44 protein-coding genes (2 of these 44 running past the window's edge) are annotated in these 57,671 nt (G+C 30.7%); 14 read left to right on the top strand and 30 right to left on the bottom strand.

All coding sequences use genetic code 11. The features are described 5' to 3' along the window. The 15 genes from lacZ to BTO18_RS10610 all read right to left on the bottom strand — a co-directional run. Positions 1-421 carry the beginning of a beta-galactosidase, LacZ type gene (lacZ, locus tag BTO18_RS10680; protein ID WP_170063258.1) on the bottom strand. Its footprint begins 2,792 nt before the window's first position, so only the first 421 of its 3,213 coding nucleotides appear in the window; its start codon is at positions 419-421; the stop codon falls past the left edge of the window. Between the two features lie 66 nt (positions 422-487). Continuing rightward, entirely contained in the window at positions 488-3,286 is a 2,799-nt protein-coding gene (locus BTO18_RS10675) for a DUF8487 domain-containing protein (RefSeq protein ID WP_105016204.1), read from the bottom strand. A gap of 15 nt (positions 3,287-3,301) precedes the next feature. After that, positions 3,302-5,086 carry a T9SS type A sorting domain-containing protein gene (locus BTO18_RS10670; RefSeq protein WP_105016203.1) on the bottom strand — a complete coding sequence of 595 codons (1,785 nt, stop codon included), beginning with the start codon at positions 5,084-5,086 and terminating at the stop codon, positions 3,302-3,304. 27 nt (positions 5,087-5,113) lie between these two features. Next, positions 5,114-7,000, bottom strand: a complete 1,887-nt coding sequence (locus BTO18_RS10665) for a sulfatase family protein (protein WP_211295599.1) — start codon at positions 6,998-7,000, stop codon at positions 5,114-5,116. A 44-nt stretch (positions 7,001-7,044) separates the two neighbouring features. Then, complete coding sequence (locus BTO18_RS10660; RefSeq protein WP_170063257.1) at positions 7,045-9,189, bottom strand: sulfatase-like hydrolase/transferase; 2,145 nt, start codon at positions 9,187-9,189, stop codon at positions 7,045-7,047. A gap of 1 nt (position 9,190) precedes the next feature. Beyond that, complete coding sequence (locus BTO18_RS10655; RefSeq protein ID WP_226789089.1) at positions 9,191-10,693, bottom strand: sulfatase family protein; 1,503 nt, start codon at positions 10,691-10,693, stop codon at positions 9,191-9,193. 7 nt (positions 10,694-10,700) lie between these two features. Then, a complete protein-coding gene (locus BTO18_RS10650; protein ID WP_105016200.1) occupies positions 10,701-14,003 on the bottom strand; it encodes a DUF5107 domain-containing protein in 3,303 nt (1,100 codons plus the stop codon). A gap of 31 nt (positions 14,004-14,034) precedes the next feature. Next, positions 14,035-16,875, bottom strand: coding sequence for a DUF8487 domain-containing protein (locus tag BTO18_RS10645; protein WP_211295598.1), 2,841 nt, complete (start codon positions 16,873-16,875; stop codon positions 14,035-14,037). A gap of 3 nt (positions 16,876-16,878) precedes the next feature. Then, the gene (locus tag BTO18_RS10640; RefSeq protein ID WP_105016199.1) at positions 16,879-17,622 is read right to left on the bottom strand and encodes an SGNH/GDSL hydrolase family protein; all 744 of its coding nucleotides are present in this window, start codon (positions 17,620-17,622) and stop codon (positions 16,879-16,881) included. A 2-nt stretch (positions 17,623-17,624) separates the two neighbouring features. Beyond that, positions 17,625-19,025 (bottom strand): sugar porter family MFS transporter, encoded by a 1,401-nt coding sequence (locus BTO18_RS10635; RefSeq protein WP_105016198.1) that lies wholly within the window; start codon positions 19,023-19,025, stop codon positions 17,625-17,627. A 19-nt stretch (positions 19,026-19,044) separates the two neighbouring features. Continuing rightward, positions 19,045-20,610, bottom strand: a complete 1,566-nt coding sequence (locus BTO18_RS10630) for a sulfatase (protein ID WP_226789090.1) — start codon at positions 20,608-20,610, stop codon at positions 19,045-19,047. A 91-nt stretch (positions 20,611-20,701) separates the two neighbouring features. After that, positions 20,702-22,333 carry a glycoside hydrolase gene (locus tag BTO18_RS10625; RefSeq protein ID WP_105016196.1) on the bottom strand — a complete coding sequence of 544 codons (1,632 nt, stop codon included), beginning with the start codon at positions 22,331-22,333 and terminating at the stop codon, positions 20,702-20,704. A gap of 20 nt (positions 22,334-22,353) precedes the next feature. Next, positions 22,354-23,934, bottom strand: a complete 1,581-nt coding sequence (locus tag BTO18_RS10620; RefSeq protein WP_105016195.1) for a RagB/SusD family nutrient uptake outer membrane protein — start codon at positions 23,932-23,934, stop codon at positions 22,354-22,356. Between the two features lie 4 nt (positions 23,935-23,938). Further along, positions 23,939-26,959: a SusC/RagA family TonB-linked outer membrane protein gene (locus BTO18_RS10615; protein WP_105016194.1), complete on the bottom strand. Its 3,021-nt coding sequence runs from the start codon at positions 26,957-26,959 to the stop codon at positions 23,939-23,941. A gap of 41 nt (positions 26,960-27,000) precedes the next feature. Further along, entirely contained in the window at positions 27,001-28,416 is a 1,416-nt protein-coding gene (locus tag BTO18_RS10610) for a hypothetical protein (protein ID WP_105016193.1), read from the bottom strand. Between the two features lie 293 nt (positions 28,417-28,709). Here BTO18_RS10610 and BTO18_RS10605 point away from each other — a divergent pair, with 293 nt between their 5' ends. Continuing rightward, positions 28,710-29,597, top strand: a complete 888-nt coding sequence (locus tag BTO18_RS10605) for an AraC family transcriptional regulator (protein ID WP_105016192.1) — start codon at positions 28,710-28,712, stop codon at positions 29,595-29,597. A gap of 181 nt (positions 29,598-29,778) precedes the next feature. Here the strand turns inward: BTO18_RS10605 and alaS are convergent, their stop codons facing one another. Next, positions 29,779-32,397 (bottom strand): alanine--tRNA ligase, encoded by a 2,619-nt coding sequence (gene alaS, locus BTO18_RS10600; RefSeq protein ID WP_105016191.1) that lies wholly within the window; start codon positions 32,395-32,397, stop codon positions 29,779-29,781. A gap of 159 nt (positions 32,398-32,556) precedes the next feature. On the opposite strand from alaS, the gene BTO18_RS10595 reads away from it, so the two are divergent. The 13 genes from BTO18_RS10595 to BTO18_RS10535 all read left to right on the top strand — a co-directional run bounded on the left by BTO18_RS10595 (position 32,557) and on the right by BTO18_RS10535 (position 43,645). Continuing rightward, positions 32,557-33,519: a M23 family metallopeptidase gene (locus tag BTO18_RS10595; RefSeq protein ID WP_105016190.1), complete on the top strand. Its 963-nt coding sequence runs from the start codon at positions 32,557-32,559 to the stop codon at positions 33,517-33,519. A gap of 59 nt (positions 33,520-33,578) precedes the next feature. Next, positions 33,579-33,908, top strand: a complete 330-nt coding sequence (locus BTO18_RS10590) for a MerR family transcriptional regulator (RefSeq protein WP_105016189.1) — start codon at positions 33,579-33,581, stop codon at positions 33,906-33,908. 129 nt (positions 33,909-34,037) lie between these two features. Then, positions 34,038-35,852: an acyl-CoA dehydrogenase family protein gene (locus BTO18_RS10585; protein WP_105016188.1), complete on the top strand. Its 1,815-nt coding sequence runs from the start codon at positions 34,038-34,040 to the stop codon at positions 35,850-35,852. Further along, a complete protein-coding gene (locus BTO18_RS10580) occupies positions 35,852-36,628 on the top strand; it encodes an SDR family NAD(P)-dependent oxidoreductase (protein ID WP_105016187.1) in 777 nt (258 codons plus the stop codon). The genes BTO18_RS10585 and BTO18_RS10580 overlap by 1 nt, the downstream gene beginning before the upstream one ends. Positions 36,629-36,643: 15 nt before the next feature. Continuing rightward, complete coding sequence (locus tag BTO18_RS10575) at positions 36,644-37,222, top strand: hypothetical protein (protein WP_105016186.1); 579 nt, start codon at positions 36,644-36,646, stop codon at positions 37,220-37,222. Between the two features lie 9 nt (positions 37,223-37,231). Continuing rightward, positions 37,232-38,449 (top strand): acyl-CoA dehydrogenase family protein, encoded by a 1,218-nt coding sequence (locus tag BTO18_RS10570; protein WP_105016185.1) that lies wholly within the window; start codon positions 37,232-37,234, stop codon positions 38,447-38,449. Next, a complete protein-coding gene (locus BTO18_RS10565) occupies positions 38,449-39,507 on the top strand; it encodes a phosphotransferase family protein (protein ID WP_105016184.1) in 1,059 nt (352 codons plus the stop codon). Before BTO18_RS10570 ends, BTO18_RS10565 begins: the two co-directional genes overlap by 1 nt. Before the next feature lie 121 nt (positions 39,508-39,628). Further along, a complete protein-coding gene (locus tag BTO18_RS10560; RefSeq protein WP_105016183.1) occupies positions 39,629-39,994 on the top strand; it encodes a hypothetical protein in 366 nt (121 codons plus the stop codon). 24 nt (positions 39,995-40,018) lie between these two features. After that, complete coding sequence (locus BTO18_RS10555; RefSeq protein WP_262904423.1) at positions 40,019-40,789, top strand: SDR family NAD(P)-dependent oxidoreductase; 771 nt, start codon at positions 40,019-40,021, stop codon at positions 40,787-40,789. Positions 40,790-40,852: 63 nt separating this feature from the next. Next, complete coding sequence (locus tag BTO18_RS10550; protein WP_105016182.1) at positions 40,853-41,455, top strand: LemA family protein; 603 nt, start codon at positions 40,853-40,855, stop codon at positions 41,453-41,455. Next, a complete protein-coding gene (locus tag BTO18_RS10545) occupies positions 41,456-41,893 on the top strand; it encodes a TPM domain-containing protein (RefSeq protein WP_105016181.1) in 438 nt (145 codons plus the stop codon). Then, positions 41,890-42,753: a TPM domain-containing protein gene (locus BTO18_RS10540; protein ID WP_105016180.1), complete on the top strand. Its 864-nt coding sequence runs from the start codon at positions 41,890-41,892 to the stop codon at positions 42,751-42,753. The genes BTO18_RS10545 and BTO18_RS10540 overlap by 4 nt, the downstream gene beginning before the upstream one ends. 49 nt (positions 42,754-42,802) lie before the next feature. Next, entirely contained in the window at positions 42,803-43,645 is an 843-nt protein-coding gene (locus BTO18_RS10535) for an SdiA-regulated domain-containing protein (RefSeq protein ID WP_146106914.1), read from the top strand. Positions 43,646-43,654: 9 nt separating this feature from the next. Here the strand turns inward: BTO18_RS10535 and BTO18_RS10530 are convergent, their stop codons facing one another. The 14 genes from BTO18_RS10530 to msrB all read right to left on the bottom strand — a co-directional run. Continuing rightward, on the bottom strand, positions 43,655-44,023 hold the full coding sequence (locus BTO18_RS10530) for a DUF423 domain-containing protein (RefSeq protein WP_105016179.1): 369 nt from the start codon (positions 44,021-44,023) through the stop codon (positions 43,655-43,657). 8 nt (positions 44,024-44,031) lie between these two features. After that, the gene (locus BTO18_RS10525) at positions 44,032-47,727 is read right to left on the bottom strand and encodes a metallophosphoesterase (RefSeq protein ID WP_105016178.1); all 3,696 of its coding nucleotides are present in this window, start codon (positions 47,725-47,727) and stop codon (positions 44,032-44,034) included. A 14-nt stretch (positions 47,728-47,741) separates the two neighbouring features. Continuing rightward, positions 47,742-48,338, bottom strand: a complete 597-nt coding sequence (locus BTO18_RS10520; protein ID WP_105016177.1) for a nucleotidyltransferase family protein — start codon at positions 48,336-48,338, stop codon at positions 47,742-47,744. Then, positions 48,339-49,355 (bottom strand): XdhC family protein, encoded by a 1,017-nt coding sequence (locus tag BTO18_RS10515; protein ID WP_105016176.1) that lies wholly within the window; start codon positions 49,353-49,355, stop codon positions 48,339-48,341. It lies immediately after the preceding gene. Between the two features lie 4 nt (positions 49,356-49,359). Beyond that, entirely contained in the window at positions 49,360-51,513 is a 2,154-nt protein-coding gene (locus BTO18_RS10510) for a xanthine dehydrogenase family protein molybdopterin-binding subunit (protein ID WP_105016175.1), read from the bottom strand. A gap of 3 nt (positions 51,514-51,516) precedes the next feature. Further along, entirely contained in the window at positions 51,517-51,990 is a 474-nt protein-coding gene (locus BTO18_RS10505; protein ID WP_105016174.1) for a (2Fe-2S)-binding protein, read from the bottom strand. Positions 51,991-51,995: 5 nt separating this feature from the next. After that, a complete protein-coding gene (locus BTO18_RS10500; RefSeq protein ID WP_105016173.1) occupies positions 51,996-52,610 on the bottom strand; it encodes a hypothetical protein in 615 nt (204 codons plus the stop codon). A 209-nt stretch (positions 52,611-52,819) separates the two neighbouring features. Next, positions 52,820-53,338 (bottom strand): peptide-methionine (S)-S-oxide reductase, encoded by a 519-nt coding sequence (locus tag BTO18_RS10495; RefSeq protein WP_105016172.1) that lies wholly within the window; start codon positions 53,336-53,338, stop codon positions 52,820-52,822. Then, positions 53,329-54,273, bottom strand: a complete 945-nt coding sequence (locus BTO18_RS10490) for an aldo/keto reductase (RefSeq protein WP_105016171.1) — start codon at positions 54,271-54,273, stop codon at positions 53,329-53,331. Before BTO18_RS10490 ends, BTO18_RS10495 begins: the two co-directional genes overlap by 10 nt. A 38-nt stretch (positions 54,274-54,311) precedes the next feature. Next, positions 54,312-55,868 carry a protein adenylyltransferase SelO gene (locus BTO18_RS10485; protein ID WP_105016170.1) on the bottom strand — a complete coding sequence of 519 codons (1,557 nt, stop codon included), beginning with the start codon at positions 55,866-55,868 and terminating at the stop codon, positions 54,312-54,314. Positions 55,869-55,910: 42 nt separating this feature from the next. Then, positions 55,911-56,150, bottom strand: a complete 240-nt coding sequence (locus tag BTO18_RS10480; protein ID WP_105016169.1) for a glutaredoxin family protein — start codon at positions 56,148-56,150, stop codon at positions 55,911-55,913. Further along, entirely contained in the window at positions 56,143-56,745 is a 603-nt protein-coding gene (locus tag BTO18_RS10475; RefSeq protein ID WP_105016168.1) for a DUF6434 domain-containing protein, read from the bottom strand. Before BTO18_RS10475 ends, BTO18_RS10480 begins: the two co-directional genes overlap by 8 nt. Before the next feature lie 8 nt (positions 56,746-56,753). Then, positions 56,754-57,290 carry a peptide-methionine (S)-S-oxide reductase MsrA gene (msrA, locus tag BTO18_RS10470; protein WP_105016167.1) on the bottom strand — a complete coding sequence of 179 codons (537 nt, stop codon included), beginning with the start codon at positions 57,288-57,290 and terminating at the stop codon, positions 56,754-56,756. A 40-nt stretch (positions 57,291-57,330) separates the two neighbouring features. After that, a protein-coding gene (gene msrB, locus BTO18_RS10465) for a peptide-methionine (R)-S-oxide reductase MsrB (RefSeq protein WP_105016166.1) crosses the window boundary here: on the bottom strand, positions 57,331-57,671 show its 3' portion. It continues 106 nt past the right edge of the window; 341 of the gene's 447 nt are visible here — the last part of the coding sequence; its start codon lies off the right edge, out of view; its stop codon occupies positions 57,331-57,333.

Genomic DNA, 57,671 nt, shown 5'->3' with positions numbered 1-57,671 from the left:
ATACATAACCTAGATTTACATAAATTGGCAAACCAAAACCTTTCATTTCCCAGTTAGAAGGGACTTCAATTTTATCCCAACCCTCTATATTAAAATCTTGTTTGTAAAAATCTACTGGTCTTGCTTGTACACTATCTGCGTAATAAAAACTCCAATTGCCATTTAAAGATTTGTAAAATGATGAAGTTTCCCAGCCTTTGTTTATAAAGGCATCATTAGGTGTAGCATAGTTATAGAAAGTAGCTCTTGGTTTTTCTCTATTAATCTGAAATATTTCTGGGTTTTCCCATTCAGGATTTTCCCATTTTTCTGCTGCGTAAATAGGTTTTTCAATATTTTTTTTATCGCACGAAAAATAAATAAGACTAATCAGAATCAGTATACCTATTTCAATTTTGATGATACTTTTTACCTCTCTCAATTTATACAAGTTTTAATTAACACAATTGATTACCAATACTAAAACTACGAAAAATAGACATAAAAATTACTCTTTATAAATATCATTGGTAGAAAATGAACCTTTTTTCTTATTCATTTTAATGTTTTCTAAATCTTTATTATCTATTGATTTTTTTGGTGCAAACTCATCACTAGACATATATTCTAATAAACTATACCTCAACTGTTTTGCCACTGGTCTTTTGTCTAAATCAGAAATTAAATCTATGGATGAAAACACTAATTTGCCAGTACCAACTTTTGCTTCAAAAACATTTGATAAATGGTGGTTAGTAACAAAATTATCTATAACCCTTACAATTGGTTCTACCTCTAAATCATCTATAATTATAGATTTTGAGTTGATGCATAAATCCCACCATTGCCAATCGCTATGATAATTGGTTGGAAAATTATTAAAAGCCGCATTTTTTTCATCCAATAAAACACCCATTGTTGCTGGCTGATTTGGAAAATGCACAGGACTCCAAAAAACAGGTACAAATCTACCTTCTATACCTTTTAATGTTTTTGGGTTTGGACTTAATAATACTGTTTTACCTCTTTTCAATAAAACTATAGCTTGTTTTATGGATGATGTTACTATAACACCTTCTTTTGTAGTAGGTACATTTTTTGGATATACCCAAATATTCCAGCTATTTTTATACTTTGAGCCTTTTAAAGCAACAGTTATGGTTAGTTTTTTTGCTTCATCAGTTTGTATTAGAAAATTGATTGTACCTAAATTGGTGTTATTACCAATTTTTAAATTTACACCAGAAATAGTTTCTTTTTTGATTTCATTTCCTTCTTTATCTGTAACTAAAAATACTATATTTTGATTTGTTTTCTCTTCAAAAAAGTTTGCCATTTCTAAATAGGCAGTAAACGTTTCTCCACTGGTATACGTCGCTTTTTCAAAACGAATTAAAGGTACAATCTCACTATTAAATTCACTAAATTTCTCTGCAGATATAATTCCTTTAGATTCCCAAAATGCATTTAATAAACCTACCAAAGCAGTTCCTTGTCCTGGAAAATCTTGGAGTTGTAATAATTGAAAACCATCAAAACTTGGTGTTTTTAAGGCTCTTTCTATTTCTTCTTTGTATAATAAAGCTGCTAACTTACCAGAAGCGTTTGTAAATTTAGGTGCAAATTCCAGCAAGCCTTTTTTTTCTAAATCGTTTCTTACTGCTTTAAAATTTAATGGATCTAAAACACCTGTATATTTTTTAATTTCACTCATATCTGGATACACAGAATATTGACCAATTTCGTGAGAAACTAAAGGAATATTAATATGTTTTGAGCCAGATGAGTAATCTGCATTAAAATGTGGTGCTTTTGTATTGAAAATTCCTTGTCCTCTTATCCAGCCTTTGTCTGTCCATTGTGCTATAAAAAATTCGTCTTCCTTTTCTGGTCTTGTTCCTGTTGGTTGTTGAAAAGAAAATGCTGTTGTAGCATACAAATGCCTGTTATCTAATGGCTTTATTTCTGCAACCATTTTATTTAAAACACTAATATCGCCTTGTAATTCGTTGCCCAAAGCCATAAATATAAACGAAGGATGATTCCCATAATTAGCCAACATTCTTTTTGCTTCGGCTCTTAAAAATTCAGTAGTTTTTACATCTTTACCAACTTTTAAACTCCAATGAGGTAATTCTACTTGATAATAAAAACCTGCTTCATCTGCAGCTTCAAAAGCAGCTTTTGGCGGACACCAAGAATGAAAACGCAAATGATTCAGTCCATAAGCTTTGGCTTGGGTTATCAATTTTGCCCAATCTTCTTTTTTGGTTGGTGGATATCCTGTAAGTGGGAAAATAACGCATTCTAAATTCCCTCTTAAAAAGATTCTTTTATCATTTAAGGTTAAATTTCCGTTGTTATTTCCAACAGATTTATATCCAAATCTTTCTGAAATCTCACCAGAATTCGTTTTAATTTTTACATCATATAAATTAGGATTAAACTCATCCCAAAGTTTTAAGTTTTCTGGCTTTGCAATTTCAAAACTTAACAAACCTTCTTGTCCTTTTTCTAAAGTTACATCATCATTAAAAACAATTGCTCCTGTTGTAGCGATAATTTTACAAGTAGCTTTATCTGCTTCTAATTGAGTTTGATTAAAGTTAACCTTTAATTTATCTAGCGATTTATTAGGATAAATTTGCAAGTTTTTTGGTGCATTATCATCAGAAAACTCAAGAGCTATATCCCCCAAAATACCATTCCATTTTATTTGTGTATGGTTGGTATATGCGTGTGCCATATCTTGATTTACTTTGTCTGGATATCTTGTACCTGGTACATTTATGTTCGGAAATTTGTTTCCATTATCAATTAAAATAGTAATTAAATTTTTTCCTTTTGATAAGTGTTTAGTAACATCAAATGTATGTTTTGCAATTAAACTATTGTTAGAACCTATCATTTTTCCATTGAGATAAACAGTTGATTCCCAAATAATTCTTTCTAGTGATAAGATTACTTTTTTGTTTTTTAAATCATTAGAAATATCAATTTCTTTTTGATACCAAGCTTTGCCAATATATTGATGCTTTCTAGTCAAATTAGACATCACATAATTGTTAATAGCTGGTTTTAGAGTACTTTTTTTTCCGATTTTAGCATCATCTAAAGTTCCTGGTAAGGCAATTTCTGTACCTGTAAACTTTTTGGAGGCCCATTTTTCTGATATACCAATATTTGCGGAATCTAGTTTTACTTGCCAAGTTCCTGCTAGTGAAATTTTGTTATTTTCAATTTCAGAACAACTGTAAATACTTATGAAAGTAATGATAAAAACTAATAATAAACGAAATAATTTCATATTAATAACTATATTTTAGTTGATTGTAAATTTTCCTTTTGAAAGCGAGGTAGAATCTTGCACAACATTATAAAAGTAAACACCACTTTTTAGTTGTTTTCTCTCAAATTTTAATTTTTTAGTATTGATGTTTTCTATCTTTCTAACTTCTTTACCCAAACTGTTATAAATAATTAATTTCCCATTCAACAATTGCCTTGGAAATTGAAAAGTGCAATTTTCTGAAAACGGGACAGGATAAATTTTTAATGCATCTCTCTCAAATTTCTCATTAGAAAGTGAGCTAGCAGTGTTTATTACAAAAGTGGTTAAAGAATATGCAGGAGCATTGTAAGCAATTTTTTTATTAGATAATACTCCTTTTTGAGTAATTGCTTCAGTGGTTTTCTCGACAGCATTTTCTCCAGAATTGGCGTTTTCTCCAGAAGTTCTATAGGTTTTAAAACTATTTATTGCATCAAATTTAGATAAATCTATACTGTAATTTTTTGTATTTTTTGATGCATTTACAACCACAAAAACAGCTTCATTTTCATCAGGACTCAATGCTGCTAATGTATTTCCATCATTGGTATTTATGATTTTATAACCAACTTTTATATGATTCGTAACATTTTTTCTCAAGTAAAAACCTCTAGTTTTTTTTAGAATAGGTTTTCTAAATGGAATATTTTCATTCCAGTTGGTTTGATGAAGCATTCCCCAACCATCATCTCTAGACATTAATTGCCAATCGCACCAAACTGTAGCTTTTAAATTTCTTAAATCTTCGATTAATCTGTAAGCCATATCATAATGCCTTATAAACCAGTCGTTTGTTCCTGTTGGCGGACTCCAACTTAATGGGCCTGTTTCTGTTTGCCAAATTGGTTTGTTTCCATTTTCTTTAGCAAAATTGGCTAAATCTCTTTTATCTTCCCAATTACCAGAATAACTATGCGTACTTATTTTAGCAATGCCACTAAACTCATTAAGATTGTTATTTTTTAAGGTTTCTATGTTAGTTAATGCTTTGGTTACACTTGTATTATCTGCTGCAGAAAGTTGTATAGATAATACATCTAAATCTCTTCTTCTTTGCCATAATCGCCATAAAACCTGTGCTTGTGTTGCAGGGTAAAATGCAGAGCCTTCTTGATTTCCTCCTTTACCCCAATAACCAGAAGTTGGCTCATTAAAAGGGTTAATATAACTGATATTCCAACTAGGGTATGCAGTATTTAAATCTTTAGTCACAGAAACCAAGTAATCTGCGAAATCATCAATAAATTCTGGTTTTAAATTTTCTGAAGTTTTATTAACGTTTCCAGCAGAGCATTCTCCAAAAGTCATCCACCAAGGTGGAGAATAGGAAATAATTTCTGTGATTATATCTCCTTTAGCAGCTCTTAATGCTGCTATTTTATTCATTACTGTAATTTGACGAATATCGTTTGTTAAGTTATTTACGCCCCAACCTTCATTATCGTTTTGAATACTTCTATATCCAGGCATTTGCCCACCATCTTTTCTGATGTGATCTCCTTCTGTGCAATTTGGATTATCGCCACCAGCAATATTAAAACGAAATACATTTAAATTCAGGTCATTTACTGCATAATTTGCTAGTTCGTTTATGGTTTCTTCACCCATTCCTCCAGCTAAATTTGCCCACCAAGCTAAAGAAACACCCCAACCTTCCATAGTTTGGTACTCAATATCTGGATTTACAACAACATTCGTTTGTGCATTTATATAACTGCTAAAAACACAGAACCCAACTAGAATTAGAATGTTAAATTTATTTTTTATTTCTTTCATTTTTATAATAATTTTCTAAAAATTATCTTATTGATTTTTACCTAACTCAACAATCATTAAAAAATCAGTGCAAGCAGATTTTACATTGTAATTTCTGTTTGGTAGTTTTTTTGCTTCTTGTATGGTTTCTATAAATGGCTGTTTATTGTTGATGTATAACAAATAATTTATACTTAATAAAGCCAAATCTAAATTGTTACTTTTACTAAATTCTTTCAAAATATTTTCTGATTTCTTATCGCCAAAATGCTCAAAAGAAACTGCTGCAGCTGTAATTTTTACAGGAGGAAACTTATCATCAAGTGCTTTTGTAATTTCTTTTTTATAACAAGCTATAAACTCTTTTTCTTGGCTCAAAAAACCAGTAATTGCCCAATATCTTATTTCTTCTGTATTACTTTTTAAATATTTGGCTTGTTTTCTGGCTATTTTTTTTCCTTTTTTACCTGATAAAGAAGCTACTTTATAGATTTTTTGAAAAGGATATTTTTCTTCATTTAATCGAAATTGATATGGAGTTGTCTCTTTTGAAATTTCTGCAATCTTGTATTCTGTTGCAAAATGTACATCTCTTGCTTTTAAAATAGCATTATCTAACTGTTTTCTCATTTTTTGTAAAACAGCTTCATATTTTGGGTTATTTGCCAAATTATTGCTTTCCCAAATGTCATTTTCTATATCATATAAAACTTCAAAAGGTCTTGTTTTAAATATGTTTTCTTGCACATCATTTAAAGTGCCCACCTTTAAATCTTTACGCATTTGCTGGGTAATTTCTGCTTGTTCTATATATCTGATATAGCGCATTTCTGGTGTAAATGGCTGAAAATTTCTAGAATACACAAACTTGCCATCTGTAATTGTTCTAGTTAAATCTGGTCCATTATCTGCTCTATCAGAAGACAATAAAAGATGATTTCTTTCTTGGTCTCTATTTTTTCCTACTAACACTCTTCCTTTTAAATAATCAGGAACTTTGCCACCACTTAAACTAATTAATGTTGGTGCTAAATCTTCAAAATTAATGAGTTCACTACTTACAGAACCTACTTTTCCCCAAGGTGATAAATGCTTGAACTTTTCTGGAAAATGAACAATAAATGGTACTCGATAACCTAGATTAATTCCATTGGTTTTTGCTCTTGGAATACCTTCTCCATGATCTGCATAAAAGAAAATAATGGTATTTTCTTTTAAATTATCATCTTCTAATTTTTGTAATAATTTCCCAATTCTATTGTCAGTCAGTTTTATAGAATTATATACTCTGGCAAATTGCTTTCGCATTTCTGGTGAGTCTTTAAAATAGGCAGGCATTTCAAAATCCTTATCGCCAATTCTATCTTCTTCTGGTAAATAATTCCAAACATATTTTTTATACCAATCAAAAGGCATAGACATTGTTCTAGATTGGTGTGAAGCTGCAAAATTGAAAACCGAAAAGAACGGCTGTTTTTTATCTTTTCGATTGCTCCAAGTTGCTTTTTTAGAACTTTCATCCCAAGATTCTGCAATCATTACTTTTTCATCAGCAACATTATAATCTGTTTTTACATTGTTAGAAGTGTAATAGCCATGTTGTTTTAAATAATAAGGGAAACCATGAATAAAATCTGGAATAGGAAAGTTACTTCTATGATTTCCTGTACCTATTTTATAAGTAGGAACTCCTGTTATTATTGCAGATCTACTTGCAGAACAAACTGTGCCTGTTGCAAAAGCATTGGTAAATTTAATGCCTTCTTTAGCCAACTTGTCAATATTTGGTGTGCTTGCATTTTTGTTACCATAACAACCTATAAATTGAGGTGAAGTATCTTCTATAGTTATCCAAACTATGTTTGGTTTTTCTTGTGCGAAAAAGATGCTTACCATTAACAATGGTAAAATGAAAATTATTTTATTTTTTATCAAAATTATTTTTTCTAAAAATTAATATCTTTTTTTCTGTGAAAGTTTTAATTAATGACAAGTTTTCCTGTAGTCAATCTTATATCATTTTCCTTTAGATTATAAAAGTAAACCCCACTATTTAAATTGCCTTTTATGATCTTTAATTCAATACTATTAATATTTTTATATTTTTTCACTTCAACACCCAAAGAATTGTAAATGATTAAGTTTCCGTTAACCAATTTTCTAGGAAATTTAAAATTAGTGGATGTAGAAAATGGCAGTGGATATAACTTAAAATCTTCTTGAGTATAATCTGATATTGATAACGAAACATCATTTTCTACACTTGATAAAAAATCTAAACAAGCACCTCTAATGATTCCATTTAAATTATTTCTATTCAGCAGGTTTTCCACAGCAGCAACAAATGGGGTTTTGTTTTTAATATAAGTAATGTAATTAAGCGTCATTAATGTTCTGTAAAAACTAAAATTATCAATAAAAGATATTAATAGATTTTTTGAGGTTTCATGTGAAAATTTATCATACAAAACTGCAGCAGCTGTAATTTTAGTTGGTGAGTAAGAATCGTTTAATTTATTTGTTAATTCAGATGTGTATGGAGCCACAACTTCTGTATCTTGACTTAATAAACCCAATGCAGCCCAATATCTTACTACTTTATTGGTTTTATTTAAGAAATCTGATTGTTGTTTTGCAATTTCATCACCTTTTTTTCCAGATAAGGATGCCACTTTATAAATAGTTTCAAAGGGATAACTAGAAGATGATTGTCTATAATCATAAAGTGTTGTACTACCATTTGAAATTTGCTTCATTTCAAGTTCTGGCATAAAATGTATGTCTTTTGCTTCTAATATGCTTTGATCTAACTTTGCTCTTATTGTTGTTAAAATTGAACTATAATTAGGATCATCAACCAAATTATTAGTTTCCCAAAGATCATTTTCAATATCATACAACATTTCCAATGGTCTTTTTTCAAGGATTGATTTTTGAACTTTATTTAGCTGATTGTTTTTATAATCAGCACGCATTTGCTTTGAGATATCTCCGATTTCAAAATAATTTATATAACGAACTTCTGGCATAAATGGCATGAAATTTCTGGTATATATATAACGTCCATCAGTAACAGTTCTTACCAAATCTGGGCCATTATCTGTTCTATCTGCAGATAATAAAAGATGGTCACGTTTAGCTGATCTATTATCGCCAATTAACGTTCTCCCCTTTAAATAATCAGGGACATTTCCATTTGCAAGATTGATAATGGTTGGCGCTAAATCTTCAAAACTAATCAATTCATCAGTAACTGATCCTGTACCTCCCCAAGGAGATAAATGTTTATATTTTTCTGGAAATTTTACAATAAATGGAACTCGATAACCATAATTTATTCCATTTGATTTTCCTCTAGGCATTCCTTCTTCATGATCTGCATAAAAGAAAATAATAGTGTCATCTGCTAGACCATCGTTTTCTAATTGTTGTAGTAAATCGCCAATTTTTTTATCAGTTAATGTTATAGAATTGTAAACCCTTGCAAATTGCTTTCTCATTTCAGGACTGTCCTTGTAGAAAGGTGGCATATCGAATTCATTATCTCCTGTTCTTTCATTTTGTGATAAATTGTTGAAAACATTTGTTACATACCAATCATAACTAAATGTCATAGTTCTAGATTGATGTGAATCACCAAAATTAAAAACAGAGAAAAATGGTTGACTTGCTGTGCTTCTTTTAGACCAACTTGCTGTGCTAGAAGAATCGTTCCAAGCTGCTGCTGTAAAGTTGGTTGCACTGGCAATATTGTAATCTGTTTTTACATTGTTAGAAGTGTAGTAACCTACTTCTCTTAAATAGACAGGAAAACCTTTTATTTCACTAGGAATTTTATGAGTACTTCTGTGATTTCCAGTACCCAATTTATAAGTAGGAACTCCTGTTATTATTGCAGATCTGCTTGCTGAACAGACTGTTCCTGTTGCAAACGCATTTGTAAATCGAATTCCTTCATTAGCTAACTTATCAATGTTTGGTGTACTTGCATTGTTATTTCCATAACAACCAACAAAATGTGGAGAAGTATCTTCTATAGTAATCCAAAGAATGTTGGGCTTTTCTTGAGCCGATAAAGAACCAATTAAAACAAATAAGATGTATATTTTGGAAAAATTTTTCATGTTATTTTAAAATTCGAGCTAGTTCTTTTTCCATTTTTTTTACAATTTTTGGAAAATCTTTTGAGATATTTATTTTTTCTGAAGGATCTTTTTCCAAATCAAAAAGTTGCACTTGTTTGCTAAAACCAGGATTTACAAATTTTTGTACAATCCAATTTGGAACAGGTTTGTTTTTTGGTTGTATGTATTTCCATTTTCCCATTCGTAAACCATAAGTGTAGGCTTCTTCCAGCAAAAATTTACGTCCTTTTTTAGATTTTCCTAACCAAGCATTCAATACATTCTTACTATCTACGGCTTCGTTTTTATTTACTGTTTGATGTAATAATTTGGCTAAAGACGCATATAAATCTACTTGAGAAATTAGAGCATCGCTTTTGCCTGCTTTTACTTTTTTAGGCCAATGCACAATTGTTGGCATTCTTGTACCTGCTTCGTAAACCGAATATTTAGAACCTCTGTATTTACCTCCAGGTTTATGGTTACCCACTAATTCTCTTGCGTAATCAACATAGCCATCGTCTAAAATAGGTCCATTATCACTAGTAAAAATGAGTAACGTGTTTTCTAATAAATTTTGAGATTTTAAAGTTTTTGTTATTTGACCCACACACCAATCCATCTGTGCAATTACATCTCCTCTTGGTCCCATAGAACTACTTTCTACAAACTTGATATTGGCAGTTCTTGGTTGATGAATGTCGTGTAAGGAAAAATATAGAAAGAATGGATTGTCTTTTTCTTTGTTGATAAAATCTGTGGCTTTTTTTGATAAAACAAAAGGAATTTTCTCATCAACCCAAAGTGCATTTTTACCACCTTTCATATAACCAATTCTACTAATACCATTGATGATAGCTCCTTGATGATAAGGATCTGTATGTTGTTTTAACAATTCTGGATGCTGGAAACCCCAAGGATATCCTTCAATTCTTGCTCCATAACTCACTGTTATTGGGTCATTTTTATCAAGATTAACCACCTTCTGGTTTTCCATAAAAACACAAGGAACTCGATCTCCTGTTGCTGGAATTAAAAAGCTATAATCAAAACCAACTTCCTCTGGTCCTGGACCAATTCTTTTGTTCCAATCGATTTTACCTTTACCTAAACCCAAATGCCATTTACCAACAACACCCGTTTTGTAACCTGCTTTTTGTAACATTTTTGGTAATGTTGCCATTTTAGGGTTGATAATTAAAGGTGCATCACCTTCAAGAATTTGTGCCTTATTTCTAAATGCATAACTACCTGTTAACAAAGAATAACGAGATGGAGTACACGTTGCTGCAGCACTATGTGCATCTGTGAAATTTAATCCGTTTTTTGCCAATTCATCTACATTTGGCGTTTTTACACCAATTGCTCCATTAACTCCAATATCTCCATAGCCTAAATCATCCACATAAATGATAACAATATTTGGCTTTTTATCTTGGCAAGAAGCTACTAATGGCATTAGCAGGAAACCTAAAAAAATGATATGTATTAATGTTATTTTCAAATTATTTTTATTGTAAAACAGAAACCATTTTGTTATGAATATGTGCTGGAATATGTGTTAAATTAGTTTGTTTTACTTTGTTAAAAGCCTCTATAGCTTCTTCTTGATTTCCTAAACCTAATTGCCCTAAACCAATTAAATAATCGCAATGAATTTGATTTATTATATTCAAATCTTCTTCCCAAATTAATAAATCTGGTAAAGAAATTGCAAAATAATCTAGCTTTACATCATCATTATAATGTGTATTACCATAATCTAATAATTTGTTAAAACGGATATTTGCTTCTTGCTGATTGCCTAATTTTTGCAATGCCAAACCTTGATAAAAGATTTTATCTGGTTGCTGATCGTTATAAAAAATTGCAGGACTTGGGTCACTCAAACCTATAGATGCTTTTGTAAAAAATTCAGTTGCTTTTTCTTGATTCTGCAAACCTTCATAAGCACAACCTAACCAATAATCGATGTCATTTTCTACAGTTCCATGTAATTTTCCTTCTCCTAAATTATGTGGGTATTCTTTTGCTTCAATCAACAAACTAATAGCTTCCTCAAAATTATTTAGATTGATGTTTTTCTTCGCCAATTCTACTTGCGTAGTTAAATATTGAAAAGGTACTTTTCCTTCTCCACCTTCCCAAGGATGAAATTGACGTTTTTCAATTAAAGATTTTGCAGTTTCAAACTCTCCTTTTAAATTATGAAGTGTTACCAATTCTAAATATAAATCATCTCTAGAAATGGTTAAATCAATATTTTTTTGAAGGAATGCCAAGCGTTCATCAACTGAAACATTTACTTTTTTATAAAATTGATCTAATTCCATTAATAAACGAGCGTCTTTATTATCTAACTCAAATGCTTTTTCTAAATGTTGTTGCGCTAACTCTCTTTGATTGGTTTTGTTAAAGTATAACAATGCTAAATTTCTGTGTGTAATTGCAAAACCATTGTTTAATTTTACAGCTGTCTCCCAGCAAGATTGTGCTTCATTATACTGTCTATTTGCATACCAAAAATTACCTAAATAATAAAATGCTTTATCATCTTTTGAATTAGCTTTAACAGCAGCTTGCAATGCTAAAACTTCTTCAATTTTATTTGGGAAACAGTACGTATCTGACATTTGAGCTGCTTTTTTATAGCATTCTAATGCGTTTTTAGCCTCTCCTTTTTGGTCATAATACCAGCCCATAAAATAATAGGTCATTGGATATACTTCCTCATTTTTATAAGTAAAAACTTTTAATAAAGAAATTGCTTCAGTAAACTGACCTGCCATTGCATAATCTAAAGAGAACTCATTATAATTATGTGCATAACCTCTAATAATTTCTTTAAAATGTTGCAAATCTTCTACTTTTCCAGAAATTAAATAACGTTCGTATAGCACTCCAAAATTGAACTTATCAATGGCTAAAGAATTATTTATTAATTGATTTGCTTCCTCAATTCTACCTAATTTTCTTAAAATAATTACTTTTAAATGTCTTGCTTTATGATTGTGCCAGTTTTTAATTAATGCTCTATCAATTAAATCTAATGCTTTGTCTAAATCGCCTCTAAACGTATCTATTTGTGCTAAATTAAAATACCCAGCATCTTGCCATTGTGCATTCCAACATCCTTTAAAGAAGCTTGCATACGCATCGTCTTTTCTACCTAAAAAGTTTAGTGCAATTCCTCTATTAAAATACGCTTCTCCATCATAAGGATTTGGGTTATGACTTGTTAATGTATTAATTGCAGTATCAAAATAAGAAACCGCCTTTTCTAGTTGTCCTTTTCTCATTAATAACAAACCCATTGCATTGTTACATCGTACATCCTTTGGGCTTCTTTTTAAGGCTTCTTCATAATAATCTGTTGCATTAAATGTAGCGTGTCTGTATTGCTCTAAATGCATTCCTTGTAAAAACAAACCTTCTACAGTTTCAATTTCGCTAGGTGCTTTTGCTGCTTTTGCTGGTTCAGGAATTTCCATTTCAATGTCTTTATCAGTTTCCCAAGAAACCAAAACGTTTCCATTTTTATCTGAAACTGAAATGTGCAAATCGTCAAATTGCAATCCGTTGATGTCTATTAATTGCTCAAAACCATTTTTTGGAGACAAGTTTAAAACCTCTTCGAATAAAATGTTATTTTTTCCTTTTAGTGTGATTTTACATTTATCATAAGTAGAAGTTACATACACTTTTACCAACGCTTTGTTCTCTTTCATCTCTAAATTTACCAAAGCTTCTTTAGTTGCATTTTTTACAACCCCAACATTATAATAAGGCATAAAATATTGCTTAAAACTTTTTTCTTCATAAGGATGCATCCAAGAAAAATCGGGTTGATTATCAGTATACACACCACACATTAGCTCAATATATGGGACATCTGCGTCTGTTAAATTTCTATCCCACGCTTTTCCAAAATCTCCATTTCCCCAAGTCCATTGTTTTTTTCCTGGTGAGACATTATGATCTGCAACATGCAATAAACCTCCTTTAGAATCATTTTCATACCCACCCACAAAATCATATTTAGAGGTAATTGCCATATAACTTGTTGGTACAGGAATATTTTTATAATTAGAAATGTCTGTCCCTGGAGAATAATCTATTTTATAATATTCGCCTTTTGCAATTGGGAATTCAGAAACATCACGTTTTCCGTGATCAAAAACAGCATTTACATCTGGTGGAAAAACTGATTGATAATGATCATTTACTGCCACAGCAGGGTTTGCCCACCACAAAAAAGTTTGTGGATGAGGAGTTCTATTATATAAATGGGCTTTAATTTCTATATATGCTTTGTCTGGATGTAAGGTAAAACCTGCCATTCCTTTGGTTCTAAACATACGTTCTAACTCACTTACCCAAATGGTTTTACTTCCATCAGCATTTTCTTCTATGGTAGAATCTGTTGGGTCGTATGTACTTGGTCTGTGGTGTTGTGGCCAGTTAAATTCGATACCTCCAGAAATCCAAGGACCTGTTAAACCTACCAAAGCTGGTTTAATTACGTGATTATAATACACAAAATGACGTTCTCTCACTTTATCATACGCCATTTGGATTCTACCACCTAATTCTGGTAAAACCATTACTTTTATATACTCATTTTCTATATAAATTGCGTCCCATTCCTTATCTACTTTGGTGTCGCTAATTTTTTCAATTACAGGATGTGGATATACTGCTCCACTACTTGCTTGATACACTCTTTTTTCTAAAAAAACAGGATATTTTTCTGGTGTTCCAACTTCGTAAGTGGGGATAATTACTTTTTCTCTCCAAGCTTTAACTGTTTTCATACGTTGTGTTTTTAGTTAGTTTGTTTTCTTTTTATGATTTTAAAAGCGATTGTATTTCGCTAATTTTTAATGGTATTTTTGGCACAAATTTGTTGCTATTCATATATTTTTTTAAGCTATACAATAACTGTTTTGCCTCTAGTCTTTTTTCTAAATTGGTGTGTAAATCGATTCCTGAAACGAGTATTTTTCCTTTACCAACTTTGGCTTCAAAAATTAAAGCAGTACTTCTATTTTTAAACCAATCATCAATTACACGTACAATTGGTTTTAGATTTTTATTAAAATCATCTAAAATAATTGCGTTAGAATTTGTCATTGCATCCCACCATTGCCAGTTGGAATGAAATTCTGTTGGAAAATCTGCTAACGCAGGATGTTTTGGGTCGCATAAAATTCCTAACGTGTGTGGTTTTTGTTCTTTAGTCCAGGAAGTATTCCAAAAAATACTTGAAAAACCAATCCCAATTTTTCCACCTTTTTCATCAGCAATATCTCCTTTATTTATGTTCAATAAAACGTTGCCACCATTTTGTAAATAGCTAATGGTTTTAGCATCTAACTTATCTACAACTTTAAAATCTGTATTATTAATTTCTTTTTGTGCTGTTGGATACACCCAAACATCCCAAGTGTTTTTAAAGTTTTTTACGTTTATAGTTAGCGTTAATTTTTGTGCTTTGTTGATTTTTTGAAGTGGAATGTTTATTGTACCTAACTGAATTCCGTTTCCAATTTTAATATTTATTTTAGGTAGATTTCCATCAACAAAAACAGTATCATCTTCATTTTTTAAAGACCATTTAGGTATCACATTTTCTAATGCATTTTCTCCAAAATGAGCAATTTCTATAGTTGCTTTTAAAGTATCTGTATTTTTAAATGCTCTCTTTTCTAAACGTGCTAAAGGAACAGTTTGCCCACTAAACTGTTTAAATTTTTCTGGTTTTACATACCCTTTTTCATCCCAAAAAACATCTAAAACACCAACTAAAGCAGTGCCTTGGCCTGGAAAATCGTGTAAATCTAACAATTGAAAACCAGCCATATTTTTGGTTCTTAATGCGGCTTCTATATCTGCTTTGTAACAAAGTGTCTGCAACTTTCCTGATGCTAATAAAAATTGTTCTGCCAAATCACCTAGATTATTTTCTTCTAAACTTTCTTTAAAAATCTCAAAATTTTTGGGTTGTAAAACACCTGTATATTTAGACATTTCTTTAAAGTTTGGATACACACACCATTGCCCCATTTCGTGACTTACGTAAGGCATTGGAGTTTTATCTATAAACTTTCTCCAATCAAATTGAGTTTGAGGTGGCTTTGCGTTAATAATGCTTTTTAAATTCTCATTCCAACCTTGAATTCTTGGTCCTCGATGATTATAGAAATCCATGTTATTTAAATAAGGATATCCTGCACCACTTGTGTATAGTTTTCGATTATCAAATTTTTTGAAATGAGCTACATATTTAGTTAAATATGCTTTATGATTTTTTCCACTTGGCTCATTACCATAAGTCATCATTACAAAAGATGGATGATTTCCGTAAGCATTTATTATATCCTCTCCCTCTCTATATAGCCAATTGTCTACAGGTGTTCCATCTCCAAGATTAGCTAACCACGCAGAAGCTTCTACTTGTAAATAAATTCCTTCTTCATCAGCTGCTGCAAATGCTGCTTCTGGAGGACACCAAGAATGAAAACGCATATGATTTAATCCGTGGTTTTTTATAATTTTATAAATTTGTTTCCAAGAAGCTACATCTGTTGGCGGAAATCCTGTTAACGGAAAAATGGCGCATTCTAATGTTCCTCGTAAAAAAATTGGCTTATTATTTACTGTAAAAACGTTGTCTTGGGTTTTAATTTCACGCATTCCAAAATCTACAGTTTGTTTATCTATGCCTGATGATGATTTTAAAACAACCTCCATTTGATAGACGTTTGGGTTGAATTCATCCCAAAGTTTCACATTATCTCCCATTTTATACTCTAAAACCAACTCTCCATTATTTATCTTAAATGCTTTTTGAACAGGTTTTAAAGAATTCTTACCTTTAAACTTTTCTTTAGCTGTTAGTTTTACGGTTACTTTTTCATCAGTTTTAAAATTGCCTGCTGTTTTAATAACAACTTCAACTTTGTTTTTAGTGATATTTGGTCTTATGTTAACAACATCAATATTAATTTTTGGTTTCGTTAATAATTTGATATCACCAATAATTCCATTCCAATTGGTTTGCGTATTGTCTGAAATACTGTGTGCATCTAGACCAACATTAATGTCTCTTATACGATTATCAACTCTTATAGTAATTGTATTTTTTCCTGCTAATAATTCATCAGAAAAAATATAATTGTGAGGTGTTGCCAAACTATTTTGACTGCCAATTTTTTTATTGTTAATCCAAACTGTAGATTCCCAATGCACACGTTCTAGATGCAATTGAAATTGTTTATTACTCCAGTTTTCTGGGATGATAATTTCTTTTTGATACCAAGCTGCACCTTTATAAACCTTTTTAGGCGTTAACCAAAATGGAATTTTTACATTTCCTTTTATGCGATATTTTTCCATTTTAGGATCTGTATACCACAAGCTATCATTCCACATATTTCCTGTCCAATCAGTATTTACTGTAACTTCATCTCCTTTGTTATTTGAAGCCATAGAACCAGGCAATTGTATAGTTTCTTTAAATTTATTTTGATGCCACTTTTTGATAATACCAACGTCTTCAGCATCTATTTTAAAATTCCATTCACCAGCCAAATCAATACTGTTTTCTTGTTCTTTTTGACAAGAACAAAAAAGTAAAGCTGTTATGCTTATAAGGAGTATATATATTTGGTTGGTAGTCTTCAATTGTTAATTTTGGTGTTTTTTAAAATATTCAAAAATTAAATCAGCTACAAATTGATGTCCTTTTTGATTAATATGATTGCCTTGTGCCATATAGCTTTCTAAAGGCATTTTTTTAGCGAGATTTTTAAAAAATTGATAACTATCTACCAATCCTACTTTGTGTTTTTTAGCTAAATCCCTAATTTGCTGACTGTGCTTTGCCAATTTTGAATCATCATTACTAATGTCTTCTCTAGTATCTGGTGTTGGTGTAAGTAAAATTACTTTTGTTCCATAATTTTTAGCTTCCACAATCATTTTTTCCCAAGCTTTTTTTGCTTTTTCTAACCCCATACTTCTGTCATTTAAGGCATAATCTATAAAAAGTACATCTGGTTTATAAATTAAAACTTCGTCTTTGAATCGTTTTGCACCTTGTGCTGCTTGTTCTCCACCAATAGAAGAGGTAATTGTATTTACAACTGAATATGGGTAATAATCGTTTACTTTTTTTAAAGTTCTAAAAGGATACGATTGCAACCTATCTAAAACACCTCTTGTTAAATAACCTGTGGGTACAGAATGCCCGTGAAAAACCAAATTGATTTGTTTGTTCTTTGGCCATTTTTTTTGCAATTTCACTTTTAGAGAATCTAAATAGGTTTTAGCAAAATTATTTTTTGAATTGTTGTTTTTTTGAGCATAACAGGCATTTATACCTATAAAAAGGATAGTAAATAATAGTATTTTAAATTTTTTAAAATGCATTATTAGTTGTCTTTTGTAAGTTCCATTTCTATTTCTTCTAAACTTTTTCCTTTGGTTTCTGGTAATTTCTTTTTGATAAAAATGAACCCTAAAACACAAATAACACTATACACCCAAAAGGTTCCAGAAGCGCCTAAAGCGTCATTTAAAATTGGAAATGTAAACGTTAGAATAAAAGAGGCAACCCAAAGTGAAAATGTGGCAATAGACATCGCAATTCCTCTTACTTTGTTTGGGAAAATTTCTGATAAAACTACCCAAGTTATGGGTGCTAAAGACATTGAGTAAATGGCAATTGCAGTAATTACTAGAATTAAAACTGGCAGACCTGTAAATTCAAAGAAATAAGCGCCTCCTAAAATTGCATATACCACTCCAAGGCCAATTGAACCTAACAACATCAATTTTCTTCTTCCCCAACTATCAACAGTTTTCATTGCTACAAAAGTGAAAATTAAGTTGACACTTCCTGTAATTACAATATTAAAAAGCATATCACCAACACTATAACCTGCTGCTGTAAAAATTTCATCAGCATAATTAAAAATGATATTTATTCCACACCATTGTTGAAAAATTGCCAACACAATACCAATAATGATAATCGGTTTTATTTTTGGTTTCTTCAAATCAGAAATGCTTACTTTATTTGAGCCACTTTCTGCAAGTGTTAATTGTATTGCTGCTAATTCTTGTGTAGCATAACCTTGCCCACCAATTTTATTTAAAACAGTTTTTGCGGTATCATTTTCTTGAATTTTTACTAAAAATCTTGGGCTTTTTGGCACTAAAAACATCAATATAAAAAATAGAATTGCAGGAATTAGCTCTGCCCAAAACATCCATCTCCAGCCAGTTTGACCATTCCAAGAAGCTAAAATTTCTGCTGGAGCACTATTTTCTGGAATTGCTTCTGCAATAAAGAAATTCGCAATTTGTGCTGCTAAAATTCCAATAACAATAGTTAGTTGATTGATGGCTACAAATTGCCCACGATATTTTGCAGGTGCAATTTCTGCAATATACATAGGTGACAGCGTAGAAGCTAAACCAATACCTAAACCACCAATTAATCTATATACTATAAAAGGTGTAAAATCACTTACGTAACCTGTACCAAATGCAGATAATGTAAATAAAGCTGCAGCAAAAATTAATGGATTTTTTCTCCCAAAACGATCTGCAACTACGCCAGAAATTACGGCTCCAAAAATACAACCAATCAAAGCACTACTCATTGCCCAACCTTGTACAGTTGGCATATCACTTATATTAAAATATAACTCGTAAAATGGTTTTGCACCTCCAATAACTACCCAATCGTAGCCAAATAAAAAGCCACCCATTGCAGATACTAAAGCTAAAAAAAGCAGGTATTTAAAATTAAATTTTGTGTTTTGCATAAATTTGGTTGATTTATTTTTAGTCTTTGGTTAATGCACTATTGTACCAATCTTTATTGGGTTTAAAATTTTCATCTAAAATTTGAAGTCTTCTTTTTTCCAAATTTTTAATCATTTTTTGTTTTCTAGTTGCAATTGTTTTTTCTGATTTTTTAGCATCAAAATTTGGGTTTATTTCAGGAAATTCTGCTTTACTATCTGCTAAAAAAGTATCTAATTCTTTTCTTAAAGATACTGCAATGACTTCATTTTGAGTAATAACATTATTTTTCTCACCAATATCAACTAATAAATTATACAGCTCGTCAACATTATTCTCCCAATAATGAATTAGTTTCCAATTGCCTTTTCTAATGATACTCACAGGTTCTCCTCCTTGATTTCCATAATGTGGATAATGCCAAAACAAAGATCTTGTTGCTAGATTTTTACCTTTTAAAATTGGTTTTAAGCTAATTCCATCTATTTTTTGAGTTTTATCTGGAGAAATTCCTGCTAAATCCAACAAGGTTGGATAAAAATCTACACCAGAAACTGGATAGTCAATTGTATTGGGTTTATTTTTTAAATTAGGAACTTTTATAACATAAGGTTCTCTAATGCCTCCTTCCCATTGATATCCTTTTCCTCCTCTTAATTGTAAATTATTTGTTGCAAAAGCACCATATCTTGAGCTTACCAAGCCACCATTATCTGAAGTAAACACAATAATGGTATTTTTATCTAAATTTAATGCTTTTAATTTTCTCATTAGTACACCAACAGCATCATCCATAGATGCAACTAAACCTGCATAAATAGGGTTTTCTTGTTTATTTGCGACAGGCAGAATTCGTTCTGAAATAAAATTTGGTTCATCTGTTTGATTAGCAATTGCTTTTTCTCTATATTTTTTCCACTTTTTTTCGGTGGTTTGCAGTGGTGTATGCACTGCATAAAAAGATAAAAAAGCAAAAAAGGGCTGATCTTTATGTTGTTCTATAAAACCCCCAGTTTCTTCTGCCAAACGTTTGGTTAAATTCTCACCAAGATATTTATAGGCTAATTTTGGGTTTTCCCAAGGTGCATAATAGCCTCCTTTAGGATTGCCAACTTCCCAACCACCAATATTAACTTCGAAACCGTGATTTTCTGGAGTAGATTCTCCTTTTCCTAAATGCCATTTACCAGCAAATAAGGTTTTATAACCATTATTTTTAAAGGCTTCTGCAATAGTAATATCTTCTTTTGGAAGCGTTCTTTTATAGTTTGGAGGCATAATTTTAGAGTTGAATTTATCTGACCAACTTTTGCCATAATCTGCACCAATCCAATCTGTAATTCCGTGATTTGCTGTAAATTTACCTAGTAAAATACTGGCTCTTGACGGGCTACATACTTGTGCAGCAGCATAACCTTGTGTAAAAATAGTTCCTTGTTTTGCTAAAGCATCTAGGTTGGGTGTTTCATAGAATTTACTGCCCATAAAACCTAAATCGTGTGCACCTAAATCATCAGCAAGAATAAAGATGACATTTGGTTTTTTATTTTTGATATCTGAACTTTTATCTATTTTTTGGCAACCGACAAATAATGTGGTTGCCAAAAAAAGACAAATTATTAACTCAAATTTACTCTCAAAAAAAAAATTCATTCTAATATTTTGTATAATAATTTACTACTATTTTTTAGTACAATTATTCTAGTGTAGCTGTTAGCGTTACTATAGATTTTGCTGGTATAACTAAACCATCATCATAAGTAGCTGTCGATTTTTCTAGGTTTTGGGTTTCTGAAGTCGTGTACATTTCAAAACGATCTGAAACGATTTCAAAATCTGAACCATAACCTGCAAAATTGATAGTTCTAGCAGAATCTGTCATATTATTAGCAACAATTACTATTTGTTTACCAGTACTATCTTTATAACCAGATATCATAAAATTTTCTACTGATGTAACTTCGTTATAATTCGGATCTACAATTTCAAAACGTATCATACCAGGCCTTACAAAACGGCTATAGTTTCCTAAAGCCCAAAGATTTTTTACAGCTTCAAAAGTACCATTTGTATGAGATTGGCTAGGACTGTTTGGTGTATATAATATAAGGTTAAATCTTTCTTTATGATCGCCAAATGTAGATTGGTTTAAAGCGGTCCAAAAGCTCCAACCTGTAGCATTACCAAAAACCAAATCTGTATGAATAATTTTTGCCATCCATTGTGCATAATCTATACTTTTTAAAGTAGAAATATCTCTACCTTGTTGATATGCAGTGCCTAATAAGCTATATTCAGTTTGCCAATAATCTAATCCAGCACCAGTATTTAATAAGGCAGTTTTGGTAGATTTTCTCTGATTTAATGAATTATCAGTTGTATTATTACTAAAATAACTATGACCAGCAACATGTTTTGATAGGTTTGTTAAATTACCTATGTAGTTTGGGCTAGAAGTGTCCCAAAAACTACTAATTTGGTTTTCTGTATTTCCAGTACCTGTGTATAAATAACGTAATTGACCAGCTTCTGGAATCATCATTTTAGCATTTACACCTTTATCAGTAAATACCTGATCCATAATTCTAGATACAGCTGCAACTTCTGCATTCGAGGCTTTAGTTCCAGATTGTTGTGCTTGTCCAACATCTGCGGTCCATTCATATTGAGTTTCGTTAAAAGCACAAACAGTAGAGAAATTATAGCCTTTGCTTTCATAATTTTTCATAACTTCTGCTATAAAATTAGCGTAATCGTCATATTTATCAACAGGACAATTAAAGTTTCCATTTCCTACAGTTCTGAAAGTATATCCATTTTTAGTCATAAAATATGGAGCTGTAATAGCCCAAGCTGTAAATTGAGGTACACCATATTCTTTTGCTTTTTGCAAAAACCATTGTTCACCCTCTTGTTTGGTCCAATCGTAATTACCATTAGCATCAAGAAAGCATTCTGTTTCTCTAAACCAAGAGCTTGCTCTAAATCCACTATTACTTTGTTCAATAGATCCATCTCCTATATACGTTCTCCAAAGAGATAAACCTATACCTTCTGGGTTTCCATTACTATCAAACCCACTACTAAATAATAATTTTGCAACAGGTTCTTTAGAAGCATCAGGCCATTTACCAACCCATTGATCTTGAAATCCACCAGAAGCACCAAAATGATCTATTGTTTGTTCTTCGTTACTGAAATTTAACTGCATAGCAGGTTCTAAACTTCCAAATTTAGGGTCATTAGGGTCTGTAAAATTATCTTTTTCACAACTTATAGAAATACTTAAAATAAGTATAATTAAAATTTTTGTTAACGATTTATTCATTATTTCTTTATTGAATTGTATTAGTAACCAGGGTTTTGTGTAATGTTTCCTTTAGATAATTGAATTTCTTCTGGTGGAATTGGCCAAACAAGATGAGTGTTTATATCAAAGAACTTTCCTTTGTCTTGAGGTTCTCCAAGATTTGTTGTCTCAAAAGGATCTGTACTTATATTCACATTATAATTTACAAAAGATCCATTGGGTCCCATAAGTAAAGCAATTCTTGGAACTCCATTTATTTTTTGCCTTCTTAAATCGAATAGTCTATGATGTTCTAATGCTAGTTCTAACCTTCTTTCTTTCCAAATAGCATCTCTTAATGCATCGCCTGTTAAAGCCATATTTGTAGTTAATTGAACTCTATCTCTTATTGTTTTTAAAGATGTTTTTGCTGTACCTTCATCTCCTGCAAAATATGAAGCTTCTGCATGCATTAAAATAACGTCTGCTAATCTAATATGAATGTAAGGTAAAGCTATTGTAGCTCTTTGATAAGGAACAGGTCTTTCATCTACAGGAACATAGAATTTTCTGTTGGTTCTTCCTGATTTATTTTCTGTTGGCTTACCGTCAAAAGATGTAGTTGTTGGATCACCGTAAACAGGCTCACCATGTTTAATTATAGTAGAACGTAATCTAATATTATCTCCTTCGCTTAAAAATGCATTTTCTAAATCGCTAGTTGGTGAACCCCAACCCCAACCTTGGTCTCCACGACTTCCGTTCGTAATAGGTAAGCCATTACCAACTTCACTAAAATTAAGGTCTGTAAAATAATTTATTTCAAAAATAGATTCTGGTCCATTATAATGATTTACTTTGTAAATATTCTCAAATTGAGTTTCTAAAGAATATTCTCCTGAATTAATTACCTCACTTGCCATGTCTTTTGCTGATTGCCACTTTTCTTCTGTTAGATATACTTTTGCTAACAAAGATTGTGCTGCCCCTTTAGTTACTCTTCCTAAATCAATTGCACTTTGTTGACTTTTTAACGGTAAATCATTTATGGCAGAGTTCAAGTCGCTTTCTATAAGTTCATAAACTTCTGCAATAGGAGACCTTACTTTATCACTAATCGAAGGCTCTAAAAGTTCTGTGTAGGTTGTAACTATTGGTAAGCCACCAAAACTTCGTACTAATTCAAAATAGAAAAAGGCCCTTAAAAAACGACTTTCAGCCATTAATCTTGTTTTCAAATTTTCATCCATATTAACTCCAGGAATTCTTTCTAGAGCAATGTTTGCTCTTGTAATACCTATGTAGTGACTTTCCCAGAAAGAATTGAAATATGTTGAACCAGGAAAAACATTATAAGCAGCAATACCTGTAATATCTGGTCTTGGTTGTAATGTATTACCAGACCAATTATCATCAGTAGCCATTTCATTTATTTGTCTTGGCATGGTAACTTGCCACCAGCTTTCTCCATTTACTTTATTGTAAATACCATTTACAAAGTTTAATGATTTTTCTTCTGTTGAAAAGAAATCATCTAGTTGTTCTTGACCTCTTAAAGGTTCATCTAAAAAATCATCTGTTTTACACCCAAAACTTATGATAAGTGTAGTGATTAAAAGTATTTTAATGTATTTTTTCATAATATTATAAGCTTAAGTTTAATCCTAATAAAAATGTTTTTGCTACTGGATTTCTGGCATAGTCTACACCAAAACCGTCTATTATTCCACCACCTCCAGATACTTCTGGATCAAAACCAGAATAACCAGTTATGGTTAAAATATTTTGTCCCGAAATAAATGCTCTACAATTTTGGAAACCTGGTAAGGTAAAATTATATCCTAATTGTATATTTCTTAATCTTAAATATGATGCATCTTCTATAAATAAATCTGAAGGTCTTTGGTAGTTACCATTTCTGTCTTGTTGCGTAAGTCTTGGATACGTTGCACTTGTGTTTGTTGGGCTCCAGACTCTGTTTAAGGTTCCAGCTGCGATATTTACATCTTGTGTACCAGAATTTAAAAACGTACTTGGATAATTAAATACATCATTACCATAAGTACCATACCATTGCATAGATAAATCGAATTTTTTATATTCTAGGTTAATATTTAAACCTCCATAAAAATCTGCAAAAGGGTTTCCTATTGTTTGCATATCATCATCATTTAGTAGACCATCATTATTTTTATCTTCAAAAATTAAATCTCCTGGTTGTGCATTTGGCTGAATAATAGTTCCGTTTTCTGAAGAATGTGAATTGATTTCTGTTTGATTTTGAAATATTCCTAAAGTTCTGAAACCTTGAAATAAACCAACAGTCTCACCAACTTCTGTAATTTTTATAAATCTATTTCCTAAATCTTCTCTTTTCTGTCCTAACAATTGTTCAATACCAGGAGCTATAGAAACTGCACTACTCTCATTAGATGCAATAGTTAAATTTAAGCCTAATTTAAAATCTCCAAGTTGTTTGTTGTAACCTAATTGTAAATCAAAACCTCTAGACTCAAAACTACCCACGTTTTGAGCAATTGTTCCAGGAATACCAGTATAGTTTGGAGGTTCTACATTGAATAGTAAGTCTTCTGAAGTTCTTTTATAAAATTCAATTGATGCAGTAAATGCATTATTCCACATCCCAAGATCTATACCAATATTTTGATCTCTTACAGTTTCCCATTTCAAATCTGGGTTACCAAAATTTCCTAAAAAGTTTGTTACAACTCTGTCTCCACCAAAACCAAAGTTTCCATCTGATACCGAGAAAAATTGACCACTTATACGAATGTTTTGGTTTCCAACTTCACCTGTAGCTATCTTAAACTTTAGATTGTTAATTATTTCGCTTTTGAAAAATTCTTCTGAATCAATATCCCAAGAAAATGATACTCCAGAGAAAATACCTGTTCTACCATCTTCTGGAAAAATAGAGGAACTATCCGCTCTTATAGAGGCATTAAAAGTATATTTATTGTCAAAACTGTAGATTGCTCTAAAAAATGCAGAAAAAATATTTCTTTGACTTTCTGAACCACTTGCATTAACTGTTTCTCCATTTGCTGCACTAATGTATCTTAATAATGGGTTTTCATCATCTGGAACACCATCTTGTGAGGCATTTAAAAAGTTCACGTTTTGGGCATCATATGCAATACCTCCTAAAAAATTTATGTAATGTTTATCTACAATCGTTTTCTCAAAGTTTAAAGTATTATTTAATACATAATCAAATCTTTCACTTGTATTTCTAAAAACAGTATTTATTTGTCTCTGTTGATTTGGGTTTGTAAAATAAGTAGGAGAGAAGGCATCTGTTCTTGATTTAGTTAGATTTAAGCCTATTTGCGAATTAAATGTTAAATCATTAGTGATTTCATACTTTAATTTAGTGTTGGAAAAGAAACCGAAAAAGAAAGTTTCATTAAACACACGTGAAGCAACACCAACTGGGTTTGGTACTAAATTGTTACTGGCTTCATAAATACTAAAAATATTACCTGTTCTTTGACTTTGTGGTAAATAAACTTCTGTTAGTGGGTCTATTCTTAAAAGATTGTACAATAGTCCTGGTGTATTTTCATATTGTTCTACTCTTGGGCTTAAATCTTGAGATAGCGTAACTTTATCAGAAATTTTAAAATCGACATTAAAACGACCTGTAAATCTTTTATACCAACCTTTTGTATAGTTGGATTCTTGGTCAAAAAGACTCACACTACCTGAATATTTAATTTTTTCAGAACCTCCAGAGAGATTAATATTTGCATTTGTTATTGGAGCAAAATTTTCGATAGTTTCATCCCACCAATCTGTATCAGTAGTAATATTTGTAGGGTCGTATAAAGGTTGATTACCATCATTTGTTCTTCTTAAATTTATAACTTGCATATATTCGCTAGCACCAGCCATTTGAATTTTTTCTAATGTTTGAATACCTGAAGAAATATCTACATTTATTTTTGTTTTACCTTCTTTACCTCTTTTAGAAGTAATTAAAACCACACCATTAGATGCTCTAGACCCATATATTGCAGCAGCAGAAGCATCTTTTAGAATTTGAAAGTTTTCAATATCTGCAGGATTTAAGAAGTTTAATGAAGTGCCACTTGGTAGCATTACACCATCTAATACAATTAAGGGCGTACTACCTAATGTAGATGTTATACCTCTAATTACTATTTGGGGTGATGCACCTGGATTACCACCAGCAGAAAGTACTTGTACACCAGCTGCTCTACCTTGTAAAGCTTCTGCAGGGTTACTAGCAACTTGTTTTACCAAATCTTCTCCTTTTACAGTCGAAATTGAACTTGTAACTTTATCTCTAGATACAGAACCATAACCAATTACTACAATTTCATCTAATTGTGCTACATCTGGTTCTAATGATATTGAGATTTCTTTTTGACCAGCATATTTAACTTCTTTAGATTTATAACCTAAATAACTAAAAATAATGGTAGCATTGTTTGCTATTGTTATTGTGTATTTTCCATCAAAATCGGTAGTTGTACCGTTTTTTGTATTCTTTTCTAAAATACTTGCAGATGGTATTGGGTTGTTATTTTCATCTGTAACTGTACCTTTTACTACATTTTGAGCTGATAAAGAAAACCCAAAAAACAGGGTAAAAAGTATTGTTAGTGTTAAGTGCTTCATATTATGTTATTTGATTGATTTTGTTTGGGTTTTTAAGTTTATTACCTAATCGTTACTGATATTCTGTTTAAGTGAGTATCAAACTTAAATGTGTAATCTTTATCTAAAGCGCTGTCTGGAAAAATAAAGTTAGTGCCTCCATTAGGAACAGTAGCTGTTGGTTCTACACCATCATCTAACCTCCAGAAAGGAGACCAGCCTGCAGGGTTTGCGTTTAAGATAAATCCATTACTTCCGTTATTGCTTGGTTCTTCTTTTAAAGTAACATCTATAGTCCATAAGTAATCATTATTTGCATTTTTTGTAAAAGGCTTTCCAGAAGCAAAATTCCAACAGGTATTACCACCTGTATTATTATTTGTACAAGTAGATATGGTATCATCTATGTAAACTCCAGTACCTATAATGTAAACTTGACCAAATGCAGTATCAGTAGGTGTATATTTTGTTAATGTATAACTACTATCTCTCAAGTCCATTTTTATTTCATAATAGCCAACTTCAGGTAGTATTATAGGATTAACTGAAACGTCAGAACCTAAAGCTAAAGTACCAGAATTATTTGCATCACCTCCAAATGAAAAAGGACTAAATGAGGTTTTTTGTGCTAAAAATCTTACTTCTGAATTTGGCGCTTCTGAATAATATTTTCCAGTAAAAACAAAACCATCTTCTGTAGTTGCTGTACTTGCAGTTGTTGTGAATGGAATACCAAATAAATCTGAACTTAACTCTGCATCATCAGTAACATCTGTTATGTACATTTGGTCAAATGATAAACTATTTAACACATTAATAGAAACTGTTTTTGAGGCAACATTACCTGTAACATCAGTTGCAGTTATTTTAAAACTGTAACTTTTAGGATTTGCAACATCTAATTCTTTCTTGTAGCTGAAAGAAGTTCCAGAGATTGAAATATCTTCGTTTAATAATTCACTTTCTATTTTAAAATTCTGAAGTTCTTTATCAGTAAGCGTTATGTCTAAAATAATTTCGTTAGTAGTACCAATTAATACTGAAGATCCGTCAATAGGAGAAGCGATATTAATGATAGGAGCAGCAATATCTTTATCTAAAGTTATTACTATATTTTCTGTAAACATTTTATCACCAGCATTAGTTACTGTAAGTGGTATTGTATGTATGCTGTTTTCTGTTGCATCACTTGGCACTTTAAAATTGTAAGAAATCTCGTAAGACGTTGGTAAAGAATCTTTAATAATTGTTTTATCTAAAAACCAAGGTTCGTATTTGAAATTTACAGATTTAATCCCTGCAGGATCAGAAACAACTGCTTTAAATGTGAAAGTTTGTCCTGGTAAAGAGGATATATTTTTCTCAACAGTTTGAAACTCTGGTGTAGAATTCACTGAAATAGAATCATCATCACTGCAAGCAATAACTAAAGCAAAGATGGTAATGAAAAGTAAAATTTTAGTTTTTATATTCTTCATTTTTATGGTGTTTTTTTGTAAATAATATAATTTTATGTGGAAGTTTTTTACAAATTTATAATATATAAGACCTAAAAAAATAGACGTTATAATCTAAAAAATGGATAAAAACACTTTTTTATATAAATTCTAATTTTGTTTTTCTAATTATTATTATATAGATTTGCTTATCATCTATTCACTTTTTTGATTTAAAAAATATAAAAACGAACATTTATATATGGATTTTAACATTTGTATTATTTTTAGTTTATGACCTATTTCTTAAAAATTAAATCTCTAATCTAAAATTTATGGATTTTACAACTTTGAAGGAAGGCTTTATTGGGCAGAAAATGATTTCTTTACCTAAATCTTTAATAAAGAGATCAAAAAAAAATAAAATAATTAAACAATTTTATACTACTGATTTAGGATATTACCCAAAAGCTAATCATCATTATATAAGAAGGAATAAAGGAACCAGTGAATACATCTTTATTTACTGTACTAAAGGGAAAGGAGAGATTTATTCTGATGGTACAAAAAATTTAATTTCTCCGAATCAATTTTTTATTATTCCAAAAAATGTAAAACACGAATATAGGGCTGACGAATCTGATCCATGGAGTATTTATTGGTTTCATTTTAAAGGGGATATTGCTGAAAAACTTTATAATCGTTACAAATTAACAAATACAGAAAATTATAAAAATGTTCCTTTTTCAATTGAGAAAATAAATCAATTTGAGAAGATTTTTAATCTTTTTAGCTTGAATAATCTAGAAAACCATATTGAGTACTCTAATCTGTTGAGCTTAAGTTTTATAAGCTCTTTTATTTATTACGATTTTAAATCTGATATTAATTTAGTAAATAAGGAAAGTATTATTGACGACATTAAAAACTATTTGCTTCAAAATTTAGGAAAAAGTTTAAATTTAAATGAAATAGCTGATAAATTCAATTATTCAAAATCTTATTTACATACCAAATTCAAAAAGAATACTGGTTATTCCATAATGGTATTTTTTAATTTAAAGAAAACACAAAAAGCTTGTGAATACTTAAATTACACAGATTTAAGTATTAAAGAGATAAGTTTTAAAGTAGGTTTTGAAGATCCGCTTTATTTTTCTAGGATTTTCAAAAATTTTATGGGTGAATCACCCAGATATTATAGAAAAAAATATAGAAAGTGATGCTTTATTTTGGTTTTATAAATGCCATTAAATTGATTTAGGAATCTATACTTTTTAATTACAGGATAAAATTTCATTTATGAATAAAGGTAATATTGTGCCTCGTAACATTTTAAAGTGTAATCAAAGTATGTAAACTTACTATATAATCAATCTTTAAATATTTTATTGTGTAAATAATTTACACTAAATATTCTTTAGCTTTAGCTAAAACTTTAGGAATTCCTCCTGGATTTCTACCACCAGCAGTTGCAAAGAAAGGCTGGCCTCCTCCACCTCCATGAATGAGTTTTCCTAATTCTCTAACAACAGTACCTGCATTATAACCACGTTCATTTGCCAATTCTTTAGAGATATAACAAGTTAACATTGCTTTCTCTTTTGACGGAGCAGAAGCAAATAATAAAAATAAATTTTGATGTTCCTTACCTAAACCAAAAGCCAAATTCTTGATGCCATTTGCATCTAAATCTACTTTTGTAGCTAAAAATTGAACACCATTAATTTCTTGCAGCTGATTCTTGATTTCTCCTGATAAATTTTGTGCTTTTTCTTTTAAAAGTTGTTCAACTTGTTTTTGCAATGCTGCATTATCCTCTTGCAATTTTTGAACTGCTTTTACTGGGTTTTTAGTGTTGTTTAATAAATCTTTTATTTCGAATAATGTTCTATTGTTATCAAAATAAAAATCTTTAACAGCATCATTGGTAATTGCTTCAATTCTTCTGATTCCTGCTGCAACTGCACCTTCAGATTTTATTTTAAAATGCCAAATGTCACCTGTGTTTTTTACGTGAGTCCCTCCACACAATTCTATAGATTTTCCAAACTTAATAGCTCTTACAGTATCACCATATTTTTCGCCGAACAAAGCCATTGCTCCTTCATCTATAGCTTGTTGCATAGGAATGTTTCTCTTTTCTTCTAAAGGAATTTTTCCAGAAATACGAGCGTTTACATAATTTTCTACATCACGCAATTCATCAACAGTTAATTTTGAAAAATGAGAAAAATCGAAACGTAAATATTTAGAATGTACAGCAGAACCTTTCTGTGCTACATGTGTTCCTAAAACTTCTCTTAAAGCTTGATGTAATAAATGCGTAGCTGTATGATTACATTCAGTTCTGTAACGTTGTTTTTCATCAACCACAGCTGTAAAAGTGCTTTCTAAATGATTAGGTAGGTTTTTTGTAAAGTGAATAATTACGTTGTTTTCTTTTTTAGTATCAACAATGTAAACAACATCACCATTGGCATCTTTTAGATATCCTTTATCTCCAACTTGTCCTCCTCCTTCAGGATAGAAAGGCGTTAAATTGAAGATTAATTGATACATTTCACCATCTTTTTTAGAGGTTACTTTTCTATATTTTGTAATTTTTACATTGGCTTCTAAAGTATCGTAACCAATAAATTCTTCAACATCATCTTCAAGTAAAACCGTCCAATCTTCTGTGCTCATTTCACTAGCGGCTCTTGATCTATTTTTTTGTTTTTGTAATTCAGTTTCAAAACCTTTTTCATCCAGAGTATAGCCTTTTTCTGATAAGATTAATGCAGTTAAATCAATAGGAAACCCAAAAGTATCATACAATTCAAACACTTTATCTCCAGAAATTTCTTTTGTTTTTGCTGATGCAATAATACCATCTAAAAGAACCAATCCTTGGTCTAAAGTTCTTAAAAAAGACGTTTCTTCTTCTTTAATTACGTTTTCAATGAGTTGTTTTTGTGCTTTTAATTCTGGGAAAGCTGTTCCCATTTTATCACTTAAAACAGCAACTAATCTATAAATAAAGGGCTCTTTTTTATCTAAAAAAGTAAAACCATATCTTACAGCTCGTCTTAAAATTCTTCTAATTACATAACCTGCACCTGTATTACTTGGTAATTGTCCATCAGCAATAGAAAAAGCGACAGCTCTTACGTGATCAGAAATGACACGAGTAGCAATATCTTGCTTTTCATCTTTGCCATATTTTGTATTGGTAATGGTTTCAATTTCTCTAATTATTGGCGTAAAAACATCAGTATCATAATTAGATTGAACTCCTTGTAAAACCATGCACAAACGCTCAAAACCCATTCCTGTATCAATGTGTTTATTAGGCAATTCTTCCAAAGAACCATTAGCTTTTCTATTGTATTGCATAAAAACCAAATTCCAAATTTCCACAACTTGAGGATGGTCTTCATTCACCAAAGTTTTTCCATCAACTTTTGCCTTTTCTGCTGCTGAACGAATATCTACGTGAATTTCAGAACAAGGTCCACAAGGTCCTTGCTCGCCCATTTCCCAGAAATTATCTTTTTTATTTCCTTTTAAAATTCGGTCTTCTGCTATATATTGTTTCCAAATATCATAAGCTTCAGTATCCATTTTTAAGTTGTCAGCATCACTAGAGCCTTCAAAAACAGTTACATATAAAATATCTTTATCAACCTTGTAAACTTCGGTTAACAATTCCCAAGCCCAAGCTATTGCTTCTTTCTTAAAATAATCGCCAAAAGACCAGTTTCCCAACATCTCAAATAATGTATGATGATAAGTATCATAACCTACTTCTTCCAAATCATTATGTTTACCAGAAACGCGCAAACATTTTTGAGAATCCGTAATTCTATTTCTTTTTGGAGTACCATTTCCTAAAAAATATTCTTTAAAGGGTGCCATTCCAGAATTTACAAATAGTAAAGTTGGATCATCTTTAGTTACCATAGGTGAAGAAGGTACAACTAGGTGTTTTTTATCTTGAAAAAAGTTTAAAAAAGTAGAGCGAATATCTTGAGATTTCATAAGAAAAGCAGTTTCAAAAAGGGCTAAATTTTGTTAATATATCATTAAAATAAACTACTAAAATAGCAGTTGTAAAACATTTTGTAAATTTGTGAGTTGTATTAAAAACTTAAAACGAAAAAACAACTTAACTGCAACAAAAATAGTACATTTAAAATCATGGCAAAAGTAAAATATTATTATGATGAGGATACGCTTTCTTACAGGAAAATTTCTGTAAAGAAAGGTGATTACTATCGTAAGATTTTATTCAGTTTTTTAGGTGTTATTTTAACAGCCTTTGTTGGTTTTATAGGTTTTAGTCAAATTATTAAATCACCAACAGAAAGAGCTCAAGAAAGAGAACTTAAAAATTTAAAGTTTCATTACGAGTTGTTGGGTAAAAGAATGGATGAGACTTCAGAAATATTAAATCAACTACAAGAAAGAGATAATAATATCTATCGAAGCTATTTTGAAGCGAATCCAATACCAGAAGAACAAAGAAAAGCAGGTTTTGGTGGTGTAAATCGATATAAAAATTTAGAAGGCTTTGATAATTCTGATTTAATTACTAATCTAACAAAAGAGGTAGATATTCTATCAAAACAAATGGTGGTACAATCTAAATCTTTAGATGAAATAGTTGCATTGGCTAAAGAAAAGAAAGATATGTTAGCTTCAATTCCTGCAATTTTACCAGTAAAAAAGGGGGATTTTTATGTAGCTTCTGGGTTTAAAATGAGAATGCATCCTATCCTAAAAATTAACAAATTCCATAAAGGAATGGATTTTACGGCTCCAAAAGGAACACCTGTTTATGCATCTGGAAATGGTAAAATTCACAGAGCACAAAGAAGTAGCACGTTTGGAAATGTAATTTATATAGATCACAATTACGGTTATAAAACCATTTATGCGCATTTAAGTAAAATGGTGGTTAAGAGAGGCGAATCTGTAAAAAGAGGAGATTTAATCGGTTATGTAGGTAATACAGGGCTTTCTGTAGCTTCGCATTTGCATTATGAAGTACATAAGAATGACAGGGCTGTAAATCCTATTAACTTTTATTATGGAGATTTATCTTTGGATGAATTTGCAAACCTTCAAAGAGCTTCTGAAGAAAGTCAATCTTATGATTAATAAATTTGTAAAAATATTTAATCGTCAAAGCGAATTCGCAATTACACAATTACATAAAGATGCATATAGATTTACCTGAAAAACGTTATTATAAGATTGGCGAAGTTGCCAAAGCTTTTAATGTGAATACATCTCACATTCGTTTTTGGGAAAAAGAATTTGCGATTATAAAGCCTAAAAAAAATGCAAAAGGGAATCGACTTTTTACACAAGAAGATATCAAAAATTTTAAATTGATATACAACCTCGTAAAAGAAAGAGGTTTTACTTTAGAGGGTGCCAAACAAAAGTTGAAGAAAAACCCACAAGGCATTTTTAATAATCAAGAAATTATTACAAGGCTAGAATCTGTTAAGGCAGAACTACTCAAAATAAAAAACTCACTTTAGTATTTTTATTCTTTTCTGTATAGTGAGACTGCAAAATACTATGCATGCATAATAATTTTCCTTATATTTGGAAAGCAATTTTTTATACAGAATTGTCATCAAACTAAAATTCACTTAAAATACCAATACATGTCAAAAAAGTATGTAGACCTAGAAACGTTAAAATATATACTTTATGATATCCATAAATTAGAAGATTTATTAACCAGAGAAAGATTTCAAGATCATGATATGGAATCTTTAAATCTATTTATAGATTCAGTTAAAGAGTTTTCTGACAGAGAATTATATCCATATTTTCAAGAAATGGATGCTACTCCTGCATATCATAAAGATGGTACAGTAATAGTACACGAACAAGTGTATAAAGTAATGTTGCAATCAGGAGAATTAGGTATAATTGCTGCAGCTTTTGATTATGAAGATGGAGGCTTACAAATTCCTTTTTCTGCTTTACAAGCAGCAGTGTATATTATGGATGCTGCAAATAATCATTTACCTGGTTATCCAAGTTTAACCCAAGGTGCAGCTGAGTTGATTACAGAATTTGGTTCTCAAGTTTTAAAAGATACTTATGTGTCAAAAATGTTATCTGGAGTTTGGGGAGGTACAATGTGTTTAACTGAACCTCAAGCAGGTAGTTCACTTTCTGATATTGTTACTAGAGCAACACCTACAGCAAATGATTTTTATAAAATAACTGGACAAAAAATATTTATTTCTGGTGGTGATAATCAGTTTTCTGAAAACATTATTCATTTAGTATTGGCAAGAATAGAAGGTGCACCAAAAGGAACCAAAGGTATTTCCTTATTTGTTGTGCCAAAAAACCGCCCAAAAGAAGATGGTTCTTTAGAGTATAATGATGTAATGACAGTTGCCGATTTTCAAAAAATGGGTCAACGTGGTTATTGTACAACGCATTTAGGTTTTGGAGATAAAGACGATTGTAGAGGTTGGCTTGTAGGTGAGGAACATAAAGGTTTAGCTCAAATGTTTTTAATGATGAATGGTGCAAGAATTGCTGTAGGTAGAGGTGCAGCTGCAATTGCAATGGCTGCTTACAGAACTTCTTTGCAGTATGCGAATGAAAGACCTCAAGGAAGAAAGTTATCTGCAGATGGTAAGAAAAATCCATCAGAAAAACAGAGTTTAATTATTGAGCATCCAGATGTTAGAAGAATGTTACTTTTGCAAAAAGCAATAGTAGAAGGCTCATTAAGTTTGGTAATGTTAGCTTCGAAATATCAAGATATTGTTGCTACTGCAACCTCAAAAGAAGAAAAAGAAAAATATCATTTATTATTAGAAATGATTATCCCTATTGTAAAAACTTATCCTTCAGAAGCTGGAGCAGAGTCTGTAGATAATGGTCTACAAGTATTAGGAGGATATGGTTTCTGTACAGATTTTACACTCCAACAATATTATAGAGATATACGTATCTCTGCTTTGTATGAAGGTACAACAGGTATTCAATCTCAAGATTTGTTAGGTAGAAAAGTTACCATGCATAATGGAAAAGGGTTAGAGTTATTAGCTACAGAAATTATGCAAACCATTATGGTTGCATCTAAAGATGATGAGTTGAAAGGCTATGCTGCTATTTTAGGTGATAAATTAAAACTATCACAGAAAGTAATTGGTAAATTAATGCCATTTGCTATGAAAGGAAACTACGAACGTTATTTATCTGATGCCAATTTATTTATGGAATATATGAGTATTGTAGTTTTAGGTTGGTTATGGTTAGAAATGGCTGTAGATGCTAAAAAAGAAGTGGGTAATGCTGATAGAAAATACTCTGAAACTTTTTACGAAAGTAAAATCCATACTATGAAATTCTATTTTAAATATGAAGTACCAAAAACAAATTCATTAGCAGAATCTTTAATGAGTGATGAAGTAGTTACCATTAAAAACGACAAAGAATACATTATATAATGACACATATTTCAGATCAATTTAGTTTAGAAAATAAAGTAGCAATTGTAACAGGTTCAAGCAAAGGAATTGGTAAAGCTATCGCAAAAGGATTAGCGCAAAAAGGAGCACAAGTTATTATTTCTAGTAGAAATCAAGAAGCTTGTGATGAGATTGCAAAAGAATTTACAGATGAAGGTTTAAAAGCAGTTGGAATTTCTTGTCATATAGGTGCAGCAAACCAACGTAAAAATTTGGTTGATAAAACTATTGAAGCTTTTGGTAGAATTGATATACTTGTAAATAATGCAGCTATTAATCCTGTTTTTGGTCCAATAGAAGATGTAGATCCTGCGATTTTTGATAAAATTATAGATGTAAATGTAAAAGCTCCATGGTCATTGTCAAACTTGGTATTACCACATTTTCAAGTCAACAAAAAAGGAAGTATTATTAACATAGCATCTGTTGAAGCATTAACTCCAGGTTTTGGATTAGGATTATATAGCACAAGTAAAGCTGCTATTTTAATGTTGACAAAAAACCAAGCAAAAGAGTGGGGTAGATATGGTGTAAAAGCCAATGCAATTTGTCCAGGTTTAATTAAAACGAAGTTTAGTGCAGCACTTTGGACAAACGAAAAAATGCTTAATAAATTAGAAAAATCGATTCCAAGTGGAAGAATGGGGATGCCAGAAGAAATGGTAGGTTTGGCTTGTTTATTAGCTTCTGATGCAGGAAATTACATGACTGGTGGCGTTTATACTGCTGATGGAGGCTATATGATTGCAGGTTAGAGTTAAAGGTTAAATATGACAGAAAGTACTTTTTTTAATATTGAATTTTTTAAAACATTAATTTCGGTTTTAATTGGTGGTGTTATCTCTTTAAGTTCAGTATTGATTGTAGAATTTATAAAAAATAAAAGACAAAAGAAAGAGGATAAAAAGAAGTTATATGTTGATTTAATATCTACAATTAATCAAATGAGAAGAATTGAAATTTATTCTCTTCAAACAAGCTTAACATTCAATTTTCATAGAAGAAATTTTGAAATAAATGAAAATGATATATCAAAGCAACAAGCTGAATATAATTTAAATTTAAGTAATGAATATAATGATAAATTGACTGAAAAGGCTCAAAAATTAGATTCTCTTTGTTTAGAATATCAAATTTTTTATGAAAAAGATAATAAATTTAATGAAGTTGTAAATGATTTAAATAATTGGCCAAGACCTAATTCACCAAATTTTTCTAATATCAATACTGTATTAGAATTAAATAGTAAATTTAGTAAAGATTTTAAATCCCTGACAAAATTCACAAGTGATTTTTGGACTTCTAGTGCTGAAAAAATAAATAATCAAATCAAGAAAAATTTGATCTAATATTATACTATGAATTTCGAATACTCAAATAAATCAATTCAACTTCAGCAAAAGTTAACCACTTTTATAGAAGAGTATATCAATCCTATAGAAGAAGAATTTATTACTTTTCAAAGTGATAAAAACAACATGTGGAAACGATTTTCAAAAACAGAAACACTTAAACAAAAAGCCAAAGAAGCTGGTTTATGGAATTTGTTTTTACCTAAAGATTATGGAGAATTAAGTCCTGGTTTAACCAATTTAGAGTATGCTCCTTTAGCAGAAATTATGGGTAAAAAAATCTGGATTTCAGAAATATTCAATTGTTCTGCTCCAGACACAGGGAATATGGAAGTTTTGGCAAAATATGGGAATGATGCTCAAAAAGAAAAATGGCTTGCACCTTTACTAAATGGAGAAATCCGTTCTGCTTTTTTAATGACAGAGCCTCAAGTTGCTTCTTCAGATGCTACAAATATCGAAACTTCAATTGTTTTAGATGGGGATGATTATGTGATTAATGGAAGAAAATGGTGGTCATCAGGAGCAATGGATCCACATTGTAAAGTGGCAATTGTTATGGGTAAAACAGATGAAAATGCACACAGACATCAACAGCAAAGTATGGTTTTGGTGCCCATGAATACTCCTGGATTAAAAATTATAAGACCATTATCTGTTTTAGGTTTTTTTGATTCTCCAGAAGGACATGCAGAAATTGTGCTAGAGAATGTGAGAGTTCCAAAAGAAAACCTAATTTTAGGTGAAGGTAGAGGTTTCGAAATAGCACAAGGTCGTTTAGGACCAGGAAGAATTCATCATTGTATGCGATTAGTTGGAATGGCTCAGTATGCTTTAGAAATGATGTCGAAAAGAACTTTAGAAAGAGAAACTTTTGGGAAAAAGTTTTACGATTATAGTAGCATTCGTCACGAAATTGCAAAATCTCAATGTGAAATTGAACAAGCAAGATTGTTAACACTTTCTGCTGCAGATAAAATGGATAAAGTAGGGAATAAAGAAGCTAAAGATTTAATAGCAATGATTAAAATTGTAGCTCCTAATATGGCTTTAAATGTAATTGATAGAGCAATGCAAATTCTAGGTGGAAAAGGTGTTGGCCCAGATACGTATTTACCTCATTATTTCGCAATTGCAAGAATGTTACGTTTAGCAGATGGCCCAGATGAAGTACATATGTATCAATTAGGAAAAAGTTGTATTAAAAAATACGGGAGTAAATAATGAGCAATCAAAAAGTAAGAAAAGGAGAAGAATTACCTGAAATTCCTTTAAAGAAATACTTGAAACAAATAGAGTTGATAAGTTCTATTGAAAGTGAATTGTTTGTTGAACAATTTACACATGGATATTCAAACTTAACCTATTTATTAAAAATCGAAAACAAAGAATTCGTTTTAAGAAAACCGCCAAAAGGAGCTATCAAAAGAGGACATGACATGAGTCGTGAGTTCAAAGTGCAAAGTGGTATTGCTAAAGCATTTTCTAAAGTGCCAAAAATGTTTGGTTTTTCTAATGATGAAAACATTCTAGGAAGTGATTTCTATATCATGGAAAAAGTGGAAGGGATTATTCTAAATTATAAAGAAGCGAAATCAAGAAATATAGCTTCTAATAATTATGAAACTATCGCCAATTCATGGTTAAATACGTTGGTAGAATTGCACAATGTGGATTATAATGCTATTGGTTTGGGTGATTTAGGAAAACCTGTTGGATATGTAGAAAGGCAAGTTACAAATTGGGGAAAGCAATATCTAAAAGCGAAAACAGACGAATATCCAGAAGCTGAAATGGTAATGCAATGGATGCAAGAAAATCAACCAAAAAAATACGACCATTGTTTAATTCATAACGATTTTAAATATGATAATGTAGTTTTTAAAGATGATTCTTGGCAAGAAGTCAGTGCAGTTCTAGATTGGGAAATGGCAACTTTAGGAGACCCATTAATGGATTTAGGAACTTCTTTAGGATATTGGACAGTAGCCACAGATCATGACTTTGTAAAACAAGGAATACCTTCTCCAACCATTTTTGAAGGCAATCCAATTAGAAGTGAAATTGCTAAAAAGTATGCTGAAAAATCAGGAAGAAATTTAGATAATCTAGTTTTCTATTATGCATTTGGATTGTTTAAAATAGCTGTAATTGCACAACAAATCTATTTTAGATACGATAAAGGATGGACTACAGATCCACGTTTTGCAAACTTAAACAAGGCTGCAGAATTGTGTTGCAAACTGGCTTTAAAGGCAATTAAAACAAAATCAATAGATTAATATCCTGCAAGGTTCTAAAAACCTTGTAGGTATTTAGCAATAGATAAATTTTAGAGAATATAAAAAATAATTAGAAATTATACCTACAAGGTCTTTGTGACCTTGCAGGAAAAATAAAAATATGGAAATTAACAAAAAAGGTTTAGAAATACTATCAAAATTTGAAGAAAATAAACCAGTTTTTATGATGAATTATCTCAATTATAAAGATCAAGTTTCTGAAACAGGTAAAACAGGTAAGGAAACCTATAATGATTATATGAAAGCTGCAACTCCTTTTTTTCAAAAGATCGAAGCAGAAATTATTTTTAGGGGAAAACCACAAGTAACAATTATAGGCCCATTTGATGAGAAATTATGGGATGAGGTTTTAATTGTAAAATATGCGAACAAAAATGAGTTTTTTAAGTTGATGCAATTCAAAGAATACCCTAGAGAATTAAGAGCATCTGCTTTAAAAGATTCTAGGTTAATATTTTGTAAATAAAAATAGATTCCTGTTTTCAAAGGAATGATAAAAGAAATAATTATGGAAGTAAAAAATAAAGTAGTTATAGTTACAGGCGCAGGTTCTGGAATAGGAAAAGCAACAGCAACTCATTTTGCTAAACATGGTGCAAAAGTGGTAGTTTCTGATATTAATTTAGAAAGTGCACAAAAAGTTGTTGATGAAATTGTAACAAATTTCGGAGAAGCGCTACCTATAAAAGCAAATGTTGCTATTTATAAAGAGGTAGAAAATTTAGTTCAGCATACAGTTGCCAATTTTGGAAAGTTAGATGTGATTGTAAATAATGCAGGAATTGGTCCTCATTTGTTAAGAACACACGAATCAACTTTAAGAGATTGGGATAGAGTAATTTCTGTAAATCAAACAGGTGTATTTTACTGTATGAAAGTAGCTTTGAATCAGTTTTTAGAGCAAGGTTATGGTAATATTGTAAATATTGCTTCATTAGCTGGTTTAAAAGCATCACCCAATAATATTAGTTATAGTGCCAGTAAATTTGCAGTAGTAGGTATGACAAAATCTGCAGCTATGGAGTATGCAACTAAAAATATTAGAATTAATGCAGTTTGTCCTGGTTATACAGAATCTGCATTATTGAATCAATTGATAAATGCAAAACCAGAAATGGATGCTATTTTAAAAAGTGTAATACCAATGAAAAGATATGGAAAAGCTGATGAAATTGCAGATGCTGTAGTTTGGCTTGCATCAGATAATACGAAATTTATAACAGGACAAACCATCACTTTAGATGGAGGAACATCACTCTAGATTAAAAATATTATTTACATTTGGACAAACAGAAAATCAACATAAAATTAAAATTTAGAAATTATGAAAAAATGGTTAATTCCTGTAATAGTAATAGGTGTCATTTTATATGCACTTTACAGTTGGGGAAAAGGATTTAATAATGAAGCTGTAGTTTTGCAAGAAGATGCAAAAACCAAATGGTCTAATGTGGAAAGTGCCTATCAAAGAAGAAGCGATTTAATTGGCAACTTGGTAAGTACAGTTAAAGCAGCAGCTGATTTTGAAAAAAGTACATTAACAGAGGTAATTAATGCAAGGTCAAAAGCCACATCAACTAATATTGACGCAAACAATTTAACTCCAGAAACCATGGCACAATTTCAGCAAGCGCAAACAGGCTTGGCAGGTGCCTTAAGTAAATTAATGGTGGTTGTTGAACGTTATCCAGAGTTAAAAGCGAACGAAAATTTTAGAGATCTCCAAAATCAATTAGAAGGTACAGAGAATAGAATTAAAATAGAGAGAGATCGTTTTAATGCTGATGTGAATAAGTACAATAAGCATATTAAAATTTTTCCGAATTCAATTTTAGCTGGTTGGTTTAATTTTGATGAAATGGCAAGATATAAATCAAATCCAGGTTCAGAAAACGCTGTTGATGTAGGAGAAAAATTTAAAGAATAAATGTCTCAAGTAGAGGATTTTCTAACCAAAGAAGAAGAAAAAGAGATTATTGCTGCCATAAGAACAGCAGAACAAGATACGTCTGGGGAAATTCGTGTTCATATAGAAGCTACAGCAGATAAAAACCATTATGATAGAGCTTTAGAAGTGTTTCAATTATTAAAAATGTTCAATACTAAAGATGAAAATGGAGTGCTAATTTATGTAGCTGTAGAAGATCATAAATTTGGGATTTATGGGGATAAAGGCATCAATAAGGTTGTAGATAATGATTTTTGGAATTCAACTAAAGATGTGATGCAAAATCACTTTAAAAGTGGAAACTTTAAACAAGGAATTATTGATGGAATCCTTAAAGCAGGTAAAGAATTAAAAACCCATTTTCCTTGGCAAATTGATGATGAAAACGAATTGTCAAACGAAATTTCTAAAGGATGATGTTTAGTAAACAGTTTTTAGTAGGCAGTTTTCAGTTAGCAGATTTGTGTAAAAAATTGTTTCTTTTTTTAGCGCTTGTACTTTCTGTAAATCTTTTTTCTCAAGGATATCAAATTCCAGAGAAACCAAAAAAAATAAAAAATCAAAAAGCAGTTCATGATTATATTGGATTATTATCTAAAACAGATAGTCTCTCTTTAGAAAACAAGTTAATTCGCTATTCTGACACAACATCAACTCAAATAGTTGTGGCTATCATTTTGTCAACACAAGGAGAAGATATTAATTATTTAGCAGCAAATTGGGGGGAAAAATGGGGAATAGGTAATGCTGAAAAAGATAATGGTGTATTAATATTGTTAGCAAAAGATGACCGAAAAATTGCCATACAAAATGGTAGAGGAGTTGAGTATCTACTAACAGATTTTCAATCAAAGAGAATCATTGAAAGAGTCATTATTCCTGAATTTAAAAAAGGAGATTATTACAGAGGTTTAGATAAAGGAGTAGATTATATTTTTAGAACTTTACAAGGCGAATTTAAAGGCTCAAGAAAACAAAACGAAAAAGGTTTTGACCCAGGAATTGTCATTTTTATAATCATGATTATTATTTTCTTTATTCTAATTTCTAGAGGAAATAAAAATAATAGAGGAGGAGGTAAACGTTTTAGAGAACGCACTTTAGCAGATTCAATTTTAGATACCATTATTTTAAGTAATGCTGGTAGAGGAGGAGGAAGCTTTGGTGGAGGTTTTGGAGGTCGTTCATCAGGAGGAGGTTCTTTTGGAGGAGGAGGTTTTGGTGGCGGATTTGGAGGTGGCTCTTTTGGAGGTGGAGGAGCTTCTGGAGGTTGGTAAAACAATCATTTTACTCTATATTTACTTTTAAAAAATAACCCCAGTTTATATGAAAAAGATAATATTATTCTCTAGTTTCTTATTTTTTATAAGTTGTCAGAATTTTGGGCAACTAAAAGTAATAGCAGATTTACCCAATTATTTAAAAGAAGTTTCTGGAAACGAATATCTCTATAATTCAGAGGAAATATGGATGCTTAATGATGGTGGAAATCAACCCAAACTATTTGCTTTTTCTAAAAATGGTAAACTTAAAAAAGAAGTTTATATCAAAACAAAAAATAACGATTGGGAAGATATTACATCAGACAAAGAAGGTAATATTTACATAGGTGACTTTGGGAACAATAACAATAAAAGAAAGAATTTACGAATCCTAAAGATTGATAAAAACTATTTATCTCAAAAAAACGCAGAAGTTGAAGAAATTGAGTTTGAGTACGAAAACCAGAAGAAGTTTCCACCTAAAAAGAAAGATCGATTTTTTGATGCAGAAGCATTTTTTTATTATAAAAATCATTTCTATGTTTTTACTAAAAGCCGTGTAAAAAAAGAATATGGAAAAACCTTTTTATACAAGTTTCCTGCAACTAAAGGCAAACATACTGCAAAATTAATAGGAGAATTTGATAATGGTAAAAAAACAAATTCTTGGATTACTGGAGCTGATATTTCTGATGATGGGAAAAAAATAGTTCTGTTATCACAAAAAAATGTTTTAATATTCACAAATTTTAAAGGCGATAATTTTTTATCAGGTAAAGTTCAAGAAATTGAATTAGAACATAGGTCTCAAAAAGAGGGAGTTTGTTTTAAAGATAATAGTACACTTTATATTACAGATGAATATGCTCATGGAAAAGGTGGTAATTTGTATGAATTAAAAATCTAGTTTTTTATTTCACAAAAAAATGAATTTGTACAACAATAAAGCCCAACCAATAACTAAAAACAAACCACCCAAGGGAGTTAGAGGTCCAAGAAACTTTAGTTTTTTATTATTTGCAGATGATAACACTAAACCATAAATAGAAAAAGAAAATAGAAAAATACCAATAATAAAGCTATAAACAATGTATGAGTCTATTTCTAAATTAAACCCTAGAACAAGCAATACAATTGCATGATACATTTGATATTTAACTCCAGTTTCAAAACTTTGTAATTGCTCTGAATTTAATTTTTTCTTTAAAGCATGAGCTCCGAATGCACCAAATACTATGGCTAAACATCCAAAGCAACTTCCAAAAATTAATGCTATTTGATTCATAATTTTATCTAAAAATCAAACCCTAAACTTATTTCTAATCTAGAACCTTCTGCACTATCAAAATACCCAATACTTCCGCCAAACATATCAGCAGCATTAAAGAAAAAACCACCACCATAAGATGTGTGTAGTGTAGATGATGTATTAGAAAGTGTAATCATCGAGCTTGGTGTTCCCCAAACCTTACCATAATCATAGCCTCCATAGACTCCTATACTTAAAGGGATTAATCCAGTCTTAAGCTTGTCAATTTTCCATCTTACATCTGTTGTATGAACAAAAGAATTTTTACCATTAAAACGCTCGTTTCTAAAACCCCTCAAACCTTCATTAGCTCCAATATTTGCTGCTTGATAAAATTCAAAATCATTATCAAAAATAAATTGCCCTTTTACTCTAGATGCTAAAACTAATCTTCCACTTGGAATAATTTTGTGAGTAATAGCGAGAGATGTTGTATTATAAGAAAAACTTCTAGCCTCATCTAAATTATTAGTAAATCCAAATTTTAACATAAATTCTATACCTAAAGTTGGGAAAGCAGTATTATCTGAATGCGAGTAATAATAACTAGTTTCAACATTTATAAATTGTTGCGTATTAAATAATCTATTATTTGAACTAAATTGAGGTAATGCTAAAATTCTACCTGGTGTTTTTTCTACATTATAATTTTGATAATTTATACCACCTTTAATAATAGCACCTAACTCACCTCTCCATTTTACAAATGTCCCTAGATTAACTTGGCGAATTCTTGCCCTGTTAAAATCTAAATTAGGATCGTCTTTTTTAGCTTCAGAATTTGGCGAATTATTACCAAAGCCAAAGAAATTTCTGGCAAAATTAGGACTGTTATAACTTGCATCTATGCCTAAATTCCATTTATTGAAGATATTTGCAAACTCACCATAATAATTTAACTCGTAACCACTAGTTGCAAAATAATAGTAGCCAGATATGATATGTCTTGAAGTAAAAGGATTTCTTTCAAAACCATTATTTGTAATCGTATTTTTTAAACCTATTTTTATACCATCATCTGGGTTAAAACCAATGGCTGGATTTATTAAATTAGAAGCATTTTTAAGCTTTGTATAGTTGTAGGTATTTGTTTTATAATCATCGGTTAATTTCTTTCTAAAATTATTGGTTTTAAAAGTATTGTTTTTTGATTTATGATCGTAAACCTTTAAATTTTTAGGAGCTTTTATATCGTAAATATCATTATTTAAACCTCCAATTATTTTTAATTTTATATTATTTTTCCCATTTTCTCCAAAGACATGAAATACATCATCATCATCTAAACCGTAAACCCATATTTCTTTAGTTACATTTTTAGAATATTTTCTCTTTAGAACAATATCTTTCTTTTTGCCACCTTTAATTCTATAAACTGTAATTTTTGTATCACCGTTAGCAAATCTTTCAATATCAAACCAATCATCTTTATTAGTTCCTTTTACTACTTGAAATTCATTTAAATATTTATAATATCTATCAGCAATTTTCTGTAAGTTTTTTCGTCTTCCTTTCAGCTTTTTCTCAATATTCTCAATAGTTTTGTCTTTAACTTCTTTTGGGAATTTTTGCATTGCAGATGCTATTACTTCATCTGTAATTTGAGTTTGAATTCTTTTTGCTTGTTTATCCCAAACACTCTTATCAGCATTAATTAGCAACATATCTAAAGGATATGCAGAATAACTAAACCATTTAGGGTCTTTTAAATCTTCACTGTAAGATCGCATACCTTTTAGGCCAGGCATTGCACTTGTTAAAAAGCCGAGTAAAAATCCGTCACCAAAAATTGAGAAGGCTTGATCTCTATCTCTAGGTACAGGTCTATAAATTATCTTATCCCCTTCTTTAAATTCTGCCCATCTCCATTGGTCTTGATGTCTATCCCAATCTCCAATTAACATATCAAAAAGTCGAGCTCTAATGTATGTTTCTTCATCTAAAACATACTTTTCGTCTTTTGCTAAATTTTTTCTTAAATCATCTGTACTTATCAGATTATTAGAATACCCAAAGTTTTTTTTATCTCCATGACCTTCGTCAGTTCTTTCTTCTATCATGTATAATTCGTCTCCATAATCTAAATTAAACTCTCCTAAAGTTTTCTGTTTTGGCACATAGTAAAGTATAGGTTTTGTATGATAAATATCAATAGCTTCTGCTAATTTATCTATGGTAAAAGGCGCATAAGGATGCGATCCTGTAAAAACATCCATTAATAAACTTTCTGTAAAAGTATCATCGAACATACCTTCTACATATTGATCTTTAAAAACAACAGCTTGTAAATATTGTACAGCATTTTTACGTAAAGCTCTCATCACATATTCTCTACCTTGTTTATCTTTTAATCGTAAAGATTTAGATTGATGCCCACCACCTCTTCTAATAGGTGTTAAACCACCTAGTAAAGTATCTAAACTAACAGTGGGTGCAATAACCTTTTCTCCAAAATACTTTCGGTAACGCTTACCCCATAGAAAATTATAAAAACCAGTTTTATCTACTTCTTCATTTGTATAAACTGACGCGATTTTTTCTTTTAATTTTGCATTTGGGAAATTTGTATAATTAGCAATACTGTCTGCTTTAAACACATTAGCTTCAAAGACTATTTTTTTATCTTTAGCTGCATAATAGTGAACGCTAGAAGAACCATCTTTATAGATGTCAAGTCTTGCAAAACCTTGCGAACCGTAACCAAACACACCACCATTCACATTTTTTACTGCAGTAATTTTAGAGCCAGAACCACTTACAATTTGAGGTATATTGTCTCTTACTATGTATTGTAAACTGTGTTCATGACCAGAAACAAATACTATTTTTTCATTTTCTTGAGAGATTGTAATTAACCTTTTTCTCAACTCATTGTATTTGTCATTTTGTTGGTCAGTATTTGTTACCCCAGAAGTTTTTCTTAATATATTTAAGGCAGAGCCTAAAATTGGAGCTGGCTTAATATGACTTTTGAATGAGTAATATCCTCCATGAGGACCATTAGTAAACATTGGATGATGTAAGGCTATTATTGTAGTCTTTCCTTGAGATTTTTTTATCAATCCTTCAAATTCATCAAAAAATTTTGCTCTAGTTTTTATTTCACATTCGTCATTAATACCTGGGTGTTTATCCCAGTTTGTAACATACCAGTGAGTGTCTACTACTATGACATTGATGTCATCATTAATTTCTATTTTTTCTAATGGGCATCCTTTTTCTGGTTGAAACGAGTTTTTGCCTAAAGCTTTTTCTACTAATTTTTCTTGTCTTTTCAAGCCTTTTAATCCACTGTACCAATCATGATTTCCAGGAATAACTATTGTTTTTCCAGGGAACTTTTTACCAATATCTGTTTGTACTTTTAAACGATGTTTTGCTAAATTATATTTTTTTGATTTTTTTTTAGGAATACCATTTTCATACACGTTATCTCCTAAAAAAATTAAAGTAGAATTCTTTTTTGCATACTTAATTTCTTTTTCTAGATAGGCTAAAGCAGAATCTTTAGCTCTTAAATCAGAACCTCCAGCATCACCAATTAAATAAAAAGAGTGTAAAACTTCTGATGTTGTATTTGGTTTAAATTTATAACCTTCAGTAACCTGCATTTTTATAGTTGCACATGCATTAATAAAAATTACAATAAGCAGCACAAGTGTATATCTAACTATTTTCATAAATGTAAAAATAGTTATTTTAATTGGTTTGTATAAAAGTTCAAATCCCTTTGAGTATCAATATCAATAAGATTGGTTTTAGACAGGGTTGAAATAATATTATGCATATTATTTTCTAGAAAAGTTTTTGCGCCTTTATCTCCTTTAATTTTTAGTAAATCGTCAAAATATATTGATGGGATTAAAGCAGGAACTCCATAAGTTTGATTGTATTTGGAAGCAATTATTTTAACGGGTTTTTCTTTAAATAAATGAACCATTTCTTCCAAATAGGATTGATGAATAGCAGGTTGATCTGCCAGTAAAATTAAAACACCTTTTAGATTAAGAGGTACATTTTTAAAGAATTTAATACTTTGAATAATACTAGAACTTAAGCCTTCTTCAAAACCTTTATTAATGATGATTTGTATATTATTAAAATCTACTTTATTTTTTATTTTTTCGGCATTGGCACCTAAAACACAATATGTGTTTTTTGGAGCTATTTTTTTAGCTTTTTCTAAAGTGATTTCTAACAGAAATTTATAGTCAATTTTAATGAGCTGTTTAATATTTTTCATTCTGGATGACTTTCCAGCAGCTAAAACTAAAACAGCAATATCATCCATTTATGAAGTATGAATTTTACCGTTAATTTTTCGAAGTGAAAACGGTTCTTTTTTTCTGATTACAGATAAAATTTCAGCTACAATAGAAACTGCAATTTCTTCTGGAGTTTGTGCACCAATATGTAAACCTGCTGGTGTGTAAATATTGTCTAAAAAATCATCAGAAATATCAGGAACAAATTCAAAAAGTTCATTGAATAGACGCTCTCTACGTTTTGGTGCACCTAAAATACCAATATATTTAGGTTGATATTCAGATAGTTTTGCAACATATTTTAAATCTTGCACGTAACTATGGTTCATAATTACAATGGCAGTATTTTTTTCAATATCAGAAAATTTGATGGTTTCTGGAGAATCTCCAATAACAGAATTTGAGCCTGGAAAATCAGACAATTGTTTGCTATCTTTTGCTGAAGTTATTACATCTACTTGCCAACCTAAATTTGCAGCAATTTTACATAATTTTACAGCATCGTGTTCGCCACCAATAATAATTAGTCGAAAATCGGGCTGTAAAATTTGTGAGAAAGTACTAGCATTTTCATCGACTTTATAATCTTTAGAAAATGTAAATTGTTGTTGATTCTCAAAAGTGATTATAGAGCCGAAATTACCAAAAAATTCATCTTTTTTCTCAAAAAAACTTTCAATTTTTAGGCTTTCTCTTTTTTGATTTGCATCTGTAAAAACATTCAGAAATTGTTTAGTAATAAAAAAAGGCTCTATTAAAATATAGAGAATTCCTTCACAACCCAATCTGTAACGTCCATCATAAGTGATAACTTTTGGTTTTCCATCAACAAAAACAGATTTGCTTCTTTGTATGATTTCTTTTTCTACACAACCTCCAGAAACTGCACCAACAGAGCTATAATCTTCAGCAATTAGCATTCTTACTCCTGGTTTTCTGTAAGATGAACCCTCTAAATAAACCACAGAAGCCAACACATTTTTCAATCCTTTTTGCTGATTGATAATGGCTTGATGAATTATTTCTTTAAGTTCGTGAATCATTTAATTATGAAAGTTTTAAAGGCATTTCTGTCAATCTTTTTCCTGTGATTCTTCTTACAGCATTTGCAATTGCAGCAGCAATTGGTCCTAAAGGAGGTTCACCAACAGGCAGAGGTTTATCAACACCTTGTATTAAATGAATATTAATTTCTTTAGGTGCGTGTTTTAGCAAAGCCATATCATAAGGGCCGTAAATTGTGGGTTGCAATTGTCCATCATCAATATACATTTTTTCGTGCATTGCAGCACTCATTGCCATAATCATTGCACCTTCACATTGTGCTTTTACTTGATCTGGATTTACTGCAATACCACAATCCATAACACAAGTAACTTTATGTACTTTAATTTGATTATCTATAATAGAAACTTCAACTATTTGTGCACAGGGCGTTCCTGTATCTGTAGAACAAGCAAAACCCATTGCTTTTCCGTTTACAACTTCATCAGAATAACTGGCTTCTTTTTGTGCTTTTTTAATTACGTTTTTTAAACGAATTCCTTCTTCATTATCTTTTATTTGTGATAAACGCAATTCAATAGGATTTTGATTTCCTTTTAAAGCCAACTCATCTACAAAAGATTCTATAGCAAAAGTATTTGCCAATAAACCTAAACTACGCCACCAACTTGTAGCAAAAGGCAAGGTTTTGTGCCATTGAACAGCTCTTATATTTTCAATAGCTGAATAATGAATACTTCCTCCACGAATTGCACCAAAATCAGCACCTAAAATTGTATTAGCAATATCTGGCAATAATGCAGAATCTATAGCCACATTTCCACTTGCAAAATGATGTTCTAAATTAGAAATTTGTCCTTTTTCGTTTAGTTTTCCTTTCATAATGTGATGTGTAGGAGGTCTAAACATATCATTTTGAAATTCTTCTTTTCGAGTGAAAAAATATTTTACAGGTTGACCAACTTCTTTAGAAAGTTGCACAGCTTTAATAGCGTGTTTTGTATTTAGTCTTCTTCCAAAACCACCACCCAAATAAGTAGGAATAATATTGATATTTTTTGTATCAATATCTAATGCTTTAGAAATTTGATTTTGTGTAATTCCCACAACTTGAGTAGAAAGGATTACAGTTACTTTACCATCTTTGTAAGAAGCTACAGCTCCATTTGGTTCTATTTGTGCGTGTGCACCCATTGGACTTTTAAACTCGATTTCTAAAAATTCTTTATCATCATCATCTAAATTATCGCCTTCTTTTTGCACTAACACTTCATTTCCATTTCCAACAGAAATAAGTGCTCTAATTTCTTGTTCTGTCCATTTTTTTGGGATGTTCCACTCGACATCAACTTCCATTTTTGCAGCTAAGGCCTGTGCATACGTTTTTGCAACAACACCAATCCAATCTTCAATTTGAACTACTTTTACAACTCCAGGCATTTGTGCAGCTTTGTTAAAATTGGCACTTTTATAAGTAGCTCCAATATGTTCTGGTCTTATAACAACTGCATGCAACATATCTTCCATTTCTGCATCCATACCAAAAATTGGATCTCCAAAAACTTTGGCTTTTAAATCGATTCTTGCTACTGGTTTTCCAACCAACTTATAATCAGCAACAGGTTTTAATTTTGGAGTGTCAGGAATTTCCCATTCTGTAACATTTTCTACAGCCTTTGCATAAGTAATTTTTGTTCCATTTCCAGAAACAATTCCATTTTGTGTGGATAAATTTTCTACAGGGATTTCTAGTTTTTTAGCAGCTTCAATCGTAATCATTTTACGTATTGTAGCAGCCATTTCACGCAAAGGCATCCACATAGAAGCTACAGATAAACTACCTCCAGTTCCTAAACCATCTACAATTCCGCTTGCAGTAGATGCAGCAATAACTTGAATTTGATTGATGTCGATATCCAATTCATCTGCAGCAATTTGAGCCAAACCTGTAAAAGTGCCTTGTCCCATTTCTACTTTTGGCGAATGTAAAATAACTGTATTATCTTTTGTAATTTCGAACCATAAATTGGGTTCAGTTCCTGTACCTGAATATGGAGAAACAAACGAATCTGCAAAATCGATAATTTCCCTACGAATTGGATTTCTAAAAACATAGGTTCCTAATGCTAAAACTCCAAGAGTTCCTAAACCACCTCTAACCAAAAATTTTCTGCGTGATATTTTCTTTTTAGCCATCCTTTAATTTTTAGATTCTTGAGTTAATTCAGCTGCTCTATGAATTGCTTTTCGCATTCTATAATAGGTTGCACATCTACAAATATTAATAATGTTTTTATCAATATCTTCATCTGTAGGATTTGGATTTTCTTTTAACAAAGCTGCAGTTGCCATCATAAAACCTGGTTGACAATAGCCACATTGTGGTACAACTTCTTCTATCCAAGCTTGTTGCACAGGATGTGGATTTTCTACATCACCCAAACCTTCTATTGTAGTTACATTTTTATCTTTTGCAAATTTTACTGCGTAAGAACAAGAACGCACAGCAACATCATCTACATGCAAAGTACACGCTCCACAAGCAGCTTTACCACACCCAAATTTTGTGCCTTTTAAATCTAAAATATCTCTAACAACCCACAAAAGTGGTGTGTTTTCATCTTCTATATCAATAGAAACTGGTTTGTTGTTTATTGTAAATTTTATATTCATTTCTATTAATTTTCAGGGATTATGGCACCATCAGCAAACCATTCTTTTACTACTTTTTTAAACTCCTCTTCAGAAATTGGTGGCTTTTCTCTTTTGTTTCCTGCAGCATCAACTCCAGGATTCCAAGCCCATAAAACCAAATCATCTTCAGTTAAATGTTTGATAACTCCTTTATGATCCTTTCCTCCATTTTTCTCTGGATTTAAAATTACTGCAGCAATTTCTTGTCTTGTTAACCCTTTCCAAGCCATAGATTGTGGAGCTAAACCCCAATGTGGAGCCCCAGGAACTCCAGAAAAATTATTGTTTTCTTTTTGATGACAAGTAGCACATTTAGTAGCTTTAAAACCTTGGTCTTTTTCTCCACCTTCCATTCCAAAATAATGAGGATGACTATCAATTCCTTGCTTTGGAACATTATCACTTGGATGACAATTCATACATCTAGGATGTGTTAAAACGTCCATCATTTTGGTAAAGTTGTCTTTATTTTCTGATGAATTCAATGTTTTCTTTTCAATAGAAATATATTCATTAAATGAAGAGGAGTAATTGGAAGCTATTAGAATACCACTAATTAGAAGGAGTGGAATTAAATAGTTGATTTTTGTTGTTTTCATAAAGTTTCTAATGTGATTTTACCAAGAAAAAAGGGTTTCTTGAACTTCCATAAAACTAATGAAATTAATTTAATTAAAATAACGCTATCAAATCAACTTATATATATTCATCCAGTTTTTAAATAAAATCAATTCTACATAAATTATTATTTTAAAAACAGAACATTTATTGGTAATCTCTTTCAGTAGTTAAGATTTAAAACTGAACTTTAATGCTGATAAATTAAATGGCTTATTTTACTTTTATCTATATGATTAGAAAATTTATGCAATAAAAACTTCAGTTTTGGATTGATATAAGTTTTGCAAAATGGTTTTTCTGGATTAGATTGATAATAATTCTGAAATTCTTCTGTTGAAGGTTTGAATTGTTGAAATTTTATAACTTGTGTAATAATTTTGTTACTAAAACTTGTTTGTAATTCATCAATTATTTTTAAACTTTCTATTTTTTGTTGAATAGAAAAATAATAAATCGCAGAGCGATATTTATTACGCATAGAATGATTACTTGTACTTTTATGTGTTAATAAATGAATTTCAATTAAAGTTTTTAGGTTGATTTTTGAGCTGTTAAAATGAACAATGACAGCTTCAGAAAAAGTGTTATTTTTTGCTGTGGATGCAACCCAACCTTGCTCTACTTTTTGAACACCAAGTAACGATTGAAAAACAGCTTCTGTACACCAATGGCAGCCACCACCAAAAGCAATTTGTGTTAATTCCATTCTAGTTGCTTTCTTTCATCCCAATAAAATTCTGGAGAAACTTTAAAAGAATTCAATAATTCAATATCATAATTAGAAAGTACCAAAGAATTTGCTTTTAGGTTTTCTGTAAGTTGATTGGTATTGCTTGCTCCACTTAAAACTGTAGCATTTGGAATAGTTTGTAAACCATATTTTAGTGCTATTGCATCCACACCAATTTTATATTTTTGAGCCAATTTTTCTAAAGTTGTATACATTTTTTGATAATGAGGATAATTTTCATTTTTAAAAACACGTCCATTAGCCAAAGCTTCTTTAATTACAATCGATTTATTTTGCTGCTGTAATTCATCAACGATTTCTAATAAACTTTGGTCTAAAATATTATAAGTTACTTGAAAAACATCAAATAATTGCTCTCCATCAACAAAAACAGACAACGCTTTTTGAATCACTTCTACTTGATTTGTTCCAGTAGTTGTAATTCCGATTTTAAGATTGTGCTCTTTTTTTAAACGCGCCAGTTCTTTTAAAACTCCTTTATTTTCTAAAACACCAGTTTCTAAAGTTGTAGAATGAATTTGATATACCTTAAAATAGGGGAGAAGTTGTTTTGAGAATTTCCACTGTTCTTTTAATTTAGCTAAACTATGTTCTTTTACTTCGTGAACTTTGGCATTTGCATCAAAATTTGCAGTGTAGGTGTAACCCCATTTTGTAGCAACTTCAATAGTTTTATCATTTTTTGTTAGTATCCATTCTAACAACAATTCTTCAGCCAAACCATAACCAGAAGCAGTATCAAAATATCTGATTCCTAGATTATAAGCGTCTTCCAAAACTTGAAAACTTTGTTTCCTAAATTTTTCTAAATTTGAATTGTCGCAATTTTTTAAGCGCACATTAATATATTGTGGTCTTCCTAAAGCAGCAGTTCCTAATCCTAATTTCATTTTTTTGTTTCTAACCTTTCAATTTTGTTTATATATTTTTAAGAACTACAAGATAACATTGAGCAACCTACTTTGTGTCTTGCCCATTCAGGACGTTTTGCAAACCATTTTTGATGTTCTGCTTGCTCATCATAAGGCTTTTTTAAGAGCTGAAATAATTCGTCAATTAATGTGTAATCTCCTTCATCTGCAGCATCAATTGCCAATTGTGCCATATAATTTCTTAAAACATATTTAGGATTTACAGCATTCATTTTTGCTTTTCTTTCTTTGTTAGAAAGCTTTTCTTTTTTTAATCTTTCAGCATATGTGTTTAACCAAGTTTTCCATAATTGTTTTACTTCTTCAGAAATATTTTCATAATCATAAAATGAATCTTCAATCACATTTAAACTAGAATTTTCATCAGAAAAATTACTTAAATTTCTAAAGAAAAGAGTCATATCTGTTTCTACTAATTGTAAAGTGTTTTCTAAATTCTGAATGATGCCTAAATCGTTTTTATTATCTTCAAATAAACCTAATTTCGATTTCATCATCGCTAATGATTTCTGCTCAAAATTCGTTTTATATTCTGCCAAAACAGCTTCTAAAGTTTCTACTTCTTCAATTAGTGGATACAAAGCATTTGCAAGTTGAAATAAATTCCAAAGTCCTATATTAGGTTGATTTCCATATCTATAACGTTTGTGTTGTCTGTCTGTGGTATTTGGTGTCCAGCTAAAATCGAAACCTTCTAACCAACCATAAGGTCCATAATCTATGGTTAAACCCAAGATTGACATATTATCAGTATTCATAACTCCGTGTACAAAACCTACTCTTTGCCAATGAATAATCATTTCTAAAGTGCGTTCTGAAACTTCTCTAAAAAAGTTGATATACGTTTCTTTGGATGGTTTTCCTAAATACTTAAAATGATGTTTGATAGTATAATCAACTAAAATTTTTAGATTTCTTACATCGTTTCTTGCAGCAAAAATTTCAAAATTTCCAAAACGTAAAAACGATGGAGAAATTCTTGATACTATTGCTCCTTTTTCGTAGGCAGGATTTCCATTATACAAAACATCTCTTAAGACTTGGTCGCCAGTTAAACTTAAAGATAAAGATCTTGTGGTTGGCACACCCAAATGAAACATGGCTTCTGCACATAAATATTCTCTAATTGACGAGCGCAAAACAGCCAAACCATCTGCAGTTCTAGAATAAGGAGTTTCTCCTGCTCCTTTTAATTGTACTTTCCAGTTTTTGTTTTGATGTTCAACTTCGAATAAATTGATGGCTCTTCCATCACCCAATTGTCCTGCCCAATTGCCAAATTGATGCCCTGCATAACACATTGCAAAAGGTTTTGTATTCGGATAAATTTCATTTCCAGTAACAATATCTCTAAAAAAATCTGATTTCGTTTCTTCATCAGAAATTCCTAATTCATTAGCCATTTCTTGCGAAGTATGAATCACTTTTGGTGCTTTCGTTTTTTTAGGATTTACATACGAAAACACAGCTTCAGTAACCTGTCTTCTTGAGTTTTCAAGATTTGGATCTGAAGGTAATTCTGAAGTAAAAGTTTCTTTTATGTTAAGTTTCATATTACAGAATATACCTACAAGGTTATAAAAACCTTGCAGGATTTATATTAATTTATCAATCCATTTTTGAAGATCTTTATCAGAAGGATTTCTCAACTTTTTAGTATTGATTGTAATTGTTGGGAAATTTAATTTTCTATTTTCATACAATTTACGCAATTCTTCTGCAAAATCTTCATTTTGTTCTACATCTAAAAACGCGTAATCTAAATTACGCGTTTTTAAAAATGTTTTATAATATTGCGTTTTATGGCATTTTTCTGCACCATATAATTTAATCATCTTTAATTAAGTTTAAATCCTCTTTTTCGTATTTATTATTTCCTCTTAATTGCTTTTTAAGATTCCAAAGTTGTATCCCTAGATTTCTTTTTAGTTTTGGGTTATCTAATAAAAAATCACGTAAATAGGTGTTGTATTCAAATTGAGGGGCAATATTTTTAACTGCTGAACTTAATTTATTTTGAATTGTTATTTTATTCCACTCTTCAATAGCATCTTTTAAGTTTTTTCCTGAATTTACTTTCATCCAATTCATAAATTTTATATTGAACTTGAATTGTTTTCCTATTTCTTTTTCAAAAAAACTTCTAACATTTTCTGTACTCTTGTAGTTGTCTGTAATTAAGGTTTTTAATGTTAGGTTTTCAGTTTTCCAGTTAAATGTAGATGTTTTTTTATTTTCTGTACTTTTAATCAATTCATTCTTTTTTCCTGTGTTTAGATATTCAGCAATCCTTTTAGAAATATCAATTTTACTACCAGTTATTCTTAAATCTTCCTTTTTGCAAAATTGCATGAGTTCTTTTTTTAACCAATAGAAGTCTGTAAAATCTTTTACTGATATGTCTTTATTTAGTGTTGGCCTTTTATCCATAAAACAGGTTACTTTAATTTATCAGCATGTAATTTTCTTAATTTAGAAAGTTTAGGTTCAATTACAAAACTACAATATCCATAACCTTGATTGTTTTTATAAAAATCTTGGTGTTCTTGTTCTGCTTCGTAGAAAATATCTAAAGGACTAATTTCTGTCACAATTTTATTATCAAAATAAGGTTGTAGCTGTTTTAGAACCTCTTCAGAAACAAGTTTTTGAGCATCATCATGATAAAAAATTACAGACCTGTATTGTGTACCTCTATCTGCACCTTGTCTGTTTAGCGTTGTTGGGTCATGAGTAGTCATAAAGATGACTAAAATATCATCGTAAGAGATCATATTTGCATCAAAAGTAATTTGAATTACTTCTGCATGCCCTGTTAATCCTGAACAAATTTCTCTATAGGTTGGTTTTCCTGGAGCATTTCCCCCTGAATAACCAGACACTACTTTTTCTATACCTTTTACTTTTTGGAATACTGCTTCTGTACACCAAAAACACCCTCCACCTAAAGTGGCAATTTGTATTTTTTTATTCATTTTCCTATTCTAACCTTCCCAAAGGGAAGGAACTTGTTAGTTATTTTTTATCTAAAATCATGGATTCTGAATTAATGCAATAACGTAATCCACTTGGCTCTGGACCATCTGGAAAAACATGACCCAAATGAGCATCGCATGTATTACACATTACTTCAACCCTAATCATACCAAAAGAAGTGTCTTTATGATATTTAATTACATTTTCCTTGATTGGCTGTGTAAAACTTGGCCAACCAGTTCCTGAACTAAATTTTATAGTAGAATCAAATAAAGGCGTATTGCAACACACACAATTGTATTGCCCTTCATCGTAAATGCTACACAAATCACCACTGTGTGGTCTTTCAGTTCCTTTTAGTCTTGTAATTCTGTATTGTT

The organism is Polaribacter porphyrae, from assembly GCF_002954685.1.
Lineage (GTDB): Bacteria > Bacteroidota > Bacteroidia > Flavobacteriales > Flavobacteriaceae > Polaribacter > Polaribacter porphyrae.
Note: the sequence above shows the minus strand (reverse complement) of the source record. Positions and strands in the feature narration are given on the sequence as shown.

Excerpts from the sequence above, each read along its gene's own strand:
- BTO18_RS10635 (WP_105016198.1), bottom strand. The coding sequence starts at position 19,025 with ATGCAAAACACAAAATTTAATTTTAAATACCTGCTTTTTTTAGCTTTA.
- BTO18_RS10480 (WP_105016169.1), bottom strand. The coding sequence starts at position 56,150 with ATGATTAAATTATATGGTGCAGAAAAATGCCATAAAACGCAATATTAT.
- BTO18_RS10675 (WP_105016204.1), bottom strand. The coding sequence starts at position 3,286 with ATGAAATTATTTCGTTTATTATTAGTTTTTATCATTACTTTCATAAGT.
- BTO18_RS10530 (WP_105016179.1), bottom strand. The coding sequence starts at position 44,023 with ATGAATCAAATAGCATTAATTTTTGGAAGTTGCTTTGGATGTTTAGCC.
- BTO18_RS10565 (WP_105016184.1), top strand. The coding sequence starts at position 38,449 with ATGAGCAATCAAAAAGTAAGAAAAGGAGAAGAATTACCTGAAATTCCT.
- BTO18_RS10515 (WP_105016176.1), bottom strand. The coding sequence starts at position 49,355 with ATGATTCACGAACTTAAAGAAATAATTCATCAAGCCATTATCAATCAG.
- BTO18_RS10640 (WP_105016199.1), bottom strand. The coding sequence starts at position 17,622 with ATGCATTTTAAAAAATTTAAAATACTATTATTTACTATCCTTTTTATA.
- BTO18_RS10520 (WP_105016177.1), bottom strand. The coding sequence starts at position 48,338 with ATGGATGATATTGCTGTTTTAGTTTTAGCTGCTGGAAAGTCATCCAGA.
- BTO18_RS10595 (WP_105016190.1), top strand. The coding sequence starts at position 32,557 with ATGGCAAAAGTAAAATATTATTATGATGAGGATACGCTTTCTTACAGG.
- BTO18_RS10670 (WP_105016203.1), bottom strand. The coding sequence starts at position 5,086 with ATGAAAGAAATAAAAAATAAATTTAACATTCTAATTCTAGTTGGGTTC.
- BTO18_RS10580 (WP_105016187.1), top strand. The coding sequence starts at position 35,852 with ATGACACATATTTCAGATCAATTTAGTTTAGAAAATAAAGTAGCAATT.
- BTO18_RS10545 (WP_105016181.1), top strand. The coding sequence starts at position 41,456 with ATGTCTCAAGTAGAGGATTTTCTAACCAAAGAAGAAGAAAAAGAGATT.
- BTO18_RS10650 (WP_105016200.1), bottom strand. The coding sequence starts at position 14,003 with ATGAAAACAGTTAAAGCTTGGAGAGAAAAAGTAATTATCCCCACTTAC.
- BTO18_RS10660 (WP_170063257.1), bottom strand. The coding sequence starts at position 9,189 with ATGAAAAATTTTTCCAAAATATACATCTTATTTGTTTTAATTGGTTCT.
- BTO18_RS10560 (WP_105016183.1), top strand. The coding sequence starts at position 39,629 with ATGGAAATTAACAAAAAAGGTTTAGAAATACTATCAAAATTTGAAGAA.
- alaS (WP_105016191.1), bottom strand. The coding sequence starts at position 32,397 with ATGAAATCTCAAGATATTCGCTCTACTTTTTTAAACTTTTTTCAAGAT.
- BTO18_RS10505 (WP_105016174.1), bottom strand. The coding sequence starts at position 51,990 with ATGAATATAAAATTTACAATAAACAACAAACCAGTTTCTATTGATATA.
- BTO18_RS10475 (WP_105016168.1), bottom strand. The coding sequence starts at position 56,745 with ATGGATAAAAGGCCAACACTAAATAAAGACATATCAGTAAAAGATTTT.
- BTO18_RS10625 (WP_105016196.1), bottom strand. The coding sequence starts at position 22,333 with ATGAATAAATCGTTAACAAAAATTTTAATTATACTTATTTTAAGTATT.
- BTO18_RS10510 (WP_105016175.1), bottom strand. The coding sequence starts at position 51,513 with ATGGCTAAAAAGAAAATATCACGCAGAAAATTTTTGGTTAGAGGTGGT.
- BTO18_RS10500 (WP_105016173.1), bottom strand. The coding sequence starts at position 52,610 with ATGAAAACAACAAAAATCAACTATTTAATTCCACTCCTTCTAATTAGT.
- BTO18_RS10590 (WP_105016189.1), top strand. The coding sequence starts at position 33,579 with ATGCATATAGATTTACCTGAAAAACGTTATTATAAGATTGGCGAAGTT.
- BTO18_RS10495 (WP_105016172.1), bottom strand. The coding sequence starts at position 53,338 with ATGGAATTAACACAAATTGCTTTTGGTGGTGGCTGCCATTGGTGTACA.
- BTO18_RS10550 (WP_105016182.1), top strand. The coding sequence starts at position 40,853 with ATGAAAAAATGGTTAATTCCTGTAATAGTAATAGGTGTCATTTTATAT.
- BTO18_RS10615 (WP_105016194.1), bottom strand. The coding sequence starts at position 26,959 with ATGAAGCACTTAACACTAACAATACTTTTTACCCTGTTTTTTGGGTTT.
- BTO18_RS10540 (WP_105016180.1), top strand. The coding sequence starts at position 41,890 with ATGATGTTTAGTAAACAGTTTTTAGTAGGCAGTTTTCAGTTAGCAGAT.
- BTO18_RS10570 (WP_105016185.1), top strand. The coding sequence starts at position 37,232 with ATGAATTTCGAATACTCAAATAAATCAATTCAACTTCAGCAAAAGTTA.
- BTO18_RS10535 (WP_146106914.1), top strand. The coding sequence starts at position 42,803 with ATGAAAAAGATAATATTATTCTCTAGTTTCTTATTTTTTATAAGTTGT.
- BTO18_RS10605 (WP_105016192.1), top strand. The coding sequence starts at position 28,710 with ATGGATTTTACAACTTTGAAGGAAGGCTTTATTGGGCAGAAAATGATT.
- msrA (WP_105016167.1), bottom strand. The coding sequence starts at position 57,290 with ATGAATAAAAAAATACAAATTGCCACTTTAGGTGGAGGGTGTTTTTGG.
- BTO18_RS10575 (WP_105016186.1), top strand. The coding sequence starts at position 36,644 with ATGACAGAAAGTACTTTTTTTAATATTGAATTTTTTAAAACATTAATT.
- BTO18_RS10555 (WP_262904423.1), top strand. The coding sequence starts at position 40,019 with ATGATAAAAGAAATAATTATGGAAGTAAAAAATAAAGTAGTTATAGTT.
- BTO18_RS10525 (WP_105016178.1), bottom strand. The coding sequence starts at position 47,727 with ATGAAAATAGTTAGATATACACTTGTGCTGCTTATTGTAATTTTTATT.
- BTO18_RS10585 (WP_105016188.1), top strand. The coding sequence starts at position 34,038 with ATGTCAAAAAAGTATGTAGACCTAGAAACGTTAAAATATATACTTTAT.
- BTO18_RS10490 (WP_105016171.1), bottom strand. The coding sequence starts at position 54,273 with ATGAAATTAGGATTAGGAACTGCTGCTTTAGGAAGACCACAATATATT.
- BTO18_RS10610 (WP_105016193.1), bottom strand. The coding sequence starts at position 28,416 with ATGAAGAATATAAAAACTAAAATTTTACTTTTCATTACCATCTTTGCT.
- BTO18_RS10620 (WP_105016195.1), bottom strand. The coding sequence starts at position 23,934 with ATGAAAAAATACATTAAAATACTTTTAATCACTACACTTATCATAAGT.
- BTO18_RS10485 (WP_105016170.1), bottom strand. The coding sequence starts at position 55,868 with ATGAAACTTAACATAAAAGAAACTTTTACTTCAGAATTACCTTCAGAT.